This is a genomic window from Nocardia blacklockiae, assembly GCF_015477355.1.
Taxonomy (GTDB): Bacteria; Actinomycetota; Actinomycetes; order Mycobacteriales; family Mycobacteriaceae; genus Nocardia; species Nocardia blacklockiae.
Genome location: NZ_JADLRJ010000014.1, coordinates 1 through 55059, shown reverse-complemented (window position 1 = coordinate 55059; position 55059 = coordinate 1). Strand labels below are relative to the sequence as shown.

The 55059-nt window shown below is 71.8% G+C and carries 57 protein-coding genes and 1 pseudogene (1 of these 58 only partly in view); 31 read left to right on the top strand and 27 right to left on the bottom strand.

Annotated features, from left to right (window positions below):
• Positions 1-255, bottom strand: partial view of an alpha/beta fold hydrolase gene (locus IU476_RS30235; RefSeq protein ID WP_228824562.1) — the start only. It extends 570 nt beyond the left edge of the window; 255 of the gene's 825 nt are visible here — the first part of the coding sequence; the start codon lies at positions 253-255; its stop codon lies beyond the left edge, outside the window.
• Positions 256-416: 161 nt separating this feature from the next.
• On the opposite strand from IU476_RS30235, the pseudogene IU476_RS30230 reads away from it, so the two are divergent.
• Positions 417-620 (top strand): annotated as a pseudogene (locus tag IU476_RS30230) (cold-shock protein); the annotation flags it as partial.
• A 147-nt stretch (positions 621-767) separates the two neighbouring features.
• Here the strand turns inward: IU476_RS30230 and IU476_RS30225 are convergent.
• The gene (locus IU476_RS30225) at positions 768-1322 is read right to left on the bottom strand and encodes a DUF8020 domain-containing protein (protein WP_195105705.1); all 555 of its coding nucleotides are present in this window, start codon (positions 1320-1322) and stop codon (positions 768-770) included.
• Positions 1323-1477: 155 nt separating this feature from the next.
• Positions 1478-2428, bottom strand: coding sequence for an FAD-dependent oxidoreductase (locus IU476_RS30220; RefSeq protein WP_195105704.1), 951 nt, complete (start codon positions 2426-2428; stop codon positions 1478-1480).
• Positions 2429-2477: 49 nt separating this feature from the next.
• Between IU476_RS30220 and IU476_RS30215 the strand changes: the two genes are divergently transcribed.
• Positions 2478-3926, top strand: coding sequence for an amino acid permease (locus IU476_RS30215; protein WP_438944087.1), 1449 nt, complete (start codon positions 2478-2480; stop codon positions 3924-3926).
• A 14-nt stretch (positions 3927-3940) separates the two neighbouring features.
• Here IU476_RS30215 and IU476_RS30210 read toward each other — a convergent pair whose 3' ends face one another.
• Positions 3941-6490 carry an ATP-binding protein gene (locus IU476_RS30210; RefSeq protein WP_195105703.1) on the bottom strand — a complete coding sequence of 850 codons (2550 nt, stop codon included), beginning with the start codon at positions 6488-6490 and terminating at the stop codon, positions 3941-3943.
• Positions 6491-6677: 187 nt separating this feature from the next.
• On the opposite strand from IU476_RS30210, the gene IU476_RS30205 reads away from it, so the two are divergent.
• Together IU476_RS30205 and IU476_RS30200 are read left to right on the top strand one after the other, a co-directional pair.
• Positions 6678-6896, top strand: a complete 219-nt coding sequence (locus tag IU476_RS30205; protein ID WP_195105702.1) for a hypothetical protein — start codon at positions 6678-6680, stop codon at positions 6894-6896.
• A 110-nt stretch (positions 6897-7006) separates the two neighbouring features.
• Entirely contained in the window at positions 7007-8203 is a 1197-nt protein-coding gene (locus tag IU476_RS30200) for a styrene monooxygenase/indole monooxygenase family protein (RefSeq protein ID WP_195105701.1), read from the top strand.
• Between the two features lie 12 nt (positions 8204-8215).
• Here IU476_RS30200 and IU476_RS30195 read toward each other — a convergent pair whose 3' ends face one another.
• Both IU476_RS30195 and IU476_RS30190 read right to left on the bottom strand, forming a co-directional pair.
• Complete coding sequence (locus IU476_RS30195; protein ID WP_195105700.1) at positions 8216-9466, bottom strand: cytochrome P450; 1251 nt, start codon at positions 9464-9466, stop codon at positions 8216-8218.
• A gap of 96 nt (positions 9467-9562) precedes the next feature.
• Positions 9563-10345, bottom strand: a complete 783-nt coding sequence (locus IU476_RS30190; protein WP_195105699.1) for a nucleotidyltransferase domain-containing protein — start codon at positions 10343-10345, stop codon at positions 9563-9565.
• 264 nt (positions 10346-10609) lie between these two features.
• On the opposite strand from IU476_RS30190, the gene IU476_RS30185 reads away from it, so the two are divergent.
• The 3 genes from IU476_RS30185 (at position 10610) to IU476_RS30175 (ending at position 15998) form a co-directional block, all read left to right on the top strand.
• Positions 10610-11197 carry a DUF8176 domain-containing protein gene (locus IU476_RS30185; RefSeq protein WP_195105698.1) on the top strand — a complete coding sequence of 196 codons (588 nt, stop codon included), beginning with the start codon at positions 10610-10612 and terminating at the stop codon, positions 11195-11197.
• 125 nt (positions 11198-11322) lie between these two features.
• Positions 11323-13779, top strand: a complete 2457-nt coding sequence (locus tag IU476_RS30180; protein ID WP_195105697.1) for a beta-glucosidase family protein — start codon at positions 11323-11325, stop codon at positions 13777-13779.
• A gap of 152 nt (positions 13780-13931) precedes the next feature.
• Entirely contained in the window at positions 13932-15998 is a 2067-nt protein-coding gene (locus IU476_RS30175) for a neutral/alkaline ceramidase (RefSeq protein ID WP_195105696.1), read from the top strand.
• Here IU476_RS30175 and IU476_RS30170 read toward each other — a convergent pair.
• Positions 15985-16581 carry a TetR/AcrR family transcriptional regulator gene (locus tag IU476_RS30170; RefSeq protein WP_195105695.1) on the bottom strand — a complete coding sequence of 199 codons (597 nt, stop codon included), beginning with the start codon at positions 16579-16581 and terminating at the stop codon, positions 15985-15987. The two genes, IU476_RS30175 and IU476_RS30170, sit on opposite strands and share 14 nt — an antisense overlap.
• A 57-nt stretch (positions 16582-16638) precedes the next feature.
• On the opposite strand from IU476_RS30170, the gene IU476_RS30165 reads away from it, so the two are divergent.
• Positions 16639-17469, top strand: a complete 831-nt coding sequence (locus IU476_RS30165) for an alpha/beta fold hydrolase (protein WP_195105694.1) — start codon at positions 16639-16641, stop codon at positions 17467-17469.
• A gap of 25 nt (positions 17470-17494) precedes the next feature.
• On the opposite strand, the gene IU476_RS30160 is transcribed toward IU476_RS30165, so the two are convergent.
• On the bottom strand, positions 17495-17890 hold the full coding sequence (locus tag IU476_RS30160; protein WP_195105693.1) for a hypothetical protein: 396 nt from the start codon (positions 17888-17890) through the stop codon (positions 17495-17497).
• A gap of 159 nt (positions 17891-18049) precedes the next feature.
• Here IU476_RS30160 and IU476_RS30155 point away from each other — a divergent pair, with 159 nt between their 5' ends.
• The 3 genes from IU476_RS30155 to IU476_RS30145 all read left to right on the top strand — a co-directional run bounded on the left by IU476_RS30155 (position 18050) and on the right by IU476_RS30145 (position 19794).
• Positions 18050-18241 carry a hypothetical protein gene (locus IU476_RS30155; protein WP_195105692.1) on the top strand — a complete coding sequence of 64 codons (192 nt, stop codon included), beginning with the start codon at positions 18050-18052 and terminating at the stop codon, positions 18239-18241.
• A gap of 45 nt (positions 18242-18286) precedes the next feature.
• Positions 18287-18766, top strand: coding sequence for a nitroreductase family deazaflavin-dependent oxidoreductase (locus IU476_RS30150; protein ID WP_324194436.1), 480 nt, complete (start codon positions 18287-18289; stop codon positions 18764-18766).
• Between the two features lie 143 nt (positions 18767-18909).
• The gene (locus IU476_RS30145) at positions 18910-19794 is read left to right on the top strand and encodes a Sco1979 family transcriptional regulator (protein ID WP_195105691.1); all 885 of its coding nucleotides are present in this window, start codon (positions 18910-18912) and stop codon (positions 19792-19794) included.
• 75 nt (positions 19795-19869) lie between these two features.
• On the opposite strand, the gene IU476_RS30140 is transcribed toward IU476_RS30145, so the two are convergent.
• Both IU476_RS30140 and IU476_RS30135 read right to left on the bottom strand, forming a co-directional pair.
• Positions 19870-21294 (bottom strand): DoxX family membrane protein, encoded by a 1425-nt coding sequence (locus tag IU476_RS30140; protein ID WP_195105690.1) that lies wholly within the window; start codon positions 21292-21294, stop codon positions 19870-19872.
• A 115-nt stretch (positions 21295-21409) separates the two neighbouring features.
• Positions 21410-21895: a universal stress protein gene (locus tag IU476_RS30135; RefSeq protein WP_324194434.1), complete on the bottom strand. Its 486-nt coding sequence runs from the start codon at positions 21893-21895 to the stop codon at positions 21410-21412.
• A 42-nt stretch (positions 21896-21937) separates the two neighbouring features.
• On the opposite strand from IU476_RS30135, the gene IU476_RS30130 reads away from it, so the two are divergent.
• On the top strand, positions 21938-22441 hold the full coding sequence (locus IU476_RS30130; RefSeq protein ID WP_195105689.1) for a gluconokinase: 504 nt from the start codon (positions 21938-21940) through the stop codon (positions 22439-22441).
• Positions 22442-22460: 19 nt separating this feature from the next.
• Here IU476_RS30130 and IU476_RS30125 read toward each other — a convergent pair whose 3' ends face one another.
• Positions 22461-22823 (bottom strand): MarR family winged helix-turn-helix transcriptional regulator, encoded by a 363-nt coding sequence (locus tag IU476_RS30125; RefSeq protein ID WP_195105801.1) that lies wholly within the window; start codon positions 22821-22823, stop codon positions 22461-22463.
• 61 nt (positions 22824-22884) lie between these two features.
• Positions 22885-24261 (bottom strand): MFS transporter, encoded by a 1377-nt coding sequence (locus IU476_RS30120; protein WP_195105688.1) that lies wholly within the window; start codon positions 24259-24261, stop codon positions 22885-22887.
• 146 nt (positions 24262-24407) lie between these two features.
• Between IU476_RS30120 and IU476_RS30115 the strand changes: the two genes are divergently transcribed.
• Together IU476_RS30115 and IU476_RS30110 are read left to right on the top strand one after the other, a co-directional pair.
• Complete coding sequence (locus IU476_RS30115) at positions 24408-24881, top strand: Dps family protein (RefSeq protein ID WP_195105687.1); 474 nt, start codon at positions 24408-24410, stop codon at positions 24879-24881.
• Positions 24882-24939: 58 nt separating this feature from the next.
• Positions 24940-26358: an amino acid permease gene (locus IU476_RS30110; protein WP_195105686.1), complete on the top strand. Its 1419-nt coding sequence runs from the start codon at positions 24940-24942 to the stop codon at positions 26356-26358.
• 37 nt (positions 26359-26395) lie between these two features.
• Here the strand turns inward: IU476_RS30110 and IU476_RS30105 are convergent, their stop codons facing one another.
• Positions 26396-26752 (bottom strand): hypothetical protein, encoded by a 357-nt coding sequence (locus IU476_RS30105; RefSeq protein ID WP_195105685.1) that lies wholly within the window; start codon positions 26750-26752, stop codon positions 26396-26398.
• A gap of 70 nt (positions 26753-26822) precedes the next feature.
• The gene (locus IU476_RS30100; RefSeq protein ID WP_195105684.1) at positions 26823-27548 is read right to left on the bottom strand and encodes an SDR family oxidoreductase; all 726 of its coding nucleotides are present in this window, start codon (positions 27546-27548) and stop codon (positions 26823-26825) included.
• A 91-nt stretch (positions 27549-27639) separates the two neighbouring features.
• On the opposite strand from IU476_RS30100, the gene IU476_RS30095 reads away from it, so the two are divergent.
• Both IU476_RS30095 and IU476_RS30090 read left to right on the top strand, forming a co-directional pair.
• The gene (locus IU476_RS30095) at positions 27640-28050 is read left to right on the top strand and encodes a MarR family winged helix-turn-helix transcriptional regulator (protein WP_324194433.1); all 411 of its coding nucleotides are present in this window, start codon (positions 27640-27642) and stop codon (positions 28048-28050) included.
• Between the two features lie 60 nt (positions 28051-28110).
• Positions 28111-28401: a hypothetical protein gene (locus IU476_RS30090; protein ID WP_195105682.1), complete on the top strand. Its 291-nt coding sequence runs from the start codon at positions 28111-28113 to the stop codon at positions 28399-28401.
• A 6-nt stretch (positions 28402-28407) separates the two neighbouring features.
• On the opposite strand, the gene IU476_RS30085 is transcribed toward IU476_RS30090, so the two are convergent.
• Entirely contained in the window at positions 28408-29169 is a 762-nt protein-coding gene (locus tag IU476_RS30085; protein ID WP_195105681.1) for a TetR/AcrR family transcriptional regulator, read from the bottom strand.
• A gap of 117 nt (positions 29170-29286) precedes the next feature.
• Here IU476_RS30085 and IU476_RS30080 point away from each other — a divergent pair, with 117 nt between their 5' ends.
• Positions 29287-30459, top strand: coding sequence for a DUF418 domain-containing protein (locus IU476_RS30080; RefSeq protein ID WP_195105680.1), 1173 nt, complete (start codon positions 29287-29289; stop codon positions 30457-30459).
• A 126-nt stretch (positions 30460-30585) separates the two neighbouring features.
• Positions 30586-31485 (top strand): class I SAM-dependent methyltransferase, encoded by a 900-nt coding sequence (locus tag IU476_RS30075; RefSeq protein WP_195105679.1) that lies wholly within the window; start codon positions 30586-30588, stop codon positions 31483-31485.
• Positions 31486-31716: 231 nt separating this feature from the next.
• Here IU476_RS30075 and IU476_RS30070 read toward each other — a convergent pair whose 3' ends face one another.
• The 3 genes from IU476_RS30070 to IU476_RS30060 all read right to left on the bottom strand — a co-directional run bounded on the left by IU476_RS30070 (position 31717) and on the right by IU476_RS30060 (position 33794).
• Positions 31717-31932: a hypothetical protein gene (locus IU476_RS30070; protein ID WP_228824561.1), complete on the bottom strand. Its 216-nt coding sequence runs from the start codon at positions 31930-31932 to the stop codon at positions 31717-31719.
• A gap of 495 nt (positions 31933-32427) precedes the next feature.
• The gene (locus tag IU476_RS30065) at positions 32428-32763 is read right to left on the bottom strand and encodes a hypothetical protein (protein ID WP_228824560.1); all 336 of its coding nucleotides are present in this window, start codon (positions 32761-32763) and stop codon (positions 32428-32430) included.
• On the bottom strand, positions 32763-33794 hold the full coding sequence (locus IU476_RS30060) for a glycosyltransferase (RefSeq protein ID WP_228824559.1): 1032 nt from the start codon (positions 33792-33794) through the stop codon (positions 32763-32765). Before IU476_RS30060 ends, IU476_RS30065 begins: the two co-directional genes overlap by 1 nt.
• Positions 33795-33918: 124 nt before the next feature.
• Here IU476_RS30060 and IU476_RS30055 point away from each other — a divergent pair, with 124 nt between their 5' ends.
• Positions 33919-34335, top strand: a complete 417-nt coding sequence (locus tag IU476_RS30055) for a CBS domain-containing protein (protein WP_195105678.1) — start codon at positions 33919-33921, stop codon at positions 34333-34335.
• Between the two features lie 4 nt (positions 34336-34339).
• Here the strand turns inward: IU476_RS30055 and IU476_RS30050 are convergent, their stop codons facing one another.
• The 3 genes from IU476_RS30050 to IU476_RS30040 are packed head-to-tail and all read right to left on the bottom strand — an operon-like array spanning position 34340 to position 37506.
• Positions 34340-35104 carry a metallophosphoesterase family protein gene (locus tag IU476_RS30050; protein WP_195105677.1) on the bottom strand — a complete coding sequence of 255 codons (765 nt, stop codon included), beginning with the start codon at positions 35102-35104 and terminating at the stop codon, positions 34340-34342.
• Between the two features lie 52 nt (positions 35105-35156).
• Positions 35157-35984 carry a nucleotidyltransferase family protein gene (locus IU476_RS30045; RefSeq protein ID WP_195105676.1) on the bottom strand — a complete coding sequence of 276 codons (828 nt, stop codon included), beginning with the start codon at positions 35982-35984 and terminating at the stop codon, positions 35157-35159.
• A 28-nt stretch (positions 35985-36012) separates the two neighbouring features.
• A complete protein-coding gene (locus tag IU476_RS30040) occupies positions 36013-37506 on the bottom strand; it encodes an FAD-dependent oxidoreductase (RefSeq protein WP_195105675.1) in 1494 nt (497 codons plus the stop codon).
• A 162-nt stretch (positions 37507-37668) separates the two neighbouring features.
• Between IU476_RS30040 and IU476_RS30035 the strand changes: the two genes are divergently transcribed.
• The 5 genes from IU476_RS30035 to IU476_RS30015 all read left to right on the top strand — a co-directional run bounded on the left by IU476_RS30035 (position 37669) and on the right by IU476_RS30015 (position 42440).
• The gene (locus IU476_RS30035) at positions 37669-38106 is read left to right on the top strand and encodes a ChaB family protein (protein ID WP_195105674.1); all 438 of its coding nucleotides are present in this window, start codon (positions 37669-37671) and stop codon (positions 38104-38106) included.
• Entirely contained in the window at positions 38103-38642 is a 540-nt protein-coding gene (locus tag IU476_RS30030; protein ID WP_195105673.1) for a DUF6328 family protein, read from the top strand. Before IU476_RS30035 ends, IU476_RS30030 begins: the two co-directional genes overlap by 4 nt.
• 98 nt (positions 38643-38740) lie before the next feature.
• Positions 38741-38992, top strand: coding sequence for a microaggregate-binding protein 1 (gene mbp1 / locus IU476_RS30025; RefSeq protein WP_195105672.1), 252 nt, complete (start codon positions 38741-38743; stop codon positions 38990-38992).
• A gap of 186 nt (positions 38993-39178) precedes the next feature.
• Positions 39179-41524 carry a phosphoketolase family protein gene (locus tag IU476_RS30020; RefSeq protein WP_195105671.1) on the top strand — a complete coding sequence of 782 codons (2346 nt, stop codon included), beginning with the start codon at positions 39179-39181 and terminating at the stop codon, positions 41522-41524.
• Positions 41525-41606: 82 nt separating this feature from the next.
• Positions 41607-42440, top strand: coding sequence for an acyl-CoA thioesterase domain-containing protein (locus IU476_RS30015; protein ID WP_195105670.1), 834 nt, complete (start codon positions 41607-41609; stop codon positions 42438-42440).
• A 21-nt stretch (positions 42441-42461) separates the two neighbouring features.
• Here IU476_RS30015 and IU476_RS30010 read toward each other — a convergent pair whose 3' ends face one another.
• Both IU476_RS30010 and IU476_RS30005 read right to left on the bottom strand, forming a co-directional pair.
• The gene (locus IU476_RS30010; RefSeq protein ID WP_228824558.1) at positions 42462-43310 is read right to left on the bottom strand and encodes a hypothetical protein; all 849 of its coding nucleotides are present in this window, start codon (positions 43308-43310) and stop codon (positions 42462-42464) included.
• 155 nt (positions 43311-43465) lie between these two features.
• The gene (locus IU476_RS30005; protein ID WP_195105669.1) at positions 43466-43693 is read right to left on the bottom strand and encodes a DUF6480 family protein; all 228 of its coding nucleotides are present in this window, start codon (positions 43691-43693) and stop codon (positions 43466-43468) included.
• 398 nt (positions 43694-44091) lie between these two features.
• Between IU476_RS30005 and IU476_RS30000 the strand changes: the two genes are divergently transcribed.
• From IU476_RS30000 to IU476_RS29985, 4 genes are all read left to right on the top strand, one after another.
• Positions 44092-44487 (top strand): STAS domain-containing protein, encoded by a 396-nt coding sequence (locus IU476_RS30000; RefSeq protein ID WP_195105668.1) that lies wholly within the window; start codon positions 44092-44094, stop codon positions 44485-44487.
• 80 nt (positions 44488-44567) lie between these two features.
• Positions 44568-45251 (top strand): PAS and ANTAR domain-containing protein, encoded by a 684-nt coding sequence (locus IU476_RS29995; RefSeq protein WP_195105667.1) that lies wholly within the window; start codon positions 44568-44570, stop codon positions 45249-45251.
• A 278-nt stretch (positions 45252-45529) separates the two neighbouring features.
• A complete protein-coding gene (locus tag IU476_RS29990) occupies positions 45530-45961 on the top strand; it encodes an ATP-binding protein (RefSeq protein ID WP_195105666.1) in 432 nt (143 codons plus the stop codon).
• A complete protein-coding gene (locus IU476_RS29985; protein WP_195105665.1) occupies positions 45951-46745 on the top strand; it encodes an RNA polymerase sigma factor SigF in 795 nt (264 codons plus the stop codon). Before IU476_RS29990 ends, IU476_RS29985 begins: the two co-directional genes overlap by 11 nt.
• Before the next feature lie 30 nt (positions 46746-46775).
• On the opposite strand, the gene IU476_RS29980 is transcribed toward IU476_RS29985, so the two are convergent.
• A complete protein-coding gene (locus IU476_RS29980) occupies positions 46776-47360 on the bottom strand; it encodes a hypothetical protein (RefSeq protein ID WP_195105664.1) in 585 nt (194 codons plus the stop codon).
• 500 nt (positions 47361-47860) lie between these two features.
• Positions 47861-48082: a hypothetical protein gene (locus IU476_RS29975; RefSeq protein ID WP_195105663.1), complete on the bottom strand. Its 222-nt coding sequence runs from the start codon at positions 48080-48082 to the stop codon at positions 47861-47863.
• A gap of 217 nt (positions 48083-48299) precedes the next feature.
• On the opposite strand from IU476_RS29975, the gene IU476_RS29970 reads away from it, so the two are divergent.
• A complete protein-coding gene (locus IU476_RS29970; RefSeq protein ID WP_195105662.1) occupies positions 48300-49514 on the top strand; it encodes a lipase family protein in 1215 nt (404 codons plus the stop codon).
• Positions 49515-49568: 54 nt separating this feature from the next.
• Here the strand turns inward: IU476_RS29970 and IU476_RS29965 are convergent, their stop codons facing one another.
• On the bottom strand, positions 49569-50222 hold the full coding sequence (locus tag IU476_RS29965) for an NAD(P)H-binding protein (RefSeq protein WP_195105661.1): 654 nt from the start codon (positions 50220-50222) through the stop codon (positions 49569-49571).
• 375 nt (positions 50223-50597) lie between these two features.
• Between IU476_RS29965 and IU476_RS29960 the strand changes: the two genes are divergently transcribed.
• Both IU476_RS29960 and IU476_RS29955 read left to right on the top strand, forming a co-directional pair.
• Complete coding sequence (locus tag IU476_RS29960) at positions 50598-52028, top strand: lipase family protein (protein WP_195105660.1); 1431 nt, start codon at positions 50598-50600, stop codon at positions 52026-52028.
• 416 nt (positions 52029-52444) lie between these two features.
• Positions 52445-53662: a PucR family transcriptional regulator gene (locus IU476_RS29955; RefSeq protein ID WP_195105659.1), complete on the top strand. Its 1218-nt coding sequence runs from the start codon at positions 52445-52447 to the stop codon at positions 53660-53662.
• 53 nt (positions 53663-53715) lie between these two features.
• Here IU476_RS29955 and IU476_RS29950 read toward each other — a convergent pair whose 3' ends face one another.
• Positions 53716-54345, bottom strand: a complete 630-nt coding sequence (locus tag IU476_RS29950; RefSeq protein WP_195105658.1) for a YdcF family protein — start codon at positions 54343-54345, stop codon at positions 53716-53718.
• Positions 54346-55059 lie beyond the last annotated feature (714 nt).

The window sequence follows — 55059 nt, the reverse complement described above, 5'->3', positions numbered from 1 at the left end:
CAGCACGGCGGCCAGATCGCCGAGAAAAGCGTCGAAGGTGTAATCGTCTGCGGGCGAAGCCGTTCCGTGGCCGCGCAGGTCGAAGGTGATCACGTCGTGGTCGCGGCGCAGCAGATCGACCAGCACGCGCAGCTCGGCCTGCGTCGAGTTGAGTCCGGGACACAGCACCAGCGGCCGTCCCCGGCCGCCCCGGGTCATCGGGAGGGTGACGCCGTCGTGCCGGATCGTCCGATGGGACAGAGTATTCGCGGTCATGCCGACCATGGTCCGAGGTTGACCCTGCGTCAGGGTCAAGAGCGAGCCTTCCGGATTCCGCGCGGTCCTCGTCACGGCGTGCTACCGAATTCCGGTTCCACCGATCCGAAGGGGGTGGTGGCACGAAGTCTCTTAGGGGGATCGGAAAAAGGAGGCGCGTCATGGCTCAGACACGGGGCACCGTGAAGTGGTTCAACAGCGACCGGGATTTCGGGTTCATCGCACCCGACGACGGCGGACCCGACGTGCTGGTCGAGAGCGCGGATGTCGACGCGCCCGGCGAGGACGCCCTGCGCGAGGGACAGCCGGTCGATTTCGACATCGCCATCGGTTCGAAGGGACCGCAGGCGCGGCGGGTGCGTTCCAGCGCCGTCGTACATCCCGTCGACGGAGTCCCGACGACCGCCGACTCCGTCTGACTCCGCGCGGCACCGTCACCGCACGCGCGGGCATCGGGCGGTAACGAAAACCCCGCCGCGGGCGGGCCGGCGGCGGGGTTTCGGTGGTGCGGGTTACGGGGTGGAGTAGCCGATCAGGGCGCCGATGCCCGCGCCGACGGGGATGGTGATCAGGGCGCCGACGCCGCCGAGGAAGAAGCCGAGCACCGCGCCGATGCCGGCGCCGATGAGCGCGCCGATCCCCGCGTTGTACTGCTTGCGGGCGAGCGTGTCGGCGGCCTCGTCGATCGCCTGGGCCGTCGGCGCGGACGCCGTCTGCGGGGTGAGGGTGAGGGTGCGGCCGTCCGCGCCGATCTGCGCGGCCAGCGCGACCGTGCCCCCGGCGGTCCGCAGGCCCAGCGGCACGGTGGCCACCGTGTTGCCAGCGGCGTCGGTGAGCGCGACCGTGGTGGCGTCGGCGGCGACGAAGCGACCGGACTCGACCGTGGTCTGCACGCCGCGGCGGTCCGCGGTCGGCGCGGTCGTGTAGGCGACGCCGTGATCGGTTGCCCGCACGGCGATTCCGGCGGCGGTGGCCTCCGGCGCCGGCGCGGCGTGGACCACGCTGGCGGTGACGGCGGTGGCGCCGACCGCGAGCAGGGCCGCGGCGGCGAACTTGGATGCTGTCATCGATTCCCCACATTCCGTCGGCGCTGATGTGCCGACACTTCCCCTGAATGGCCTTGTCGGGCCACGCATTCGATCGATCGCCGGTCGTGGCGACCGGATGCCGATGCTACCGTCCGGGAGCACTTCGCGCCGGGCGTAGCGTGCGAAACGGGGGTTCACAACGCGCGGACCAGGTCCGCGACCTCGCGGGCGCAGCCGTGGCCGATCGTCACCCCGGAGCCGCCGTGGCCGTAGTTGTGGACCACCGGCACCGGCGACGAGTCCGGCCGGGTGACCTCCAGCCGCACCTCGCCGCGGCCCGGGCGCAGGCCGACCAGCGTCTCGAGCACCTCGCCCGCGGCCAGTTCCGGCACCAGGTCGCGGCAGCGGCGCAAAATCGACTGCGTCAGTTCCGGATCCGGGGTGCGGTCCCACGCGCCGGTGTCCAGCGAGCCGCCCAGGATGCAGTCCTCGGCGCGCGGGTGGACGTAGGCGCGCCCCAGCGGATGCGCCTCGTCGCGCACCGACACCGAGACGCCCGGATTGGTGACGCGCACGATCTGCCCGCGGATGGGATACACGTCGGCGTCGCCCGCGAGCGGCCCGGCGCGCAGGCCCGCGCAGTTGACGATCACGTCCGGCGCGAGATCGGCGAGGTCGTCGAAGCTTTCGACGGTCCGGCGCACCCAGCGGGCCCCGTCCCGGCGCACCCGCGACTCCAGCCAGGGCAGGTGGACCGGCATCTCCAGCAGCGGCACGGCGAAGCGGAACCCGAACCGGTAACCCGGCGGCAGCTCGTCCGGCCGCGCCCACCGGAACCCGCGCACGGTCCGCGACCACCCGGGAATCTCCGGCTCCTCGCGAAAGACGGTCAGCGACTCGCACATTCGGGCCCCGGGCGCCCCGGCCTCGGCCAGCCGCTCGAGTCGGGCGAAGGTCTCGGCGCTCCACGCGGCCACGCGCTCGGCCGGGCCCGCCGCGGTCGGAAACCACACCGCGGCAGCCAGATACGACGTGGTGGCGCGGACGGGCTCGGCGCTCACGACGACCACCTCGCGGCCCTCGCGCAGCAGCGCCGCCGCCGTCGTCAGGCCCACTATCCCGGATCCCACCACGACCGCACGCACGATCGTAATCCTACCAGCATTGAGCGAGCCGTTGGTTGACGATACATTGATCGACGACACGATCGAGAGGCTGGAGGCCGCGGTGACGGACGTGCTACACGACGAGGACGTCGGATACCGGAAGAGTCTCCGCCCGCGTCAGTTACAGATGATCGCGATCGGCGGTGCCATCGGCACGGGACTGTTCCTGGGCGCGGGCGGGCGGCTGGCCGACGCCGGGCCGGGTCTGGTGCTGGTGTACGCCGTGTGCGGGGTGTTCGTCTTCTTCGTGCTGCGGGCGCTGGGGGAGTTGGTGTTGCGCCGCCCGTCGTCGGGGTCGTTCGTGTCCTACGCGCGGGAGTTCTACGGCGAGAAGCTGGCCTACGCGGTCGGGTGGATGTACTTCTTCCACTGGTGCATGAGTGGCATCGTGGACATCACCGCGATCGCGACCTACGTGCACTATTGGTCGTCGTTCCGGTCGATTCCGCAATGGCTCATCGCCTTCGTGGCGCTGGCCGTGGTGGTGGCGATCAACCTGGTGTCGGTGCGCTGGTTCGGCGAGCTGGAATTCTGGGCCGCGCTGATCAAAGTGGTCGCGCTGGTGAGCTTCCTGGTGATCGGCACCGTATTCCTCGCGGGCCGGTTCACCATCGAGGGCGCGGGCACCGGCCCCGCGGTGATCCGCGACCACGGCGGGCTGTTCCCGTCGGGGCTGCTGCCGCTGGTGGTCGTCACGACCGGCGTCGTGTTCGCGTACTCGGCCGTGGAGCTGGTGGGCACCGCGGCGGGCGAGGCCGAACACCCGGAGAAGATCATGCCGCGCGCGATCAACTCCGTGATCGTGCGCATCGCCGTGTTCTACGTCGGATCGCTGGTGCTGCTCGCGCTCCTGTTGCCCTACACCGCCTTCCGGGCCGGCGAGAGCCCGTTCGTCACCTTCTTCGCCCGGATCGGGGTGCACGGGGCGGACTCGGTGATGAACCTGGTGGTGCTGACGGCCGCGTTCTCCAGCCTCAACGCGGGGCTGTACTCGACGGGGCGGATCCTGCGCTCCATGTCGATGAACGGCAGCGCGCCGGCGCGCGCGGCCGCCCTGTCCACGAACGGTGTTCCGTACGTGGGGATCCTGGCCACCGGCGCGGTCGCGCTGGCCGGGGTCGGGCTCAACGCCGTGGTGCCCGAACGCGCGTACGAGATCGTGCTGAACATGTCGGCGCTCGGGGTGATCACGGCGTGGGCGGCAATCGTGCTGTGCCAGTTGCGATTGTGGTGGTGGTGGCGCGCGGGCCGCGCGGAACGCCCCGCGTTCCGGCTGATCGGCAGCCCGTACACCGGCATCGCCACCCTGGCGTTCCTCGTCGGTGTGGTGGTGCTGATGGCGGTCACCGGCGGCACCGAGCAGCGCGGCGCCATCATCGCCGTGCCGCTCATCATGGTCCCGGTCCTGGTAGGCGGCTGGTTCCTGCGGCGTGGTCGGGCGGTCGCCGACACCACCCCGACGGCGCCCTCCCGCTGACGCGCCCGGCTCGCCTAACCGGCCCCGCCGCGCGTGCCGCGCGGTTCCCGTTCGCGCTCGGCGTCGATGCGCTGCCGGTGGTCGGCGGGGACGAGGGGGAGGATGTCCTCGCGCGAGCGGATCATGAGTTTGTGCAGCACCGAGGCCATCTGGGCGTCGACGGTGCGGTGTGAGCTGCCGCGGCGCGTCGCGATGGCGGTGTTGGACCAGCCCGCGGCGGCCAGCACCGCCACGTCACGCTCGGCGTCGGTGAGCAGCCGCCACGGGGACGGCTGCGCGGGGCGGCCCGCACGATCGTCCGGAAGTCGTTGCCGCGTCCGGGTTCCCAGCGCCAGCGCGGTCACCTCGGTGAGAGCCGGCCGCAGCGCGGCGCCCTCGGCCCACGCGGCCTCGAAGTCCCGCTGCCCCAGCACTTCCCGGGTGCGGGCGGCGGCGCGGTCGGTCTCGGTGGCGAACGGGCCGAGATGCGCGATGTCGACGCCGAGCTGACCGCGCAGCGCCGCCGCGCCGCCGAGCAGCCGCGCGATCTCCCGCGCCCGCTCGGCCCCGTCCGCGCCGCGCTCGGTCGCGAGCAGGTGCGCGAGGGTCCAGGCGCGGATATGCACGGCCCAGGCCGCGCCCCACGAGTCGCGCATGGCGACCTGGCGCGCGAGCGTCGTCTGCCCGGTGTCCAGCGCGTCGTGGGCATCGCCGTACTTGGTGTGCGCGATCGCCCAGGCCAATTCGGCCCACGACTGCGCCCACTCGGCGCCCGAGCCGGCCGCGGTGGCGCGGTGCCGTGCGGTGACCTCGAGCGCCTGCGCGGCCGTGCCGAGGAACGCCGCGGCCAGCGCCTCGAACAGTTCGCTCATCGCCGCGCTGCCCAGATCCCCGCTCGCCGTGAACTTCTCGCGGGCGCGTGCCAGCACGGTGAGGGCGCGGACGTCCTGGTGCACCAGCATCAGCGCGGTGCCCGACGCGAACTCCACCGGTGCGGGCAGACCGGGATCGTGCACGGGATCGGCCCGCCAGGCGGCCGCGTCGGCGGCCGGGACGCACCGCTCGACGCACTGCTCGAGCATGCGCTCGGCCTCGTCGGACAGCCCCTGGCACAGGCTGATCCACGCGGTCGCCGCCATCACCGCGACCCGCAGCTCGACCGGTTCCGGGTCGGCGTCGCGGGTGGCCCGCAACGCCCGCTCGGCCCAGTGCCGCGACTCCCGCAGCGAGCCCTTGAAGAACGGCACCCGCAGCGTGATCATCGCGCCCGCGATCTCGAGGCCGACCACCGCCTCGGCGGGGGTGGCCAGGCTGCCGTCGATGGCGAGCCGCAGGTTGTCCCAGGCCGCCCGCGCCCACGCGAGTAGCGGGCCCTCGCGGTCGCTGAACCAGTTCGCCGCGGCCGCGGTGACCTGGTCCCGGTAGTAGCGGCGATGCCGCTCGGCCAGCCGGGCCCGTTCCGCGTCCGCGCGCTCGGCCAGCCGTTGCTGGGCGAACACGCGAAAGCTCTCCAGCAGCGAGTACCGCACCGCGTCCGCCGCCAAGTGCGTCGACACCAGCGACTGATCGCTCAACCGCTCCAGCAGTCCCTCGATCTCGTCGGGCTCGAGCCGCGCACCGGTGGAATCGGGGCCCGCGCAGATCGCCCGGATCGCCGCGAGATCGGCGCCCACGTCCAGGTCGCCGCCGCCCTCGACGTCGTCGGGATTGTTGTCGTAGCCCGCGGCGAAGACCGACAGCCGCTCGAACAGCAGCCGCTCGCGCGGGCTGCACAGGTCGTAGGACCAGGCGATGACGTCGGCGATGCCGTGGTGCCGCTCGTCGGCGCCGGTCTTGGCCAGCGGCGGCCAGCGCAGCCGGCGGTCGCTCGCCGCGCCGGTGAGATCGTCGAGAATCATCGACAGCGGCTGGCGGCGCAGCCGGGCGGCGGCCAGGCGGATGTGCAGCGGGTAGTTGTGCAGGTGCGCGCAGATCCGCTCGGCGACGGCCGTGCGGTCGCCGTCCACGGCGTGCCCGGTCAGCGCGGCGCGGCGGCGGAACAGCGCGACCGCCTCCCGGCGGGTCAGCGGCGGGATCGCGACCAGTTGCTCGTCGACCCAGCCGATCGGTTCGCGGCTGGTGGCGACGACGGTCAGTCCCGGCACGGCGTCGAGCAGTTCGGTGATCACCGCGCCGGCCGCGGCCAGCACGTGCTCGCAGTTGTCCATGACCAGGACGACCTGGGCGGGACGGCCGAAACCGTTGCCGCGGCCCAGGGTGTCGACGAGCGCCTGCCACGCGGAGCGGCCGGAGAAGTCGGTGTCGACGACCGAGCGGGCCACCTCCTCCTCGACGCCGGCGACGTCGGCGCCGCGGGGCAGCCGGTCCAGCCGCACCCAGTGCACGGGCGTATTGCGCGCTTTGTGGAACCGCTGCGCGGCCTCGATCACGAGTCGGGTCTTGCCGATTCCGCCCGCACCGACGACAGTGATGAGGCGCGTGGAACTCAGTAACAGCGTCGCGACCCGTTCCAGCTCACGCTCGCGGCCGATGAAGTCGTGGGCGGTGGACGGGGTCCCCATCCGGCGCGGACGGTGCGGTGGCATATCCGGCCACTCTAGTCGGCGTCGCGGGTGCCGAGCCCGGAACGGTAGGTAGTGGCGCGACGGTACCTACCTAGGTGCCCGCGGGCGACCTACCGATGCCGCCGCCGCCCGCTCGCGTCAAGATATTTTCCGGCCGTCGATTCCCCGGCGGCCGTGAACCCCGAAGCCGAACAGTGAGATACGCGCAGTGGTTGCCGGAACGCCGCGTCCGGGCGGCACCGACCCGGACTCGTGTCACATCAGGGTGCGGTTCGACAGCCCGCCCATCGAGTTCGATTACCAGGACGACAGATCGGTCGCGGCCCGCTTCTCCGCGGCCGTCACCAGGATGGGTGCGAGTGTGACGATCGACTTCGATCTGCGCGAGAACCTGCCGCCGCTGCCGTGTCGGCGGCTGTGGACGTGAGGTATCCCCGGGCGCGGCGGACGGTGCACGGTTACCGGTGTGGCGTGGGTGTCGGCGGACGGCCGGCCGTGGACGAGGTGTCCGGCCGGATGGTGTCGAGAGGAACCGAGATGACGCGGATACGGATACTGGGTGCGGGGGAGTGCGGGCTGCCGCTGGCGTTGCGACTGCTCGCCGGTGGCGCGGCGGTCACGGTGACCGCCGAGCGCGACGCCGAGGCGATACTGGCGGGCTCGGTGACCAGCACACAGGTCAAGTTCGCGCCGACCTTGGAGCTGGAAGCCGCTGCGGGACTGGACTTCTGGCAGGACACGGCCCCGCGCATCGCCGGGATCCGGTTCACGATGGTGGCCGACGGCGCGGTGGCCGTGCGCTGGTCCGGCCGGTTCTCCGGCCCGGCGCGCAGCGTCGACCAGCGCACGGTCTTCGGCCGGTGGCTGCGGGAATTCGACGCCGCGGGCGGGCAGTTGGAACTCGGGCGGCCCACGGTTGCCGAGATCGACCGGGACACGGCCGATTACGACCTCACCGTCGTCACCCGCGCGAGCGGCGAACTCGCCGCATGCTTCCCGGCCGACCCGATCCCCGATCTGCCGACCCGGCCGCTGCGGCAGTTGTCGGCGCTGTATCTCGACGGCGTCACGCCGGATCCGGACGCGCTGGGCAGCTACGTGGCGCTGCCCGGGCTGGGCGAGGTGATCTCCTACCCGGGCCTGACCGGCCGGCCCGGCGCCGAACGCCGGTGCGAGATGGTGCTTTTCGAGGCGCTGCCGGGCGGCGGCTTGGACGTGTTCGAGGGCGTCGCGGGTCCGGCCGAGCGGCTGCGGGTGGCGAAGGACCTGCTGGCGCGTTACCTGCCGCCCGAACTGGCCGACCGCTACCGCGCCGCCGAATTGACCGACGCCGGAGCCACTCTCGTCGGCGCGGTCGCGCCCGTGCTGCGGCAGCCGGTGGGCACGCTGCCGTCCGGCACGCCGGTACTGGGCGGCGGCGACGTCGTGTGCCGCATGGATCCCGGTGGGGCGCAAGGGGCCAACAACGCCGCGCACTGCGCCGCCCGCTACGCCGAGGCCGTGCTGCGCCGCGGCGCGGGACCGTTCGACCGGGAGTGGATGACCGAGACGGCCGCGCCGTGGCTGGCCGACATCGCCCACCCCGCCGCGCGGTGGACCGCGACCGTGCTCGACCCGCCCGCGCCCATGCAGGAACTGATGCTCGCCGCGGCGAACGACACCCGGCTGGCCGACGTCTTCGCCGACACCTTCGCCCGCCCGGCGACCATGACCGCCTTCGCCGCGGGCGCCTGACCCGAGCCGGGTCTACGCGGGGCGCGACGGCGGGAACACCACCGGCAGCGCGGTCAGGGCTCGATGGAAAGGCCCTGGCCGCCAGGCCAACTCGCCGGCCGGCACCGCCAGCGCGATGTCCGGCAGCGCGTCGAGCAACTGATCGATGGCGTCCTGGGCGATCAGGTACGCCGCCGAGCGGGCGGGGCAGGCGTGCGGTCCCGCGCCCCACGCCAGGTGCGACCGGTTGCCGGTGTGGTCGCCGCCGCTGACCAGCGGGTCGTTGTTGCAGCCCGCCAGGCTGATGACGACCGGCTGGTGCGCGGGCAGCCAGGTGTTCTCGATCAGGATCGGCTGGCGCGGGTAGGTGACCGAGAAGTTCGCCATGGGCGGGTCGTCGAACAGCACCTCGTCCAGCGCGTCGCGGGTGGACATGCTGCCGCCGAGGACGTACCCGGCGAACCGGTCGTCGGTGAGGATGACCCGCAGCGCGTTGCCGATCAGATTCTGCAGCGGCTCGATGCCCGCCCCGTACAGCACGACGATCTGGTGGATCAGTTCGGCGTCGTCGAGCGCGGCGGGGTGGGCCAGCAGCCGCGAGGTGATGTCGTCGGCGGGTTCGCGGCGCTTCAGATCGACCAGTTCCAGCACGGCCGCCGCCAGCATCCGGTTGCCCGCCTCGGCGTCGTCCCCGTCGAACACCGCCGCCGTGGCGGCCGCGATCCGCTCGCCGATCTCCGGCGGGCAGCCCAGCATGGCGTTGATGACGGCGAAGGAGAGCGGAAACGCGTACTGCCCCACCAGGTCCGCGCGCCCGGCCGCCTCGAAGTCCGCGATCAGCGCGGTCGCGATGCGCTCCACCGTGGCGTGTAGGGCGTGCAGGTCGACGGCGTCGATGCCGTCGACGTTCACCCCTCGATAGCGGGCGTGGTCGCCGCCGGTGCTGCGCAAGGCGTTCGGCCGCCACTGTAGGACCGGCAGCACGGGGCAGTCGGGCGCGACGGTGGGCTCCCAGGCGCGCGGATCGGCGGGGAAGTGTTCGGGATCGTGCATGATCCGGATCGCGGTCCGGTAGCCGATCACGAGGGTCGCCGGCACCCCGGGCGCGAGCTCGATCGGCACCAGCGACCCGTACCGCGCGCGCATCCGCCGGTAGGCGGCGTGCGGATCGGCGGCGAACTCCGGGGAGTAGAGGGGCACGCGCTCGTGGTCCACGTGGACCGGCGAGCCGTGTTGGGAAACCGGTTCGGCGGCAAACCGATTCGACGATCGTGGCGTACTCAACGGCGGCTCCGATACGGTGGCTGGGCCCAGGGCGTCAGCAGCGTAAACGCGCGCGACCCGCCCGGCATCGGTAGGGCGTAGGTGGGGTAACCCCGGTCATGACGCCGTGTCCTCGACGGTCGCCCGCACCCACGACAGGAACTCCCGCACCTGCTCGGGCGGCAGCGGCAGCGGCGCCGAGCGCGGTTGCCCGAAGCTGAACAGCGCGGCGTCGAGCAGTGCGCGGAACCGCGGTTCGGACCGCGTGATCGCCTGTGCCGCCGCGCGTTTGGCGTCCCACCGGCCGGTCCGGCAGAAGACGACCGCGCGACAGCCGTTGAGGACACGGTTGTCGGCGAGGTGCCCGTCGTCGTCCGCGTGCGCGCGGACCGAGTCCAGCACCGCCGCCAGTTGCGCCGCGTCCGGCGGCGCGGCGAGCACCTCGCGCACCGGACGGCCGTAGAGCAGCCGCCCCGACTGGTGCGCGATCGCGCGATCGATGACGAACCAGAAGCCCGGCGTGCGGGACGGATCGAAGTCGGCGCGGTGCGGCAGCAGCGGCCCGGTGTTGAGATTGAGCCGGTACCCGGCCCGGTCGGACGGTTCGCGCGCGACATCGGCGTCGTAGAGCACCAGTTCCAAACCCGCCGCGGGGCAATCGAGACCGGTGAGCGTCTTGGCCAGCTCGATCACCGCGCGCCCGGGCAGCGACGGCTCCGCGACCACCGTGACGTCGACGTCGCTGCGCCCGTGCCGATAGTCGCCGAGCGCGACCGAGCCGACGGCGAAGACGCTGACCAGGCGTTCCCCGCAGACCGCGTGGGTGTGCCGGACGAGTTCGGCCAGATACCACCGCAGCTCGGCGGGGAGCGCGTGCGGGTCCGCGAGAAGGTGGGTCATGGGGACAGCATCTCGAGATTCGCGCGGGACCCGAAACATCCGGCGCGTCGCGCGCGGGCGGTTCGCCCGGGCGGAGTTGGCCGTTCGCCCGGCGTTTCCGGCCCGGATGTGCAATCTTGTTATCGCCCAACGATATTGCCGCCGGGTCGGGGCCCTCGGGCGGCACGCATCGGGAAGGGGGTGCGGTGGGCCGTGGCGGTGCGGCGAAGACGCGGGATCGCGCGGGGCGGCGTGCGGCGGCGCGCGGGTGAGGTGCGGACGCCGGTGCCGTTGTGGCCCGGGATGATCGCACCGGAGCCGCCGCGCCGGCGCCCGTTCCCGGCCGGTCGGCACGCGCTGCTGGCGGGGTCGGTGGCGGTGATCGTGACGACGGTGGTGGTCGGCGAGGTGTTGTTGAACCGGGTCGAGGCCCGGGCGCCGGTCGCGCCGCCGGAGGTGACGGCCGGCAGCGCGGACCTGGGCCTGGGCGGCGGCGCGGGCTGCGCGCCGATCCGGACGGCGGAGCTGGTCCGGGGTGACGGCGCGGGATCCACGGCGTCGGGACCCGATGTCGTATTGGCCTTCCAGTACGCCTATTACGTGACCCGCTCGGGCGCGGCGGCGCGGCAGCTGACCGCGCCGGACGCGTGGGTGTCCCCGGCCGCGGTGATCGACGTCGGCATCGCGACCGTCCCCGTCGGCACCCGGCACTGCGTGGAGATCGTGCCGCAGCCGGAGAACACCTTCTTCGTGACCGTGACCGAACTGCGCCTCGATCGCTCGACCCGGATCTACCGGCAGGTGGTGACCGTGGCGACCGTCGCCGACGCCACGCTGATCACCAGGATCGACCCGGTGCGCGTCCCGCGGTGACCGGCGGCGCGCCGCGGCCCGCCGCCGCGAGTGGTCGGGCATGCCGGGGCGTGCGGCACGCCTGGGCCGCCCGCGAGGTCGGGTAGCCTCGGGCCGAACCACAGTCGACACGGACGGGGCAGCGCATGGACGACGAGCTCGAGCAGGTGCTGGCGAAACTGGATCTGGCGGCGAAGCTGCGCCTGATCTCCGGGGCGGGCATGTTCCGGCTGGCCGGCGATCCGGCGATCGGGCTGGCGGAGATGCCGGTGTCCGACGGGCCCTCGGGAGTACGCGGCGAGCACTGGGACGAACGCGACCCGTCGGTGAGCCTGCCCTCGGGCACCGCCCTCGCCGCCACCTGGGACCGCGAACTGCTCGACGAGATCGGCGGGCTGATCGCGGCCGAGGCCCGCCGCAAGAACGTGTACGCGGTGCTGGGCCCGACCGTCAATCTGCACCGATCGCCCTTGGGCGGCAGGCATTTCGAATGCTTCTCCGAGGATCCGGTGCTCACCGGTGAGATGGCCGCCGCCTACGTGCGCGCGGTGCAGCGGCACGGCGTGAGCGCCTGCCCGAAACACTACGTGGCCAACGATTCGGAGACCGACCGCTTCACCGTCGACGTGCACGCCGACGACCGCACGCTGCGCGAGCTGTACCTGTACCCCTTCGAGCGCGCCGTGCGCGCGGGGGCGTGGATGGTGATGGCCGCCTACAACTCCGTCGCGGGCACCACCATGACCGAGCACCCGCTGCTGGACGAACCGCTCAAGGGCAGTTGGGGTTTCGACGGCGTGGTGGTGTCGGACTGGACCGCGGTGCGCTCGACCGAAGGCGCGGCGCGCGGCACCGACCTGTGCATGCCCGGCCCGCCGCGGCTGTGGGGCGAGCCGCTGGCGGAGGCCGTGCGCGCGGGCACGGTCCCCGAGGCGGCCGTCGACGAGAAGGTCCGGCGCATCCTGCGTTTCGCGCAGCGCGTGGGCGCGCTCCACGACGCGCCCAGCGCCACACCGCCTTTCACGGAGCAGGGGGCTGAGCAACCGCAGTCCGGCGAGCGGCAGCGGGTACGGCCACCGCAGTTCACCGACGAGCAGCAGCGGCAGCTGGTGCGGCGGGCGGCCGCCGAGGCCATGGTGCTGGTGCGCAACGACGAGGTGCTGCCGCTGCGCCCCGGCGCCCCGGTCGCCCTGCTGGGTCCGTCGGCGGCCGAGCCGCGGCTGATGGGCGGCGGCAGCGCCACGGTGATCCCGGCGCACACCACCACGCCCCTGGACGGCCTGGCCGCGGTGCTGCCGGTGACCTACGAGCCGGGAATCCGCTTGTCGGACAAGCTGTCTCCCGTCCCGCTCGAGCTGATCACCGACCCCGAGACCGGTACGCCCGGGCTCAGCCTGCGCTACCTCGACGGGGACACGGTGCTCGACACCCAGCACCGGGCCGCCGGGAACCTGGTGCTGTTCGGCGACCCCGTCGCGGAGCGGGCGTCCGCTGTGGAGCTGCGGGCCCGGCTGCGCGCGGACGCGGCCGGCGAGTGGCGGATCGGGGTGGGCGCGCTCGGCCGGGTTCGGCTCGAGCTCGACGGCGCGACCGCCGCGGCCGGAGACGTCGGGTTCGACGGCGGCGATCCCGTTGCGGCACTGCTGGATCCGCCGCAGCGCGAGGTCACCCGCGCCCTCGACGCGGGGCAGGAGGTCGAGGTCCGCATCACCGTCGAGGACCTGACCGCCATGCCCGGGCTGGGCGTCTTCCTGGGCGTCACGCTCGGCGTCGCCCGGCCCCGGCGCAGCCCGGAGGAGGAGTTCGCGGCGGCGGTCGAGGCCGCGCGGGCCGCGGAGGTGGCCGTCGTGGTCGTCGGCACCACCGAGCAGCTCGAGAGCGAGGGCGTGGACCGGACCACGCTGCGCCTGCCGGGCCGGCAGGACGACCTGGTGACCGCCGTGGCCGCGGTCAATCCCCGCACCGTCGTGGTGGTGAATTCCGGTGCGCCCGTGGAGATGCCGTGGCGCGACGAGGTGGCGGCCGTCCTGCTGGCGTGGTTCCCGGGGCAGGAGTTCGGCGCGGCCCTGGCCGACGTGCTGACCGGCGCCGCCGAGCCGGGCGGCCGGTTGCCCACCACCTGGCCCAAGACGATGGCCGATGTCCCGGTGCTGAACACCACGCCCGACGCCGACGGCGTGCTGACCTACGGCGAGGGCGTGCACATCGGCTATCGCGCCTGGCTGCGCGCCGGTGTCGAACCCGCCTACCCGTTCGGGCACGGGCTCGGCTACACCACCTGGGAACTGCGGAACCTGGACGTCGCGGGCCGCACCGCCACGGTGACCGTCACGAATATCGGTGAGCGCGTGGGCAAACAGGTCGTGCAGGTCTACCTCGCGCGGGAACAGAGCGCGATCGAGCGACCGCTGCGCTGGCTGGCCGCCTTCGACACCGTGACGCTGGAACCGGGGGAGTCGCAGCGCGTGGAGATCGCGTTGCCGCAGCGGGCCTTCGAACACTGGACGCCCGAGGGCTGGGCCGTGGAGCCCGGTGCGTTCACCGTGCAGGTCGGCACCTCGGTCATCGCCCTGCCGCTGATGGCCGAGATCGTGGTCTCCTGACCGTCGGCACAGTGACGGCGTAATTTTCGGGCAGCGGTAGCAAGCTGGACGAGCGTCCAGTACGCTACGCCGAACGGAACATCCAGGGCGGCGACGGCGATCGCCACCGGGCGGGGACACCCGGCCGCCGCCACCGATTCGAAGGAGCCACCGTGGCGGTTTCCCGGCGCTCGATGCTGGCAGGGAGTACGGCCGCGGCGGTCGCGGCCGGTGTCGCGGGCGCGGGCGCGGCGGCCGCGCGCCCGGTGCGCCGGACCGCCGACGGCCAGGACTACCTGATCGGTTGCAGCATCGCCGATGTGACGGGCGCGGTCGCGGGCCAGGGCATGATGGGCTACTCGGAACTGGACCAGGTCGCGACCGGGTTGCTCATGCGCTGCTGGGCGCGCGCCTACGTGATCGTGGACCGCGCCACCGGCGACCGCGTGGTGTTCGTCAACGCCGACATCGCCTGCCTGTTCCAGTCGGTGCACCTGGCCGTGCTGGAGCGGCTGGCGCGGCGCTTCGGGAACCTCTACACCGAGCGCAACGTCAATCTCAACGCCACGCACAACCACAATTCGTGCGGCGGAACCGCCCGGGAGTACGCGTATTCCCTTGCGGCCTACGGCTTTCAGCAGAACTCGCACGAGGCCGAGGTGAACGGCATCGTGGCGGCGATCGCGGCGGCGCACGAGCGGCTGGCCCCGGGCACGCTGCTGCTCGGGCACGGCGAACTGCACGACGCCAGCGCCAACCGCTCGCGCGCGGCGTTCGACCGCAACCCGGCCGAGGATCGGGCGGAGTTCCCGAACGGGATCGACCCGCAGGTCACCGTGCTGCGGCTGCGCCAAGGCGGCGTCGACGTCGGCGCGATCACCTGGTTCGCCACGCACGGTACCTCGCTCACCGACAACAACACCCTCATCTCCGCCGACAACAAGGGGTACGCCAGCTACCGCTGGGAACACGACGAGATGGGCGTGCGGCACCTCGACGGCGCGCCTCGTTTCGTCGCCGCCTTCGCCCAGACCAACGCGGGCGACATGACCCCGAACCTGAACCTCACGCCGTGGCATCCCTCGGGACCCACCGACGACAACCGGAACAACTGCGCGCTGATCGGGGAACGCCAATACCAGGCGGGCCGTGCGGCTTTCGCGTCCGCACGGCCGATGACAACCGGCGGCGTGGACGCGGTGCTGCGTTACGTGGACATGGCCGACACCGCGATCGAGGGCGACTACACCCCCGACGGCAAGCCGGCCCGCACCGCCCCGGCGATGATGGGCGCCGCGGCGGCGGCCACGAGTTCGGAGGACAACTGGAAGACGCAGCTGGCGTTCCTGCGGGAGGGTGACACCAACCCGGTGGTCGCCGCGCTGGGCGGACTCGACGCCCCGATCGCGCACTGGATGCGAGACGCGCAGGCGCCCAAGCTGATCGTGGCGCCGCTGGGCGTGCTGCCGCCGCGGCCGTGGGTGCCGCAGGTGGTGCCGATCCAGTTGCTGCGCCTCGGCGACCTGGTGCTGGCGTCGGGACCGGCGGAGTACACGGTGGTGTCGGGGCTGCGCATCCGGCGGGTGGTCGCCCGCGCGCTCGCCGTGCCGGTAGAGAACGTGCTGCTGCAAGGCTATGCCAACGGCTACAGCGGCTACGTCACCACGCCCGAGGAATACGAGGCGCAGCAGTACGAGGGCGGCGAAACACTGTTCGGGCGTTGGACATTGCCCGCCTACGTCCAGGAGTTCGACCGGCTGGCACGGTCGCTGGCGGCCCGGGTCGACCCCGGCCGCGGCCCGGCCCCGCTGGACTGGACCTCGGGCGCGCAGCCGAACCTGCTGACCGCCCCGCCGCCCGACCTGCCCGCCGCGGGCCGTGCCTTCGGCGACGTGCTCACCCAGCCGGAGCCCGCGCACCGGCCGGGCGCAACGGTGTCGGCGGCCTTCGTGGGCGCGCACCCGAACAACGACTTCCGCACCGGCGGAACGTATTTCGAGGTCCAGCGTGCCGCCGCGAACGGCTGGGTCCGGGTCTACGACGACAACGACTGGTGCACCGAACTGACCTGGTCGCGCCCGGACGGCCAGCCCGCGGCGTCGATCATCGCGATCCGCTGGACCGTCCCCGACACCGCCGAGCCCGGCCGCTACCGCATCGAGTACTCCGGTGACCGCCGCGACGCCGCGGGCACCCTGACCCGATTCATCGGCCGCACAGCGGAATTCACGGTCGGCTGACGGCCGCGATGCGGTCGAGGTGGGCTAGCGCGGCCTGCCCGGCGGCATGCAGCGGCTCGGCCGACCGCAGCGTCCGGGCCAGGACGAACGCCCCTTCCAGCGCACTCAGCAGGGCCACGGTGAACTCCCGCGCGGACTCGGGCCGCATGCCGCGACCGGCGAAGTAGGCGGTGCCCTCGTCGACCCACGAGGCGATCACCTCGGCGGCCACCTCGCGCAGCCTCGGCTCGCTGTCGGCGGTCTCGCCGGCCACCGTGCCGACCGGGCACATGTTCATCCAGCCCGACCGCTCCATGTCGGCCGCCGCCGCGGCGAACGCGGCGGGCACCGCCTCGCGCAGGTCCTCGTACGGGTCCATCAGCAGCGGCAGCAACTGGATGTAGGCCGCCCCGCTGGTCCGCAGCGCCTCGGCCGCGATCTGCTGCTTGCCCTCCGGAAAGTGGTGGTACAGCGAGCCGATCGGGGCCCGCGCGGCCGCGGTGAGCTGCTTGACGCTGGTGGCCCCGTAGCCCTGGCGGCGCATCAGCTCGGTCGCCGCGGTGAGGATGCGCGCCCGGGTGCCGGTTGACATCTGCTCCGTCATGCCACCACACTAGAACACGCGCTCTAGAGTGACCGTTCTAGCGGAAAGGCGGGTCGCATGCCTGTCGTCGACACTCCCGCGGGGCCCGTGCACTATGCCGAGCACGGCGACGGCCCGCCGGTAGTGCTGTTGCACGGACTGCTGATGAACCACACGGTGTGGGATCCGATGCTCGAGTTGCTGCCCACCGGGTTTCGCTACCTCCGGCCGGACCTGCCGCTCGGCGCGCACCCGGAACCGATGCGCGAGGACGCCGACCTGACGCTGCGCGGGCTCAACGTGCTGATCGCCGATTTCCTTGCGGCGCTTGATCTTCGGGAGGTCACCCTGGTGCACACCGACTGGGGCGGCGGGCTGTTCCTCACCGCCTACGGCCTGGACGAACGGGTGTCCCGGCTGATCGCGCTGCCGTGCGAGGCGTTCGGGAACTTCCCACCCGGACTGCCGGGGAAGATGGCGGTCGTGGCGCTGGGTGTGCCCGGCGCGCTGCCGATCGCGTTGCGCCAGTTGCGCATCGGATGGTTGCGGCGCTCGCCGCTGCTGTTCGGGTGGATGGCCCGCGCCCCGATCCCGGACGAACTGGTGCGCGGGTGGACCGAGCCGGGCCTGCGCGACCGCGGAATCCGGCGGGATGTGCGCAAGTACGGCATGTCGCTGCCGCCGAAGCGGGAACTGATCGCGAATACCGAAGCGCTGCGGCGGTTCACCGGCGAGGCGCTGGTGCTCTGGTCCTCGGCGGGCAAGGTGATGCCGCGCGCACACGGCGCGCGGCTGGCGGAGCTGCTGCCGCGCGGCCGGCTGGTCGAGATCGACGACGCGTACGTGCTGTCGATGCTCGACCAGCCGGCGGCGGTGGCGAAGGAGATGGCGGAGTTCCTGTCCCGCTGAGGACCGGCCCGCTCGCCTCGCCGGATCAGCTCTGCGGCTGGGCGTGTCGGGTCGAGGACCGTGCGCCGGGGCGGCGCACCAGGCGGTTCCACGACCACGCCGGCTGCTTCGAAGCCGTCTTCGGCTCGGAAGTGTCTCGCACCGCGGAGATCTCGCGGCGCGAGCGCCGCAGCTCCCGGCGCACGGCCGCATTGCGGCGCGCCGAGGCCAGCGCGCCGGTCAGCACCAGCGCCAGCCCGAGCATGCCGACCGCGCCCACCGCGGCGCCGGCCGCGAACAGCTCGCCCTGCGAGCCACCGAAATGCTGGTCGAACACGGTGAAGTCGGTCAGCGGGTGCGCGGACCCGAGGTTGGCCGACACCGCGGCGACGCCGACGGCGACCGCGGCGATCAACACGATCAATCCGAGGAGAACAATCATGGCAATCCCAACGTCGTTGGACGGTATGGCCTGGCAATGCCCGGGGTCGCCGTTCCTCAAACCGGCCGCCGCCGCGCCGAAACGAGCGGGCGGGCACGGCGTTTGGGCCGCCGCATTCCGGCTACGCCGTGAAAAACAGCACCGCACCGGGAGTTTCCCATGAGCACCTACACCTTCGATCTGCCCGACTTCGCCTCCGACGCCGATGTCGCCGAGCGCACGCTGCGCGGTCTGGACACCGTCAGCCACGTCGACACCGACCCGTCCTCGGAGACGCTGACCGTCACGTCCAGCCTGAGCTACAGCGAGATGCTCGGGGTGATCCGCGATTCCGGCATCGCCGCGCGGTGACACGTGGGTCACCGCAGCGCGACATTGCTCCGTTACGGTGCACGAGTGCCGAGGAATCCGTTGCCTGCCGTGGGTCGCGCCATCGCCCGCCGTCCGTCGGTCATGCGCGCCGCGCCCGTCATCGCCCGCGTGGAGCGGTTCGTCCGGCGGGTGAGCCGGGGCCGCCACGGCGTGCTCGACCTGGCGGGCCTGCCGTCGATGGAGCTGACCGTCGCGGGCCGTAAAACCGGCGTGCCGCGCACCGTGTCGCTGCTCTACGTGCCCGACGGCCCCGGCAGCTACCTGCTGATCGGATCCAACTGGGGGCGGCCCGAACACCCCGCCTGGTCGGCCAATCTCAACGCCGCCGAGCATGCCGAAATACACAGTGGCGGAGAACGTTTCAAGGTCCGGGTGCGGCGGCTGGCCGGGTCCGAACGCGACAGCGCCTGGCAGCGTGCCGTCACCTACTGGCCCGGCTACCGGATGGAGCAGCGGCTGGCCGGATCTCGCGTCTTCCGTATATACCAACTGACCCGTATCTGATCGGGATACGTCCTGCTACAAGGCGCGATGCGATCCGATCGATCCACCTCCGGTGCGGGGTATGATTGCGGCCTGGCGCGGCACGCCGGCGGTTCGGACCGGCCCCGCACCGCCCCCAGCCGCCGAGCATCGGAGTCGATCTCATGAATGCGGATCCCACGCGCATCGGCCGTGTGGATGCCGGCGTCGCCGACCGCGGGCCCACCGCACTGCGCATCGCCGTCGGCGGCCAATTGCGCCGGCTGCGCGAGAAGTGCGGGATCACCAGGGAAGCCGCCGGCGAACACATCCGCGGGTCGCACGCCAAGATCAGCCGCCTCGAACTCGGCCGGACGGGGTTCAAGGAGCGTGACGTCGAGGATCTGCTGTCGCTGTACGGCGTCGACGATGCCGTGGAGCGCGAGGCCTTCCTGGAATTGGTGCGCAAGGCCAACCAGCCCGGCTGGTGGCATCGCTTCGGCGATCTGCTGCCGGCGTGGTTCGAGACCTATCTCGGGCTCGAGCACGCCGCGCACTCGATCAGAACCTTCGAGGGACAACTGGTTCCGGGCCTGCTGCAGACCGAGGACTACACCCGCGCGGTGATCGCGCTGGGGCACGGCGAGGGCGGCAGCCGCCGGGTGGAGCTGCGCCGACGCCGGCAGGAGGTGCTCTCCCGCGCCGGTGCCCCCACACTGTGGGCGGTGCTCGACGAGGCGGTGCTGCACCGGGCCATCGGCGGTCCGGCGGTGCTGCGGGCCCAGCTGGAACATCTGGCGGAGATGGCGACGTGGGACAACATCGTCGTCCAGGTGCTGCCCTACGCGGTGGGCGGGCACGCGGCGGCGGGCAGCTCGTTCACGATGCTGCGCTTCGCCGAACCCGAACTCCCCGACATCGTCTATCTGGAGCAGCTGACCAGTGCCCTGTACCTGGACCGCCCGCGCGATCTGGAACTGTATCGGCACGTCATGGACACGCTGAGCGTGCAGGCGGCCACACCGGACCGGTCACGAGAGCTGTTGCTGGCGGCCGCCGCTCGGCTCTAGCGGAAACGCTTGGGCAAGAACAGGTCTCGCGCCTCGGCTGCTGACGAGCGCCGAGACGCGAGACCGTCGGTGTGATTACCAGCGACCACGCTTGCCGCGGCCGCGCGAGCCCGCGAGGTCCGACCCGCGCTCCTTGGCCTGCTCCGCCAGTTCGGCGGCCTCCGCGGCCGCCGCCGCGGCCTGCCGGCGTGCCGCCTCGGCGATCTCCGCGCTGCGCTCGCGGGCCGTGCGCGCCGCCTTCTTGCCGTTGCGCCGCGCGCGGTCCTTCGCCTCGACGCCGTAGTGCTGCGCGGCATCCGCCCAGTCGGCCCCGCGCCGCTCCGCGGTCTCGGCCAGCTCGCTCCCGCGCCGCTTGGCCTTGTCGGCCCACACACTGCCGCGATCCTGCGCGGTCTCGGCCGCCGCCGCGCCGCGGTGCTTCGCCTTCTCGGCCCATTTGCTCCCGCGATCCTGGGCGGTTTCCGCGGCAGCCGCGCCGCGGTGCTTGGCTTTGTCGGCCCACTTGCTCCCGCGGTCCTGGGCGGTCTCCGCCGCCGCCGCGCCGCGGTGCTTGGCCTTCTTCGCCCATTTGTTGCCGCGCTCCTGGGCGGTGTCGGCGGCGGCCGTGCCGCGATGCTTGCCGCGCTCGGCCAATTCGGCGCCGCGCTGCTGCGCGACCTCGGCCAGCGCCGCGCCTCGATGGCGAGCGGTCTCGGCCCACTCCGCGCCGCGCTCCTCGGCGGTCTCGGCCAAGGCCGCGCCGCGCTGCTTGGCGACCTCGGCGAGTTCGGTGCCGCGGTGCTTGGCCACCTCGGCGAGCGCGGCCCCGCGGTGCTTGGCCTTCTCGGCCCATTCCCCGCCGTGCTCCTGGGCGGTCCCGGCCAGCTCGGTGCCGCGCTGCCGGGCGATCTCGGCCAGTTCCGCGCCCCGGGACTGGGCCACGTCCGCCCATTCCGCGCCCTTGTCGGCGGCGGTCTGGGCGAGTTCGCGGCCGTGCACCGCCTGCTGCTGCAAGCGGTCGCGCAGCGCGTCACCGGTCGCGGCCGTGCCGAAGGGCAGCGCGGCGGCGGCTTTGCGCGCGGCCCGCCGGCCGCGCCAGCCCAGCGACGGTTTGCCCGCGGTGTCGGCGGAGGCGATCATCAGCCCGCCGAGCAGTCCGAGATCCTTGAGGAACGCCAGCCGCTTGGTGGCCCGGCGTTCGGGATCCTCCTCGTTCCAGAAATCCTGTTCGGTGACGGTGGCGGGGACCACCGTCGCGGCCAGCACCAGCGCGGACAACCGCGGCACCCGGCCCATGGCCAGCAGCACGCCCGCGCCCACCTGGGCGGCGGCGTTGATTCGTACGATCTGGCCCGGATCGCTCGGCAGCTTCTCCGCCACCTGTGGCGAGAGGCTCTGCTGGCTGCGCGTCACCAGCTCCGCGGCGGCTTTCGCCCGCGGTTCCGGATGCCTCAGCGTGTCGATTCCGTCCACGACGAAAGTGGCGGCCAACAACGGCCGGGCAAGTCGGCGGACGATCATGGCGAAAACCCTTTCCCTCGACGGCTCTTTCGGCGATTCCCGCGGTGGGGTGGGTCAAACTCCCAGGATCGTAACCATCGGACCGGTCGGTCTTGCTTCGCCACGCGGGCCGGTCTCAGGGCACCACCGTGACGGGCCAGCGCCCCGCCTTGACCAGCCGCACCGCGACCGAGCCGACGAGCCGGTGCCCGGCCTTCTCCGACGCGCCGACGACCACCGCGTCGGCCTTGAGTTCGTCGGCGGCCTCGGCCAGCCCGGTGTACGGGTCGCCGCGCCGGGTGAGGAACTTCCACCGCACGGCGTAGACGTCGCGGACGCGCTCGGCGTGTTCCTGGATCTGGCGGGCCAGATCCTCGGCCATCTCCGAGGTCACCGCCTGCACATCCGCGCCGTACGCGCCCGCCATCGCCATCCACGGCTGCACGTAAATCATTGCCAGCAGCGCGTTCTGGCGGCGGGCCAGCCCGGCGGCGTAGGCGGCGGCGCGCCAGGAGGCGTCGGTCCCGTCGATGCCGACGAGGATCACCTTCGGCCCGTCGGTACCCAGCTCGAACCCGGACGAGGCGCTGGGCGCCCACTCCGGTGTCATCTCCTCCGCCACCCTTCCGAGCCTAGAACAGGCCGGTGCCCTAGGGTCGCGAGCATGGCCGGAGCGCGGGGACCCCTCGTGGTGATGGGTGTGTCGGGCGCGGGCAAGACCACCGTGGGGGAGCGGCTGGCCGCGGTCCTGGGCGTCGAGTACGCCGACGGCGACGCCTTCCACCCGGCCGCGAACGTGGCCAAGATGTCGGCCGGGGTGCCCCTCGACGACGCGGACCGGTGGCCCTGGCTCGACGCCGTGGGAGACTGGCTGGCCCGGCGGCCCGGCGGTGTCGTCAGTTGCTCGGCGCTCAAACGAAGCTACCGCGATCGCCTGCGCAGCGCCGCGCCCGGAGTGTTCTTCCTCGAACTGGATGTGCCCCGCGCCGAGCTGGTGCGCCGATTGACCACGCGCAGTGGGCATTTCATGCGGGTGCGGATGCTGGACTCGCAATTGTCGATCCTGGAGCCGCTGGCCGCCGACGAGTCCGGGGCGCGGATCGACGCGGGCGGCGCGATCGGCGAGGTCGTCGAACGGGCTCGCGTCGCTGTGCCTCCGGACGGATAGCCCTGTGCCGCAGCGGCTCTCAGTGCTCCAGTTCGCGCAGCAGCTCGTGCAGCGTGCGCAGCTGCGCCGGGGACAGGGCCGCCAGCGAGGCCGGGGCCGGATCGGGCGTCGCCAGCGCGTCGGCGAGCACCGCCAGCCCGGATTCGGTGGCCGACACCAACTTCGAACGACGGTCGGCCGGATCCGTCTCGCGCACCACCAGCCCGCGCTCCTCGAGGTCGTTGACCGTGACGGTGGTCGCCGGCGCGTCCATGGTCGCGGCCCGCGCCAGCTCCTTGACCGTCATCGGTCCCTGCCGCAGCCGGCGCAGCACGCGAATCCGGCTGAACGGCATGCCCGTTCGCTCGACGACCGCCCGCTTCCACTGATCGCGGGTGTCCATCACCACGTGGGTGAGCAAGCGCCAGACCTCGTCCGGTGTCGGCGGTGGGGTGGTGCGGTCGTCATCCGACACTGGCGGGAACCTTCTGTTCGAGCAACGGTGCGACCCGGTCGCGGGAGCGCTCCGCCCACCGGGTGTTGGCGGCGACGCCGAGTCCGATGATGCCCGCGGCGAGCGCGGCCACCACCCACCACAGGCTCGCGCCGGTCAACAAGCCACACAATGCCACACCGAGGCTGACCCCCACCTGACGGCTGGTCGAGGCGACCGCCGCCGCGGCGCCCGCGCGGTCGGTGGGCATGCCGCTCACGGCCGAGGTGGTGATCGGCGCGTTCACCAGGCCGAACCCGATGCCGAACACCGCGAACATCACGATCAGCTGCCACAGCGGCGTGTCGGCCCGCAGCGTCGTGAGCAGCACCGCGGCCAGCGCCATGAACGCCCCCGCCACCAGCAGCGACGGCCGCGTCCCGTGCCGGCCGACCAGCCGCCCCGACAGCGGCGAACAGATCAGCACCCCGAGCGCCATCGGCAGATACAGCAACCCGGTGTGCACGGCCGAGAAGTGCCGCGTCCCTTGCAGATACAGCGACGCGCTGAACAGGAACGCGCCCAGCCCCGCGAACGCGCACACCGCGGTCACGGTCGCGGCGGCGAAGGGGACGCTGCGAAAGAAGCGCAGATCGATGAACGGCACGGGATGCCGCCACTCGTGGAATACGAAGGCGCCCAGCGCGATCGCCGACACCGCGAAGAGCAGCGGCTCGTGCTCGATGAGCCCGGATACCAGCGTGAACATCACCACGATGGCCAGCACCTGGCCGAGCCCGTCGATCCCGCGCACCGTCCGCGACTTGGACTCCGGCACGTACAGCGTGGTGAGCACCAGCGCGACCGCGCAGATCGGCAGATTGATCCAGAACACCGACTGCCACCCCAGCGCATCGATCAGCCCGCCGCCGACCATCGGCCCCAGCGCCGTGGAGATGCCGACCACCGCACCCCACACCCCGACCGCGCGGGCCCGCTCCACGCGCCCGGTGAACACCGTGGTGATGATGGACATCGCGATCGGATTGAGCATCGAACCGCCGACGGCCTGCACGAACCGGGCCCCGATCAGGATCTCGATGCTCGGCGCCAGGCTGCACAGCAGCGACCCCGCGGCGAAGACGATCAGCCCGATGCGGAACATCCGCCGCCGCCCGAAGCGGTCGGCCGTCGCGCCGGCGAGCATGAGCAGGCTGGCCAGGGTGAGGGTGTAGACGTCGACGATCCACTGCAGCCGCGACAGCGGCGCGTCCATGTCCGAGCGGATGGTCGGGATCGCGACGTTGACGATCGTCGCGTCCATGGACGAGATCAGCAGGCTCAGACAGCACGTCACCAGAATGATCGTCTTCCGGCGCGCGGACAGGCCCTCGATAGTTGTAGGCACACAATGATTGTGAATTCACAACTATCCTTCGGCAACCCGGCCCCGCTGTGGCATCGCTCACGAGCGATTTCGCGGCTCCGCCGGTTGACCACGCCCAGGCCGGGTAGGCGAGAAGACGAGAGGCGAACCTAGGAAGGGAGCTTTCCGTGGCACAACCCATCACCACCACGCTCGACCCCGAGCAGCAGCGCATCGCGGGCGAGGCGCTCAACGGTGCCGTCGTCGACCTGATCGACCTGACGCTGATCGCCAAGCAGGCGCACTGGAACGTGATCGGGGAGCGCTTTCGCACCGTGCACCTGGCGCTCGACGAATTGGTCGAGGACGCCCGGGAATTCACCGACCAGGCCGCCGAGCGGGCCACCGCGATCGGCGTCAGCCCGGACGGCCGCGCCCGCACGGTCGCCGACTCCTCCGGCGCCAAGGGCTTCCCCGGCGGCTGGCAGCGCGACGTCGACGTCACCGACGCCATCATCGGCAACCTGGCCGCGGTGGTGCAGCGCATGCGCGGCCGCATCGAGGCCACCGAGAAGGCCGACCCCGTCACCCAGGATCTGTTCATCGAGATCACCGCGCGGCTCGAGCAGCTGCACTGGATGTGGGAGGCCCAGCAGAGCTGATCGCCCGCCGGGCGGCTCGGCCGAGCGAGCGGCGGATGGGCGCGGTAGCGTGCCGATCATGACGACCGACCGCACTTCGGAGGCGCCCGGCGCGCCACCGCTCGCCACGGCGGGTGACGAAGAAGGCTACAAGCGCGGACTGAATCCGCGCACCATCCAGATGATCGCCATCGGCGGCGCGATCGGCACGGGTTTGTTCTACGGCGCGGGCGGCGCCATCGAACAGGCGGGCCCGGCGCTGATCCTCTGTTACCTGGCCGCCGGCCTGGCGATCTTCGTGATCATGCGCGCGCTCGGCGAACTGCTGACCTACCGTCCGGTGTCGGGCAGCTTCGCCGAATATGCCAACGAATTCCTGGGCCGCTTCGCCGGTTTCGTGACCGGCTGGACCTATTGGGCCGTGTGGGTGGCGACCTGCATGGCCGAAATCACCGTGGCCGGCAAATACGTGAAGTACTGGTTCGCGATCCCGGAATGGGTGACCGCGCTGGTCGTGCTCGGTGTGCTGTTCGCGGCGAACTTGATCTCGGTGAAGCTGTTCGGTGAGGGCGAGTTCTGGTTTTCCGCGATCAAGGTGACCGCCATCGTGGCGATGATCCTGATCGGCCTCGGCGTGCTGGCCTTCGGTTTCGGCAATACCGACCATTCCACGGTGACCAACCTGTGGTCCGAGGGCGGGGTGTTCCCGACCGGTGTCGGGCAGGCGATGCTCGCCTTGCAGATCGTGGTGTTCGCCTATGTCGGCGTGGAACTGGTCGGCGTGACCGCGGGTGAGGCCGCGGACCCGCGCCGGACGCTGCGCAAGGCGATCAATTCGCTGCCGCTGCGCATCGGCCTGTTCTACGTGGGCGCGTTGATCATCATCATGTCGGTGGTGAGCTGGACCGAATTCCACAGCGGCCGCAGCCCGTTCGTGGAGGTGTTCTCGCGGATCGGCATCCCGGGCGCGGCGGGCCTGATCAATTTCGTGCTGCTGACGGCCGCGCTGTCGTCGTGCAATTCGGGCATCTACTCCACGGGCCGGATGCTGCGCAGCCTGTCGCTGCGGTCGGAGGCGCCCGCGGCGCTGTCCGGGCTGAGCCGCCGCCAGGTGCCGTACGCGGGCATCGTGGTGTCGGCGGCGATGATGGTGATCGGCGTGGTGGTGAACGTGATCTCGCCGGACAAGGCGTTCAACTACATCACCTCGGTCAGCACCATGGGCATCATTTTCGTGTGGGGCATGATCCTGGTCTGCCACTTCCTCTACCGCGCGAAGGTGCGGCGCGGGGAACTGCCGGCCAGCGACTACCGCCTGCCCGGCGCGCCGGTGACCAGCGCGCTGGCCCTGGCGTTCCTGGGCCTGGTGGTGGTGCTGCTGTTCTTCACCGACAGCGGGCGCACGGCGCTGGTGGTCGGTGCGGTGTGGGCGGTGCTGGTGTGCGCCGGCTACCCGATCGTGAATCGTCTGGTGCGCCACCGCGAGACCGCGGCCTGACCCGTCCGGCGGCGGGCCCGCGGGAACGCGGGCTCGCTCAGCCGGCGACGGCGCCGCCGCCGATCGCCAGGAACACGAGGGCGATCGTCATCAGGAACCAGCCCGCGCCCTGCCAGATCGGCCAGGCCCCGCGCCGTTTCCACACCCGATAGGTCTGCGCGAACGCCCCGACCGTCCCGAGGACCAGCACCACGCCCGGCCCGGCGAGGATCGTCGCCCGCGCCGCCGTGTCGCAGAAGGCGGTGTCGGCGTCCGCGCACGATTCGCGGCGATCGGCCCACTGCACGATCGCCACGCAGACCAGCGCCGCGACGACGAGCACCGCGACGACATACCCGGCGGCCCGGCGATACATCCCGGGGTCGTGCCACCGCTTCTCGACATCGTCGACCATCCGAACCACCTCCTCTCGCCGTGACTACCCGTCGGCGCGGCGCGTACTCCGCGGCCGGTGTCCTCCCGCGTCAGAACAGTCCGCCACCGGCGCGCACGTGCTGGCCGGTGATCCAGCCGCCGTCGGGGGAGACGAGGAAGGCCACGACCCCGGCGATGTCGGCGGGCTCGCCGACCCGGCGCAGCGGGGTCTGCGCCGCCAGGGCGTCGAGCCGCGCGGTGTCGGCGCTGGCGAGCAGCGCGTCGGTGCGGGTCGCGCCCGGCAGCACGCTGTTGACCGTGATGCCGCGCGCGCCCAGTTCCACCGCGGCCGTCTTGACCAGCTGCTCGGTCGCCGCCTTGCTCGCCGCGTAGAGCCCGGCGCCCGGCCGGGCGGTGACCGTGGTGCCGCTGGAGATCACCACGATCCGGCCGCCGTCGCGCAACCGCCGAGCCGCCTCCCGCATCGCCAGGAACGTGCCGCGGGTGTTGACGCCGAACAAAAGATCGAAATCCGCGTCGGAGGCCTCGGCGAGCGGCGCGAAGCGGGCGATCCCGGCATTGGCCACCAGCACGTCCAGCCCGCCGAAGCGTTCCTCGGCGGCGTCGAACAGGCGCCGCGACTGCGCGGGGTCGGCGACGTCGCCCCGCACGGCCGCGGCCCGCCCGCCCGCGGCCGTCACCTCCGCGACCAATTCCGCCGCGGCGTCGGCATTCTCGCGATAGTTGACCACGACGGCCGCCCCGTCCGCGGCGAGCCGGCGGGCGACCGCCCGTCCGATACCGCGCGAGCCCCCGGTGACCAGTGCGACCGTCATACATCCTCCATAACGTGAGAGATCGTCGATAGTCGAGATGCTCGACCAATTGGTCGAGGATGTCAACAGTCGATGCTCTACACTGGTGGCCGTGAGCGGCGGAGCGACCGATCTGATGGCGGCGGTGATGACCCTGCACCGGGAGACGTCGGCGCTGTACGCCGAGACGGCGCGGCGCTTCGAACTCACCAGTCAGCAGACCCAGGTGCTGTGCCTGCTGGACCGGCATCATCCGTCGTTCGGTGAACTGGCGACGCTGCTGGGCTGCGACAAGACCAATGTCACGGGCGTGGTGGACCGGTTGCAGCGGCGCGGGCTGCTGGCCCGCGAACCCGACGCGCAGGATCGGCGGATCACCCGGATCGTGCTCACCCCCGCGGGCGCGGAAATGCGTGCGCGGGTGCGGAAGTCGCTGTCGGCGGCAATCGCGGAGCGTTTTCCCGCGCTGGTCGCGGCGGACCCGGAGCGGTTCGCGCCCTTGGCCGACCTGCTGGACGACTGAGGCGGGAAGAGTTCGGCCGTACGGCTGTCACCGGACTATATGTATACGTATACTACCCACATGTTCGATCCTGTGAGTCTCGTCGTCGGCGCCGGACTGGTCGGTGTCGGCTGGGCCTGCGGGCGGCTCGGCAGGCGGCGCACCGGCGCGGTGCGGCGCCAGCTCGCGACCTGCGGCTGCGGCCACGACCTGGCGATGCACGACCGCGAGTCCGGCAGCTGCCACGCCGAAACCTTCCGCAAGACCGGCTACGGCATGCGGGCCTGGTCGGCCTGCACCTGCCGGCGCTACACCGGCCCGACGCCGCTCGAAGACGTCTTCGCCCCGCCGCTGCTGCCGCCGACGAACTGATCCCGGTCAGCGGCGGCCGCGGGCCAGGACGGCGGCGATGCCGTCCAGCACCACGTCCAGGCCGAACCGGAAATCCTCCTCGGCGATGTCCCGGCTCGGCTCGCCGGGGTCGGAGAAGGGTTCGGCCGCAAAGAGTTTCGCCGCGTACGGGAACCGCTCCGCGTCGACCAGCGCGGCCAGGGTGGCGCCGTACTCGGCCTCGATCTCGGCCTGCCCGCGCTCGCCGCGACCGGCTCGCATCTGCTGATCCTGCAGACAGGCCTGGCGCACATAGCCGTCCAGCGGCATCAGCAGTCCCAGCTTGGTGAGCTCGTCGAGATCCGCGCCGCGCAACGCGCGCAATTGCACATCGACCCAGCCGATCTGGTGCGGGCCGCGCGGTGGCCCGGACAGCGGCACCTGTAGCAACCAGCCCCGCCGGGCATAGCGCTCGCGCAACGCGACCGCGCAGTCGGTGAGCGCGGCGCGCCAGCGGGCAGGCGGGCGGCGCACCTCGGGCGGGGGACCGAGGGCCTGATCGGTCATCAGCTCGAGCAGCTGTTCCTTCGACCCGACGTGCCGATACAGCGCCATCTTCGTGAATCCCAGTGCGCGCGCCACCTTTTCGAGAGTCACCGCGGCCAGGCCGTGCTCGTCGGCGAGCTGCACCGCCGCGGTGACGACGGTGTCCACATCGAGTTCCGGCGGGCGGCCCGGCCGGTGCGGCGCGGGCAGCCGCCACAGCCGCGCCAGGTCGGCCGGGACCGCCGGGGCCTGTTCGTCGCTCATCCTCGCTCTCCTCGCACGGAATCCATCCTGGCATCCACGGTGTCCTCAAGATAGTATCCCTCGGAAAGTATCTATCGGATATTAACTCTGCGGCGCGTCGCCGCCGGGAGGGGAACGATGACTCACCAGCGCATACACGATGTCGACGCGCTGCGCGGTTTCGCGCTGCTCGGCATCTTCCTGGTCAATATCACCTTCATGGCCTCCGGGTATCCCGGCAATCTCGTCGCCGACCCGGCGTACTCGGGCGTGCTCGACGACGCGGTGCGCTTCGCGCTCGAAATGTTCGTGAGCATGAAGTTCTACGTGCTGTTCTCGTTCCTGTTCGGCTACAGCTTCACCCTGCAGATGTCCGCGGCGGCGCGGGCGGAGGCGGCGTTCGTGCCGCGGATGCTGCGGCGGATCGCCGGCCTGTTCGTATTCGGCGTGCTGCACACGGTGTTCCTCTACGGCGGCGACATTCTGACCACCTATGCCGTGGCGTGCCTGTTCCTGCTGTGGCTGCGGGGCACCGGCGATCGGAAGGCGCTGCGGATCGCGGCCGGGATCTACGCCGTCGTCCTGGTGGCCACCTTCGCGGCGGGACTGTTCGTCGACACGTCGTCGTTGCTGCCCGACGGCGACCAGGCGCGGGCCGCCGGGGCCGAGCAGACCGCCGCGCTGCTGGGCGGCTGGGGCGACATCCTCGGCGAACATCTGTCCGGGCTCGGACTGCTGGTGGCACAGGCGCTTTCGCTGCAGGGACCGACCGCGCTGGCGATGTTCCTGCTCGGGATGGTCGCCGGGCGTCGCGAGCTGCTGGCCCGGGTGCGCGGCGACGAGCCGGTGCTGCGCCGGATCCGATGGATCGGCTATCCGCTCGGCCTGGCCGGTGGGCTGGTGTACGCGCTGGGCGGGGGACCGAGCAATACCTTCACCGCCCTGGCGGGCATCGCAAGCGCGCCGCTGCTGAGCGCGGCGTATGTCGCGACGCTGCTGCGGCTGATGCACCGTCCCCGCACCGCGTGGCTGCGCAGCGCGCTGGCCCCGGCGGGCCGCATCGCCCTGACCAACTATCTGGCGCAGTCCGCGATCGGCCTGCTGATCTTCACCGGAATCGGCTTGGGCGCGGCGGGTTCGGTGTCGCCGGCCGGACTGGTCGTGCTCGCCTGCGCGGTGTTCGCCGGTCAACTCGCCGTCAGCGCCCTGTGGCTGCGGCGATTCCGCTACGGCCCGGCCGAGTGGGTGCTGCGCGCGATCACGATCGGCCGCATTCCGACCCGTGCCGAAACAGCGCCCGCGCGGGTGTGAGGGTTGCCGCGAGGCGCGAAAGTCGTGCCGAAACAAGCTGCGGGGTAGCGCTATTCGGCGGGCTTGTCAGCGGTGGCGGGGTTCGTCCGGATGCTGGCGCGGCCCGGGGCAGGTAGGTTGTCGATCATGCGTACCGAGGGAGATACGTGGGACATCAAGACCGGTGTCGGGTCGACCGCGCTGTTCGTGGCCGCCGCGCGCGCCCTGGCGGGTGACGAGCCGGGAGCCTTGGCGGAGGATCCGTTCGCCGAGGACTTCCTGCGTGCCGCGGGTGCCGAGTGGTCGGCGCTGCTCGACGGCGAGGCGCCCGGACATCCGCTCACCGAAACCGAATTCGGCAAGGATTTCCAGGAGTATCAGGCCGCCCGCACCAAATATTTCGACGACTACACCCGCGAGGCCGGGGCCGCCGGCGTGCGGCAGGTGGTGATCGTGGCGGCCGGGCTGGACGCGCGCGCCTACCGGCTACCGTGGCCCGACGGCACCGTCGTCTACGAACTGGACCGGCCGCAGGTGCTCGACTTCAAGCGCGAGGTGCTCGTCGGCAACGGTGACGAACCGCGCGCCGACCGCCGCGAGGTCGCGGTGGACCTGCGCGAGGACTGGCCGCAGGCGCTGCGCGACAACGGGTTCGACCCCGCCGCGCCGACGGCCTGGCTCGTCGAGGGCTTGATCATCTATCTGCCCGCCGACGCGGTGGAGCAGCTGTTCGAGACCATCCACTCGCTCAGCGCGCCCGGCAGCCGCGTGGCCGTCGAGCAGATGGACCTGCTCCCGGAGTCGGCCGCGGCCGCGCTCGCCGAGCACCCCGACCAGACCGAACACGCTCGCAACGAATGGATCCGGCTGATCTACAACGAGCCGCGCAGCGAGGCGGCGGCGTGGTTCGGCGCCCGCGGCTGGACCGCCGAGCGGGTCGACGTGCCGGACTACCTGCGCGCCAACGGCCGCCCGGCCCCCGGCCTGGAACCGTCCGACGGGCTGGTGTCGACACTGGTCAGCCTGGTCACCGCGGTGCGGCCCTGAGCGCTCCGAGAGTTACTGTCCGATAACCGTATTCATGATGGTGCCGGCGCTGGTGGCCAGGACGCCGCCGACCAGGGCAGGGCGAGGCGCCGTCGCGGTCGCGGGCGATGATGAAGGAAGCCGCCGACTCGCTGTAGCGAGCGCCGGCCCGCCGGGGTCGAGTGCGCGCCCACGCGGAGCGCGCACCCGAGCCGGGCGATCGGCGAGACCGCGTGTGCGGCCGCGCCGGTATTACTGCCGAATGAAACTGGACGCGATACGCCAGAATGCTTCCGGCTGCATCGCGTCGAAATCCCAATCGTTCACCTGTGCGTGCGCGGTGGTGACGATGCGATCGATATCGAAATCGTCCCGCGTGGCCGCGCCGGTCGACTCGACCGCGTTGATGACGAATCGGGTCGCGGTTTCCCGCGAGTAGTGATGCTGCTCGGTCCGGTCTCTATCCATAAGTCCGAGTCGGCCGAGACCCATTGGCTGGTTCATACGAGCCCCTGACGCCAGGCCGTGAGGAAACCGATGGCGCGGATTTGACCTCCGGTTCACCTGACGGCTCACTGGTAGTCCCCTGTACTGCCTTGCAGGTCGAGTTTAGGGCGGTGTAGCGAGCATATGCAAGTGCATCTGCAACATCGAATATGCACTGCCAGAGTGCTTTTCGAGTGCTGGTTGGTTGCTATTCGGTGCCACGCCACCCGGTGGATGGGAATTTCACAACATTGCGACAGTGTTTACCGGCGTGCTACATGCGATCTGGATTGCGGCGATGGTGTCGGAACGGTATTCGCCCGTTCCCACTGTACTGATCTTGGTGTCCGGTTCCAAGTATTTGCGGGGGCGCGCCGGAAGCGGTCGGTGGCCTGCGAAGTCGGCGAAATCGATGGTCCGCGGCGGGCGTGTCGGCGCGGCCCATCGGCAATCGCGAAGGGAGCGAAGCGTTTTCGCTCAGTGCCCGCCCGGATCGCGCAGGCCGCCGGCCCGCGCCCGGATCCGCCGGTGTTCCACCATCACGAGCGCCGCGCCGCCCAGCAGGCAGACCACGGTGACGATGACGCCGACGATCGCCCAGCCGTTGAAGCCGTAGCCGGCGGCGGTGAGCGTGCCGGCGAGCGCGACGAGGCCGACGGCCACCAGCGTCAGTCCCGGCCAGTTGCGGGCGTCGGCCACCGACTCGCCGGCGCGCGAGCGGCTGGTGCGTTTCGTGTCGGGGGAGTAGCGGCGGCGCCGGCCGGAACCCGGTGCGTCGGAAAAGGTGGCGGAGTCTTTCGAAGTGCCGGACATCAGCACTGTCCTTCCTGTGTGGTGAGCTGGTGCGCGCGGCCCGTCACGTCGGACAGCAGCCGATCCCACCGGCGCACGAATTCGGCGATGCCGAAATTGGCCTGGGCCCAGTGCCGCGCCGATTTCCCGGTGATCTCGGCGAACACCGGTTCGGCGAGGAACTGGCGCACGGCCTCGGCGAGAATGTCGGGATCGGTGGACACCACCCCGGCGTCGGCCGGAATGGCCGTGGCGGTCTCGGTGGTGCCGACCGCGACGATCGGCATCCCGAGGTACATCGCCTCGATCACCGACAGGCCCAGCGAGGTCCAGCGCGGAGTGTGCGCGAAGACGCGGTGCCGGCCCAATTCCCGGTGCAGCGCGGTCTGTTCCAGCTCGCCCATCCCGCACACCCGGCCGGGCGGGCGTTCCACCGCCAGGGCCGCGTCCTCGGTGTCGACGCCGAAGACGTCGACGGGCGCCGCGTCCGAGAGCGGGCCGAGCAGATCGGTGCCGGTGATGCGCCCGCGGCGCACCGGCTCGTTGACGATCGTGGCCACCCGCGCCAGCTCGCCGGTGTACCGGTGCCCGGGATCGGGGACGCCGTGCGGTATCACCTCGGTCGGGCAGCGCCCGTTGTCCCACATCAGCCGATTGAAGTGGGTGACGTGCACGAGCGGGATGTCGGTGCGGTCGGCCAGCGGGTGCCGGGTGAGCGCGGCGTGCTCGCGCGGCGTGTTGTGCTCGACGTAGACGGCGGGCACGTCGACGCCGGGCACCCGGCCCAGCCACTCCCGGGCCAGGTCGAGTTCGCCGGGGCGCTGCAGCACCACCACGTCGACCTCGGTGTCGCGGAGGTCTTCCGGCGCGACTTCGACGACGCGGTCGGGCCACGCTCTGCCCGCGCGTCCGAGCCCCCATTCGCCCAGCGCGGGATCCGTCGGCAGCAGACAGCGGTGCGGGCCCTGCGCGAACGAGGTCGTCCAGGGCCCTTGGACGTGCCAGACCAGCACGTTCAGCGGTGCTGCGCGCGAATCGGCGGGAGCGCTCATATCCGCCGGATGCCCGGGGACCGCGCACTGAAACCGGGGGCCTGGTGTACGCGGGGATCGGCCGGGTAGGCGGGGGAGAGAGTCGCCCGCGCGGGCGGCCCACCCACGATGCGAGGAGGTACCGATGACCACCGCACGCGACCTCATGACCCCGGATGTCCAGTGCGTCCGATCCAGCGACACCGTGGCCGACGCGGCGCGCCGGATGGCCGAACTGGATGTCGGCGCGCTGCCGATCTGCGGCGAGGACGGCCGGTTGAAGGGCATGCTGACCGATCGCGACATCGTGGTGAAGGTGGTCGCGCGGCGACTGGACCCGCTCGGTGTCGACGCCGGCGAACTCGGCCAGGGCCCGCCCGTGGTGGTGCGGGCCGACGACGACGTGTCGGCGGTGTGCGAGGTGATGTCCGAGCATCAGGTGCGCCGCGTCCCGGTGCTGGACGGCGACCGGCTGGTGGGCATCGTCGCGCAGGCGGATGTGGCTCGGGCCCTGGGTGATTCGCAGACCGGCCGGGTGGTCGGCGCCGTCTCCGCGGAGTGACGCCTCAGCGTGTCGCGGCGGCTCCGTCGGCGGCCAGCGCCGGTGTGCGGGCGTCGTCGTGCGGGGCGAGTTCGTAGACGGCGAAGGCGGCGTGGATCACGGGTTGCGCGACATTGCGGACCCGGACCCCGCCCGGCGTGGTGCCGCTCTCGCAGCCGGCGTGCGCGTGGCCGTGCAGCGCGAGGTCTACCCCACCCTGGTCGATCGCCTCGCCTAGCAGGTACGAGCCGAGGAACGGGTAGATCTCGCGGGGTTCGCCGTGCAGGGTGTCGCTGACGGGCGAGTAGTGCGTGAGTGCCAGCGTCACATCGGTGTCCAGTCCCCGCAGAGCGTCGTGCAGCGCGTCGGCGAGATCGACGGTGTGCGAGGCGAATTCGCGCATGATCCGCTCACCGAAGACGCTGGCGCACTTGCCGGCGAAACCGCCGCCGAAGCCCTTGGTGCCCGCCACCCCGAGCGTGTGCCCGTCGATGGTGAGGGTGGCGGCGGTGCCTTCGAGGACGGTGATGCCGTGGTCGGTGAGCAGCGCGGAGATCTCGTCCTGCGCGTCGCTGTGGTGGTCGTGGTTGCCGAGCACCGCGAGCACCGGCACCGCCAGGTTCTCGAATTCCGCGGCGACGACGCGCGCTTCGTCCAGCGTGCCGTGCCGGGTGAGATCGCCGGCGAGCAGCAGCACGTCGGCGCAGCGGGGCAGCTCGTTCAGGGCCGGGCGCAGCTGCCCCGCCGAGTCCGTGCCGAGATGGACGTCGCCTACCGCGGCTATGCGCATGATGCATCCTCCTGTGGCGGAACGGTGTACGGTGCGGGCCGGACGGACGCGCTCATCGGTCCAGGTGCTCGGTGGCGGTCGGGGCCGCGTTGCTGGTGACCCGGACGTCGTTGTGCACCCGCAGTTTCGGCACGTGCTCGCGCACGACGTCCTGTAGCTGTTCGCGGCACTGGGCGCTGGCGACGTCGCCGCTGAGCACCACCGCGTCGCCCCGGATCGTCACGTGCACACCGAGTTCCGCGGTGCGCGGGTCCTCGGCGAAGGCCCGCCGCAGGTTCGCCACCAGATACTGCGGCAGCATGTCGCTGTCGGGATCGGTCATCATGTCTCCTTTGTTGCTGACACCCAGATCGTCGAGGAGACCCAGGAACGCGCGCGCGTACGGCGACATCTCGGTCTCCTCCCGCACCCGCGGCCAGTCCACCTGCTCGCGCAGCGCGCGGGCGATGCACAGCAGTCCGGTGAGATCGAGACGGTGCGGATCGAGCACCATGACCTTGTCGACCATCAGATCGGTGGCGCTGACCACGGGCGCCGCGGTGGGACCGATCCGCATCCACGTCGTCCGGCCGAACAGCGCGTCGTTCACGGAGCGATAGTTGGGCCGGAAGATCAAGTCCACCAAGGTGTCTCCATCGTAGGCCTTGGTCAGCCAGTCCTCGGGCGGATCGACCGGACGCAGGCCGATGTCGGTCAGGGTCCGGCGCGCGCGGTCGACGTCGGCGGGCTTGACGAAGATGTCGACGTCGTGGTCCGAGGGCGGCCCGCCGCGCGCGTACACCGCGCAGCCGCCCGCGACCGCGAACGGAACCTCACTCGCCAGCAGCGCGTTGGCGACCCGGGTCAGGGTCTCCAGCAGCTGGTCGATGGTCTTCACCATGGTGAGGACCTACCCTGCGAACCGTGGGCTAATCGCCGGCGGCCGCCGCCGGGTGGGTGGCGGGACCCTCCAGCAGCGTCCCGTCCGGGGCGAAGCGGGACCCGTGTAGCGGGCAGTCCCAGGTGTGTTCGGCGTCGTTCCAGCACAGGACGCCCCCCAGGTGCGGGCAGACCGCCGAGATGCGGCGGGTCCGGCCGTCGACGGTGCTGACCGCGGTGGGCGACAGGCCGCGGCGCTCGACGCGGCCGGTGCCCTCCGGCGGTGCGGCGTCGCTCGCCTTGGCGGCGAGGGCGCCGGCCCAGCCGGTCGAAAGGCGAAGTCCCACAGCGCCGTTGTCGCGCAGAAAGGTGGGCAGCCCGGCCAGCTCGCGCGGGCCCCAGGTGGTGAACACCCCCGCCCACGGCGGCCGTTCGCCGGCGATGTCGGCGGCGAGGACGTGGGCGGCCGCCACCGCGTTCGTCAGCCCCCACTTGGCATAGCCGGTGGCGACCAGGATGCGGTGATTGCCGGGCAGGATCGGCCCGGCATAGGGCAGCTGGGCGCCGGCCCGGTAGTCCTGTGCCGACCAGCGGTACACCGGTTCGGCGGAGGGGAACCAGGTGCGCGTCCACTCGACCACGTCGTCGGCGTGGGCGCGGGCCGCGGTGGTGCGGCCGACGGGATGTCCGCTGCCGCCGACCAGCAGCAGGGTGCCGTCCTCGGTCGGGGCGTAGCGGATCGAGCGGGTGGGATCGTCGGCGCTGAGGTACATGCCGCCCGGGATCGGCTCGGTGACCCGGAACGCGGCGGCGTAGGAGCGTTGCGCGGTGACCCGGGCGAAGAAGCCGCCGCGGTCGAGAATCGGTGTGCCCGTGGCGAGTACGACGGTGCGCGCGGCCACGTCGCCGCGGTCGGTGTGCAGCACGTGGTCGGCGCCGGAGTCGCCGCCGCGGCCCCGCACCCGGGTCTCCTCGAAGATCGGCACGCCGCGGGCGTCGAGATCGGCGGCGAGCGCGTCGATCACCTCGATCGCGTCGAGCTGGGCCTGGTCGTCGAGCCGCACCGCGCCGTGCACCGGGAAGGGGACGTCGAGGTCGTCGACGAAGCGGGTGGGCAGCCCCGCCTTGCGGGTGGCGTCGAGTTCGGCGCGGAGCAGGTCGGTGCCCTCGGGCGTCTGCGCGTAGGTGTACGCGGGCTCGCGCTGCACTGCGATCGCGTGGTCGTCGCAGTAGCGCAGCAGCCAGTCCATGCCCGCGCGATTGGCCGCCAGGTAGTCGTGCAGGGCGCGGATGCCGTGGGTGCGGCTGATCGAACCGGCGCGGGTGCCCTGCAGCAGGCTGACCTTGCCGGTGGTGTTGCCGGTGGTGACCGCACCCAGCCGGCGCGCCTCCACGACCGCGACGCGCAGGTCCCGCTCGGCCAGCAGCAGGGCGGTGGTCAGCCCGGTGAGGCCGCCGCCGACCACCAGCACGTCGAAGCGCTGACCTGGGGTGAGAGGCGGGCGAGCGGGTGGACGGGGTCGGCGCAACCAGATCGAGGTCATGCGTCCGGATAGCCGGGAGGGGGTCGGTGAAACGTCGGTGGCCGGGTACCCGCCCGAGTTGCCGATTGGGCGGCACCCGGCCGGGTAAGCGACGAGTACGACGCGACCTGTCCGACCGGCGTCGGCCGGCGCCGGCCGCACCCGACAGCGAAAGGGACGATGATGCCGAAGACAGATCAGCGAGGGGCGCCCAAGCCCACCGAGTTGCCGAGCACGCTGCGCAAGTCCGACGAGCACGCGCAGCGGATCTTCGCCGAGACGCACGATTCGGCGCTGCGCGAGTACGGCAGCGAGCAGCGGGCGCACCGGGTGGCCTACGCCGCGCTCAAGCACTCCTACGAGAAGGTCGGCGACCACTGGGAGGCCAAGGAGCGCCGCGGGCCGTCCGACGAACGCGCCGAGAGCGGCGGCCCGAACGCGTCGGGCGAGACCGCCGAGGGCGTGGACGCCAACGCGTCCAAGCGGCACCTGCTGGATATCGCCGGGCGGCTGGAGATCTCGGGCCGCTCGAAGATGACCAAGGACCAGCTCGTCGAGGCCATCGAGAAGTACAACCGCCGGGCCCGGTCCCGCGGTCGCGGCAAGCGGACCCCGGCATGACCGCCGCCGGTGCCGCGGACAGCGCACCGGCCGGAGGGGACCAGGCGTGGAATTGGCAGGCGCGGCACGAAACTCGGACCGAGCGGTTGGATCGCAACTGGTCGACGCTCATCCAGGAGACCCGCGTCGTACAGACCGGTGTGCAGCTGCTGACCGGGTTCCTGCTGACCCTGCCGTTCCAGGCCAAGTTCGACGATCTGCTCTCGCGACCCATGCGGTGGCTGTATCTGGCCACCGTGGCGGCGTCCATCGCCGCGACGGTCTTCCTGGTCGCTCCGGTGGCGGCGCACCGCATCCTGTTCCGCCGGCACCGGCTGGGGCGCGCGGTGGCCGCCGCGCACCGGTTCGCGCTCACCGGGCTGGCGCTGCTGGGCATGGCGCTGACGGGTGTGGCGGTGCTGATCTTCGACGCCGTGGCCGGTGCGGTGGCCGGGGTGGTGGCGGGGACGGCCTTCGCGCTGCTGTTCGTCCTCGTGTGGGTGGCGCATCCGTGGCATCAGCGCCGACAGACCGGTCCGTCCGGCCAGCAGCCCTGAGCGTGGTCTGAAACACACTGTTGCGCAGTGTGTTTCGGTCGCGAATGCCCGGGTAGGCCGAAAACGTCAGTGATACCGACATTCTGGAGGTGAATGTCATGTCCGAACACGACAAGGGTGGCGCTCGCGAAGGCCTCGAGGGAGCGGTCGAGGGCGTCAAGGGTAAGGCGAAGGAAACCGCCGGCGCCCTGCTCGGCAACAACGAGCTGCGCGAGGAGGGCCGGTCCCAGCAGGATCGGGCCGACTCCCAGCGCGAGGCGGCCAAGCGCGAGGCGCAGGCCGAGAAGGAGCGGGCGAAGGCCGAGGCCGACGAGCAGCGCCAGCGCGCCTACCAGCGCGGGGACCGCTGACCCCGGCGTCCTTCTCCGTCAGAACCACAGTTGCCCGGCGACGACGCCGGGCAACTGCTGTGTGTGCACCCGTTCGCCTCGCCGCGTGTGAGCGCCGCGGGCCCGGGTACGCGCAGGGGGAACCGTTCCCGGCACGAGGAGCAGGGCATTCGTTCGAGCACACGAGGTCCGTGACGGCAGTGAGGAGTGGTACCGGTGGCGAACGCGAGCGATCTCGAAGCCGTCGACGCGTGGTGGCGGGCGGCGAACTATCTGTCGGTGGGTCAGCTGTACCTGCTGGACAATCCGCTGCTCGCCGAGCCGCTGCGGCCCGAGCACCTCAAACGCCGGCTGCTGGGCCACTGGGGCACTGTGCCGGGACTGACCCTCACCTACGGGCACCTGAACCGGCTGATCGTGCGCGACGGCCGGTCGGTGCTGTTCGTCGCCGGGCCCGGCCACGGCGCGGCCGGGGTGAACGCCGCGGCGTGGCTGGAGGGCAGCTACGGGCAGCGGCACCCGGCCGCGGCCCGGGACGCGGCGGGGATGCGAGAGTTGTTCCAGCGCTTCTCCTTTCCCGGCGGTGTGCCCAGCCATGCCTCGCCGCACCTGCCCGGTTCCATCCACGAGGGCGGTGAACTGGGGTACTCGCTCGCGCACGCGACCGGTGCGGCGCTGGACAATCCGGAGCTGACGGTGGCGTGCGTGATCGGCGACGGCGAGGCCGAGACCGGGCCACTGGCCGCGAGCTGGCACGCGCCGGCGTTCCTGCATCCCACCCGGGACGGCGCGGTGCTGCCGATCCTGCACCTCAACGGGTACAAGATCGCCAATCCGACCGTGCTGGGCCGGATGCGCCGCGACGACGTCACCGCGCTGCTGGCGGCGCACGGCTGGGCGCCGACAGTGGTGGCCGGGGACGATCCCGCGAAGGTGCACGAGCAGTACGCGGCCGCGCTGGACAGCGCCTTCGAGCGGATCGACGAGATCCGCGCGGGCGCCGATCTCGCGCGGCCCATGATCATCCTGGCGACGCCGAAGGGCTGGACCTGCCCCGCCGAGGTGGACGGCGAGCCGCTGGAGGGCACCGCCCGCACCCACCAGATTCCCTTGGACGCGGCGTACGACAACCCGAATCACCGTGCGCTGCTGGAACATTGGCTGCGGTCCTACCGCCCCGAGGAATTGTTCACCGCCGCGGGCGATCCCGTCGCGCGGGTGCGCGCGCTGTGTCCCGACGGGGAGCTGCGGATGAGCGCCAATCCGCTCGCCCACGCCCGCGACAGCGTGGACCTGCGGCTGCCGGACGTGACGGCACACGCCGTGGACGTCGGCGAGCCCGCCACCCGGCAGGCGGAGGCGACCCGGGTGCTCGGGCAGTATCTGCGCGACACTCTCAGCGCCAATCCCGACCGCATGCTGTTCTTCGCCCCTGATGAGCACGCCTCCAATCGCCTCGACGCGATCTTCGAGGTGACCGGGCGGCGCTGGCAGCTCCCGGCCGGTCCGCCCGACGAGCGGCTGACGCCCGACGGGCGGGTGTTCGAGGTGCTCTCGGAGCACCTGTGCCAGGGCTGGCTGGAGGGTTACCTGCTGACCGGGCGGCACGGGGTGTTCTCCACCTACGAGGCGTTCGCGCACATCGTCGACTCGATGGTGGTGCAGCATGCCAAGTGGCTGCGCGAGGCGTCCCAATATCATTGGCGCACACCGATTCCCAGCCTCAACTACCTGGTGACCTCGCACGTGTGGCGGCAGGACCACAACGGCGCCTCGCACCAGGATCCGGGATTCATCGACCACGTGCTGAGCAAGCGTCCGGAGGTGGGCCGGGTGTATCTGCCGCCCGACGCCAACTGCCTGCTGCACGTGTTCGACCACTGCCTGCGCGGGCGCGGCCGGGTCAACGTCGTAGTGGCGGGCAAACAGCCCGCGCTGCAATACCTTTCGAGCGAGCGCGCCGCCGAGCACTGCACCCGCGGGCTCGGCGTGTGGAACTGGGCGAGCACCGCCGGCGCCGGCGAGCCGGACGCGGTGCTGGCCTGCGCCGGCGACGTGCCCACCCAGGAGGCGCTCGCCGCGGCCGCGCTGTTGCGAAAGCTGGTGCCGGACTTGGCCATCCGTTTCGTCAACGTGGTCGATCTGGGGCGGTTGTTCCCGCCGGACCGGCACCCGCACGGCATCCCCGACCGCGAGTACGCCGAGATCTTCACGGCCGACCGGCCGGTGGTGTTCGCCTTCCACGGCTACCCGTGGCTGATCCACCAGCTCACCTACCGCCGGCCCGGCCACGACCAGCTGCACGTGCACGGCTTCCACGACAACGGCACCACCACGACGCCGTTCCAGATGTGCGCGATGAACGGCATCGACCGCTACCAGCTCGCCCTGGCCGTCCTCGAGCGGGTGCCCCGGCTCGGCGATCGGGTCGGCGAGCTGCGCGACCAGCTGCTGCACCGGCTGCACGCCAACACCGTGCACGCCGAGCACACCGGCACCGACCTGCCGGAGATCACCGACTGGACCTGGCCCGGAGACGCGGATCACCATTGAAACCGGTTTCATACCCGGGTATATCTGCCTGCAGGAACAAGATCGGTCGCGGGTGCGACGGGAACGGGCAGGACGTGGCGCGGTGAGCGAATCGTACGGGTACTTCGATGCCGAGGGCGCGGGCTTCACGCCGCGTCCCGTCGCGGCGAGTCAGTGGTCCGCGGACCAGATCGTGGGCCCGGCGCTGTGCGGGCTGCTGGCCCGGGCGCTGGAGAACGACCACGGCGCCGACGGATTCGTGCCGGTGCGGCTGACGGTGGACCTGTTCAAGCCCGCTCGCATGCGGCCGCTGACGGTGACGACGAGCCTGGTGCGCGGCGGCAACCGGATCCGTCTGGCCGACGCCGCGGTGGTGCAGGACGGCGCTCCGGCGGCCCGCGCGTCGGTGGTGTTCCTGCGGCCCTCGCAGGACCCGCCGGGCGCGATCTGGACCCGGGACGCGCGCCCGCTCGCGCCGCCGGCCGAATACTCGCTGCCCGGCGACGGCCCGGCCGCGCCGATGTGGCACAGCGACGACTCCGAGAAGTGGTCGCGAGTGCCCTCCGAACACGAGAACGCCAGCCGCAAGCGCAGCTGGCAGCGTCCGCTGCGGGTGGTCGCGGGCGAGCCGCTGTCCCCGTTCGTGCTCGCGTCGATGGCCGCCGAACAGACCAGCATGGTGACCAACTGGTCCGACGCCGGCGTCGGGTTCATCAACACCGATCTCACCGTGGCGTTCGCGCGCCTGCCGCGCGGCGCGGAGATCGGCCTCGAGGCCGACAACCATCTGGGCGAGCGCGGGATCGCGGTCGGTACCGCGACGCTGTTCGACCGGCACGGCCCCTTCGGCAGCGCGATGATCACGGCCGTGGCCAACGCGGCCCGGCAGATCACCGCCGGTCACCTCGACGGCGTGATCGCGGCCGCCGGCGGCTGACCGGCCGATGCTCGCGCCCGCTCAGCGGGGTGTGCCGGGCGGCTCGACGCGCAGCTGGTAGGCGGCCCAGCGGCGCGCGGCGTCGCGCAGTCCGTGGGTCCAGATATTGGGGTTGCGGGTCGCGGTCGCGGTCCATTCGGCGGCCAGCGCGGTCGCGAACCACGGCCGGTCCCCGGGCCCGGCGCTGTGCCACGCGGGCACCCGGGCCGCCCACCGCTCGGCCGCGGCCGGTTCGTGACCGGCGAAGACGAGCCAGACGATCCAGCAGCACGGGTCGATCCAGGACGCGCCGCGGGTGGCCCACGGCCAGTCGACCAGCCGCGCTCCCGCCTCGCCGACGAGCACGTTGCTGTAGTTCCAGTCGGTGTGCAGCAGGGTGGTGCCGGCGAACCGGGCGCCTTCGGCGGGATCGTCGAGGTAGGCGCCCCAGCGCACCTCGGCGTCCTTCAATTCCAGGCCCGGCGGACAGGGCAGGCGACCCAGGACGGCCATCGCGGCCGCAGTGGCGGCCAGGTCGGCAGTGACCCGGTAATCGGCGAAATGTCCTGCGACGTACTCGAATCCGAGCAGATCCCAGCCGCCCGCGGCGATCTGCCAGCGCAGCCGCGGCCCGATCGGCGTGACGTGCGGGCCGAGGACCGCCTCGCGGTGCTGGGTCCAGACCTCCGGATCGTCGATGCGCATGCCCTTGACGAACGTCCGGCCCTCGGCGGTGTCGATCACGGCCGCGAGATGGCTGCTGAATCCGGCGATGATCGATTCGGCGCGCAGCACCGGCCCGGTGAGCGCTTCGACAGCGGCTCGGGTGACTGCGGGCAGCTGCGCCCAGTTGCGTCGCTGCGCCGAGATCTGCGCCCGATCGACTGTCACCCCGAACATCTACCCCGAATCGGGCACGCTAGCAAGCGAACCCGGCATTCGTCGCGGAGGTGTTCATGCAGGTGAGTATGCATATCGCCATCGCATCGGCGCGATGACGGAGCGGGCCGCGGCGGTGATCTCGCCGCGGCCGCGCCGAGATCCGGTCAGAACAGCGACACCACCAACAGCACGGCGAAGACGGCGAACAGCGCGACCAGCGCGATCACGACGACGATCGTGGCGGCGCCGGTGGGCGGGAACCGGTGCCGGGTGCGCGGCTCGGGCGCGGACAGGCCGGAGGTCTGCGCCGTGTCCGGCGGGGTGGCGCCCGGCCGGACACCGCCGCCGGACTCCAGATCCGGAGTGCGGGCGGGGTCAGGGTCCATGGACATGGTCTACTCCCGTCGTTGCGGAAACACGATCTCCCTGCCGTGCGGCTACCCCGACCCGCGCGGTTTACCACGCGGCGTGCGGGTGAACCCCGCGAACGGAGGGCCTACTTCCGCTTCGCGGGGATGTGCGAAACGAAAAGGGCGGAGCGGCAGAGGTTTTCGGGGAATCGCGGACCTGGCGGCGCACGGCCGGTGATCTCCGCCGCTGTGCCGATGACAGTGCGGCCCCGGGCGTGGCACACTGTAACGAGGTTGAGACTACAGCCGACCCCGGTTCAGACGCGGAATCCGTTCGCACGAGCCGGCAGACGGTCCGTAGCAACGACGATCGTCGCCCGGCAGCGCGGTCCCGATCTCCGTGCGGAACTGGCAAGCCCATTGCACGGGAGGCTCTAGTTATGTCTGCGATTGCCGTTCTCCACCGCCACATCGACGCGGCGGACCCCGATGGCCTCGGCCCGCCCCCGACACCCGTCCGCGATCGGCGCCGGCAGCACACCGTCGTCCGGGTCGAGGGTGAATTGGACGCCGCCGTCGCCGCGATGTTCGGCGAATCCGTCGCCCGCGCCGTCGACACCACGTCCCGCGCGGTGGTCCTCGACCTGCGCCGCACCCGCTTCCTGAGCATCGGTTCCGCACGGGCGCTCGCCGCCGCCAAGGCCGCGGCCGCCACGGCCGGGGTGGATCTGCGACTGGTCTGCGGTCGCCGCGAAATCGAGCGCGTGCTGGAGATCACCGGCATGCGCCCGCTGTTCCGCTACTACGCCACCATGCAGGCGGCACTGGAGAGGTAGGCCGCCGGAGAAGTGCCGCGGGACCCGCCCGGTCCCGCGGTTCCGCCGTCGGCACCGGCCCGTCGGCGGATACTCGGGGGGTGACACACAGCGGGGAGCTCACTACCGAGGAATCGCGCAGTTTCGAGCAGGTCGTGGGCGCCGGAACACCGGTGCACGTCGGCACCTTCCGGTTCTGGTTCGCCGACCAGCGGTGGGAGTGGTCCGACGAGGTCGCCGCCATGCACGGCTACCGGCCCGGCACCGCCCGCCCCGACACCGAATTGCTGCTCTCCCACAAACATCCCGACGATCGCGAGGCGGTCGCGAGCACCCTCGCCCGCGCGATCGAGGAGGGCCAGCCGTTCTGCAGCCGCCACCGGATCATCGATACGGCCGGCGAGGTCCACCACGTGCTCGTCGTCGGCGACCACATGTTCGACGAGGAGGACGGCACCGTCGTCGGCACCAGCGGCTACTACGTCGACGTCACCGAGACCCTCGACGAGCACCGGCAGGAGACCCTCACCGACACGCTCCCCGAGCTGTACGAGTCCCGCGCGGTGATCGAACAGGCCAAGGGCGCGCTCATGCTCATCTACGGCATCGGCTCGGAACAGGCCTTCCGGGTGCTGACCTGGCGGTCGCAGGAGACCAACGTGAAGCTGCGGACGCTGGCGCAGGCGCTGGTGACCGGGATGCGGGGGATGGGCGGCTGGAACCCGGAGGTGCGCGCCCGTTTCGACCACCTGCTGCTCACCGTGCACGAGAACCACGCGGGCTGACCGGCCCGGGGGCGTTTCGTGCGGTCGGCTCCGGGTATGTGCGCAATGAACGGCCGCCCGAGCAGAAAGGTCCGCCCCGTGGATTGCCCGTTCCCGCCTTCGATCGCGTCGCGCCCGGTCCGGTACCCTGCCGTCGCGCCCCTGCGGGCCGGTCCGTGTCCGACCGCCGTTGCGGAGGGATTCGTCGGATCATGGACCTGAGGTCGTACGGTTGGCGCAACGGTCGGGGTCCGCGAGTCCCCGCCGGGTTCACCGGTTGGGAGGAGAGGCAAGTGTCGATGAGCGAGTGGGTTTCCAAATCCCCGGTACAGACTTCGAGTGTCGGTATCCGGGTGCCTGCCGAGTTGAACCAGCTCACCATGCTGCGCGCGCTGGCCGAGACGGTCGCGCTGATCGCGGATTTCGCGCTGGACGAGGTGACCGACATCAGGGTCGCGCTGGACGAGATCGCCACGGCGCTGATCGCCGAGGCGGTGCCGGGGTCGGAGATCGACTGCGAGTTCGCCGCCGCCGACGACGCGATGACGGTGCGCGTCACCGGTGTCGCCGAAATCGAGGACGCGCTGGACGAGAACGGTTTCGGCTGGCACGTGCTGCAGACCATCACCCACACCCTCAGCGCTCGCACCGACGACTTCGACACCGCCCGCAGCGGATACCCGGTGGTGGTCGAGTTCAGCCGGGCACGAGGTGAGGCCGATGGCGGATGAGCGCGGACGGCGCCGTCGCGGCGGCGACAGCTACGACGATATCGAACCGGAATTCGAAGCACTGGCGGCGCTCGACCCCGCCGACCCGCAACGAGAGGCGTTGCGGGAGAAGATAATCCAGCTCTGCCTGCCGCTGGCCGACCACATCGCCCGCAAATTCTCCGGGCGCGGCGAGAACTTCGACGATCTGCTGCAGGTGGCCCGGATCGGCCTGGTGCAGGCGGTGGACCGGTTCGACGTCACGCGCGGGTCGTCGTTCCTGTCGTTCGCCGTGCCGACCATCATGGGGGAGGTGCGTCGACACTTCCGCGACAATACGTGGGCGGTGCGGGTGCCGCGGCGCACCAAGGAGATTCAGCTGTCGATCGGCGCCGCGGTGGACGAGCTGGCGCAGCGGCTCGGGCGGCTGCCCAAGGCCCGCGAGATCGCCGCCGAACTCGACGTCGATCTGGTCGAGGTCACCCAGGCGCTGATCGCGGGCAACGCCTATCAGCTCTCCTCGCTGGAATCGGTGTCCGGCGACGACGGCGAGAACACCCCGCTGTCGCTGCGCGAGGTGCTCGGCGAGCCGGAGCCGCAATACGATCGGGTCGAGGAGTTCATGGCCGTCAAGCCGCTCATCGCCGATCTGCCCGACCGCGAGCAGCAGGTGCTGATCATGCGGTTCTTCGAGGCCAAGACCCAGACGCAGATCGCGGAGGCGCTGGGCATTTCGCAGATGCACGTCTCGCGCATCCTCGCCAAGACCCTGACCTGGCTGCGCGAGGAAGCCCTGCGCGACTGACGCCGCCCGCTCGGGGCGGGCGGCGGGCGGTCAGCGGGCCGTGGGCCCCGGCGGAATCGGATCGTAGGGCTCCGGCGGGCGTTCCGGCGCCGGATTCGGGCCCGGCGGCGTCGGGTGCGGCACCGGGCCCGGCAGCGGTGGCTGCGGTTCCGGCCCGGGCGGCACGGGATTCGGCCGCGGCGGCTCCGGATACGGATCCGGGTGCGGCGGTTGGGGATTCGGGTTCGGGCGCGGTGGCTCCGGGTGCGGATCGGGCCGCGGCGGCTCGGGGTTCGGATTCGGGCGCGGCGGTTCCACCGGCGGGCCGCCCGGCGCGGGGTCGGGGGCGGGAATCGGCGGGACCGAGTCGGAGACCGGGCCCTGCGGCGGCGGATACATGGCCTCACCCGGCGGACTCGGATAGGGCGTCGGCGGTTCGGCACTCGGCTGGGGGCCTTGCGGACCGGGTGCGGGGACGGCCGGGCCGGGGCCGGGCAGCGGGTCGGGGACGCCCGCGTCGGGAATCGGGCCCTGCGGGCCGAGGTCGGCGACGGGACTCGACGGTGTCCGGGCGGGGATCGGCTCGGCGGGCTCGTGCTGGGGAATCGCTTCGCCCGTGCCGCTTTCGCTGTGCATGAGAACCTCCTCGACCGTGTCACAGGCAGGACGTTCGGCGATTACCCGGCGACCGCGAAGGCAATCATCCTGTGCGCGCTACCAAGGTTTTCCGCGGTGACCTATGACAACGACCAGAGCCGCGCGCTCCGATCGCGGGCGTACCGGTCGCGCCGTACTGTGAGTGCATGCGGCGCGATCCCGCGCCGCCGGTGAACATCGTCGTTCCGAATCGTGCGCCCGCCGTTCAGCCAACCCGCCGAACATCCTGGCCGGCGAGCGCCGACCGCCGCACTCGGGTGGACGCGTCGAGCAGGGACCCCATGACTCCCACCTGCTCGGACCCCAACGCAACCGCCGCGCGGCGGTGCGCCCACCGGACGGATACCGCTCATCGTCCGTCCGGTGGGCACCTTACGTCTTGTGCTGTGTCACAAGCGTTTTCGGGTCGGGTGGGGCGGGGCAGGTGGGGAGTCCCGCCCCGCGGCGAAACGCGGCGCACCGGGACGGTGCCAGGGGGATCAGTGCCAGAGACTGCGGCAGGGCAGCGGGCGCATACCGGGCCGGACCTTGGTATCGATCGTGACCGCGAGCCCCGAATGGACTGCGGCGGCAGCGAACTCCCAGGCTTCGGCGCGGGTGGCGGCGTATTCGAGCACCAGCTCGTCGCCGGGATCGGGGCCGTCGAAATAGACGGTGACCCGGCGGTTGGGCGCCTCGGTGACGGTGTCGGGAGTGTACATAGCCGTGCTCCTTCTCCTTCTGCGCCGACTGCCGATGCCGATGCCGATGGACCGGGCAGCCGCGCCGATTCCGAAGGTACGTTCGTGTAACCGCTATCAACAGATTTCGGCGCGATTTCGTCGCGCAACACAGCCTCATATCGGCGGCCCTTGTGATTTCTCAGGATCTGGGATCCCGATAGGCACTTGTCGGTGGCACCGGATAATGTTCACGCCCATGGGGAAGTTCGCGATTCGGCGCGCGTTGGGTGCCTGCGCCGGAAGCTTGGTTCTGTTGGCGGCCGCGGCGGGGGCCGCGGCGGGGCAGCCGTTCTATCCGGCCGCCGATCCCGATCCGTTCTATGCCGCGCCCGGCGATGTCGCCGAGCACGAGCCGGGGGACATTCTCGGCATGCGGGCGTTGCCGCCGCTGCCGATCTTTCCCGACACCGACATCTGGCTGATCAAGTTCCGCTCGACCAATTCCGAGGACAAGCCGATCGCGGCCACCACCACGGTGCTGTCGCCGCGCAACCGGGCCACCGACGGCCCGCTGCTGTCCTACCAGACCATCATCAACGGCCTGGGCACCGAATGCTCGATCTCGCACACCCTCTACACCACCGACCCGAACCTGATGGTGCGTGAGGCGCCGGCCTACAACGTGGTGCTGCAGCGCGGCTGGACCATCGCGCTGCCCGATCACCTCGGCCCCCAGTTCGCTTACGGCGCAGCCAAATTGGGCGGGCAGATCACCCTCGACGGCATCCGCGCCGTGCAGCGGGTCAAGCAGTTGCGGCTCGAGCACAGCCCGGTCACGATGGCCGGCTACTCCGGCGGCGGCATGGCGACGGCGTGGGCGGCCGCGCTGGCGCCGAAGTACGCGCCGGACCTACACATCGCGGGCGCCGCGGCCGGCGGCGTCCCGATGAACCTGGTGAAGATGCTCGAGGGCCTGGGCTACGGCGCGCACCCGGTGTTCGGTCTCGCGTTCGCCGCGGGGCTCGGGCTCGAGCGCGAGTACCCCGACCGCTTCCCGATCTCCGACCAGCTCAACGATCAGGGCCTGGTGGTCGGGCGGCAGATCGCCAACGGCTGCACCAACGACCTGCTCGCCGCCGGCGCCGGGCGCGGCGCGCTCGACTTCGCGAAGACGACGAAGATGACCGAGGATCCCGAGGCGCGCAAGGTGATCGAGGAGAACAGCCTCGAGCTCTACGAGGACAGCGTGCCGAATATGCCGGTGCTGGAATGGCATTCGCCGATCGACGGCCTGGTCCCGGTCGACGCGATCGTCAACACCGACCGGCGCTGGTGTGCCGCGGGAGTGCGGTTGCAGGCCGAGACGATCCCGGTGCCCGATCACCTGACGGCCGCGGTACTGGGCCTGCCCGAGGTGCTGACCTGGCTGGATGCCCGCAGCCGCAACGAGCCCGCCCCGAGCAACTGCTGAGCGGTACGCCGCTCGCCCGGCCCGCCGCCCGGCGGGCCGGAGACTCGGCCGGGTTCAGATCGCGGCGACCGCGTCCGGGATCGTGGCGGGGCCCGCGACGAGTTCCAGCGTCTTCCCCGCGGTGTTCGGCGCGGCCAGCAGTTCGGCGATGACGGCGGCCACGTCGGCGCGCGGGATCGAGCCGTAGTCGCCCGGCGGTTCCACCAGGGTGACCCGGCCCGCGCCCGGCTCGTCGGTGAGGCGGCCGGGCCGCAGGATGGTCCAGTCCAGGTCGCGGGCCCGCAGGTCGTCCTCGGCCTGGGTCTTGGCGTCGATGTAGGCGGCCCATACCTCGTCCCGGTCGGCCGCCGGGGGCTTGCCGGCGCCCATGGTCGAGATCTGCACGAAGCGGGTGGCTCGCGCCTGCTGCGCGGCCGCCGCGAGCAGCACCGACCCGTCCCGGTCGACGGTGTACTTGCGTTCCGCGCTGCTGCCCGGTCCCGCTCCGGCGGCGAAGACGGCCGCGTCGGCGCCCGCCAGGACGGCCGCGATCTCCTCGACCGTGGCGCCCTCCAGATCCAGCACCGCCGGGCGCGCGCCGGTCGCCGCCACCTCGTCGGCGTGCGCGGGGTTGCGGATCAGGCTCACCACCTCGTCGCCGCGCCGGCCGAGCAGATCCGCCAGCAGCAGTGCGATCTTGCCGTGTCCGCCCGCGATAACGATGCGCATGGCTCTCCGTTCCGTTGGTGTCGAATGGTCCGCGGCGTGGTGGGCCGCGGCGATCGCAACGCACCGCCATCCTACGGAGCGGCCCCGCCCCGCCCGGGCTCGCGACCCTGCCGTACCGGGTCCGGCGCCGGAGCGCTCGGCAACCCTGCCGCGTGGACTAACCGCTGGTCGCCCGGGGTGGGCGGGGACGCGCCGCCGACTGGTGTCGTGCCGTCCGGTATCGAACCGGACTCACGATGCGCACGAACGAATAAATCACGGCCTCAACCGATTCCGCGCCGGTAGCCTTCGAGGAACCCGATCAGGCGGGTCCGGGAGTCATGGGGCCGGACCCGCGTGGCGGAGATCGGGTGCGAACTCACTTGGGGGTGAGTCATGCGTGGCTGGCGTGTCCTCGTCATCGCGGTGTTGATCTTGTGCGGGCCCACGGCGGCCGTCGCACAGGGGCAGCCGCCGCTGCCGGCGATCCCGTTGCCGGGGCTGCCCGCCCCGCCGGCGGCGAATCCCGTGGCGCCGCCGGCGATCTCGCTGCCCGCCGGGCTGGACGTGCCCGATCTGCAACAGTGGCTCAACGTCGTGGTGCCACCGCCGCCGATCATCACGCCCGCGGCCCCGGCGTCGTCCAGCGCCGACCTGCCGCCGGCCCTGGTCGGCCTGCAGGACGCGGTGATGCCCAAGCCCGCCGGCGACCCGATGTTCGATCTGTGGCCGCCGGATCTGACGGACCACGCACCCGGTGACATCCTCGAGACGCGCGACGTGACCGCGGTCGCCGGGCCGATGCTGCTCGTCCCGGTGCGACAGGTGCTCCAGGTCAAGTTCCGCACCACCGACGCGCACGGCGCGCCCTCCTACGCGACCGCGACCCTGGTGATCCCGACGGGCCGGTGGGCCGGCCCCGGCAGCCGCCCGGTGCTGGTGAACAACCTGCCGATCGACGCTCTCGGCCGCAAGTGCACGCCGAGTTACGCGCTGGCACACGGCTTCTCCCTGGACAACGGCAGCACCGACTACATCCCGCCGACCACCCAGCTGGCGGTCCTGCGGGGTTACGCCGTCCTGATTCCCGACCACGAGGGCCCGCGCATGGCCTACGCCGAGCCGTATGTGGCCGGGCACGCGGTGCTGGACTCGATCCGCGCCGCCCGCGCCCTGCCCGGCGGCGAGTTCGCCGGCAGCGGCTACGCCATGCACGGCTACTCCGGCGGCGCCATCGCCACCCGCGGCGCGGTCGCGCTGATCGACTCCTACGCACCGGAACTGGCCCCGGCGATCCTCGGCGCCGCGCTCGGCGGCGTGCCGGTGGACTACGAACTGCTGGGCCGCAGCATGAACGCCAACCTGGCCTCGGGCATCTTCCTGGCCGCCACCTTCGGCGTCGCCCGCGAGCGCCCGGAGATGCTGGCGCGGATGAACAATCTCGCGCGCTGGGCGGCGATCTCGCCGCTGAAGGACACCTGCGCGGGCGTGTTCGCGCTGCCGGGCGTGCTGATGCTGCCGATCGATCTGGCCTCCGACATCCCCGACCCGCTGCACAGCGAGGTCGCCACCGAGATCTATCAGGTCACCCGGATGCAGGGCATGAAATCGGCTGTGCCGCTGTATGTCTACAACGGCGAGCAGGAGTGGTGGATCCCCGCCGAGGGAGCCCGCACCTTCTATCGGGAGCAGTGTGCCCTGGGCGTGCCCGCGGTGTACCGCAGCGTGCCGGGCGAGCACATCATCGCCGCCGGGACCGGTTACCCGGATGCGATGATCTGGCTGGACCAGCGTTTGCAAGGCGCGCCCGCGCCGAACGAGTGCTGATATTTCCCCACGGATTTCCTCGGTTCCTATTTGTGTGCAGCCCCTAGTTCCGCGACCCGGCCTTCATGAATTGTCATCGGATTCAGGTCGATTCACCGGAGTGCGGTTTCGTGGCCGTACCGTGATATGAGCGCGGCGCCGGTGTTTGCGCGGTCGGCGCCGCGCCTGGCGTCGGCGCGCCGCACCCGGACAGGAAAGGAGGCGCCGGTTCGGTAGCCGGGCCAGCCATCGTCGGGCGGTTGCCCCGAGACAGAATCCGACCGCCCGCCGGCGCACCGCCGCACCGTCGCATGTGGACTACCAACCCCCTCCGTTGCACGGTGCGAGTGCGCAGCAGTGGATCGATCCGCCGGGCGCGACCTCACCCCTGGCGCCCGGCGGTACCCGCCGCGGTCACGACATTCTGGAGCGACCCGATGACTTCTTCCGCACCGGTCCTGAGCCCGCCGCCCGGCCGCACCGCCGAGCCGGCGCCCGACATACCGAGTCCGCTGGCGACGAAGCTGGCCGAACACTTCCGCGGCGACCGGCCGGGACCACGCACCAGCGCCGCGGGCCTCACCTCAGGTGTGCGCGAATGCCTGGCGCTGGCGCTGCGCGCGCTGTCGGCATCGGGTCCGCAGGAGGCGGCCGGGCTGACGGAACTGGTCGGCCACGCCGCCGACTGGGCCCGCGAGGGCATCGACCTGGACACCGTGCTGCGGGCCTACCACGAGGCGATCCGGCGCGGCTTCGAGCAGGTCGCCGCCGAACAGCGCTGCACCCCGGCGGAATTGCTGGCCGGCACCGAGGACGTGCTGCGCGTGCTCGAGACCGTCACCGTGGCGACCTCCTCGGCGTATCTCGACGAACACCGGCTCGCGGCCCGCCACCACCAAACGGCCGCACAGACTTTGGTGACGGCCCTGCTGAGCGGGCACGGGCGCGAGGCCCTGGCCCGGCGTACCGGCATCACCGTCGCTGCCGCGTATCAGGTGGTGGCGCTGTCGATCCCGCCGCATCCCGGCGAGCAGGACCCGCAGCTGAACACCGAGGGCGTGGCCCGGCGCAAGCTACGGCGGCTGCAGAGCGCGCTGGCGCCGGTGCTGGGTTCGCGGGCACTGTCGCTGCTGTCGGTCGACGGCGGCACGATCCTGGTGCCCGTGGAGGACCCGGCGGGGCTCAACGGCGCGCTCGCCATGACCGGCGACACCCTCGACGTCCTGTCGGCGGCGGCCTCGGTGCCGCTGACCGCGACCGTGGTCACCGGCGCCACCGAGCGCATCCCCGAACTCGCCGAGCAGGCCCGCGAACTGCTCGAACTCGTGCGCGCCCTGGAACGCCCGCCGGGGCTGTACCGGATGGCCGACGTGGCCGTTGAGTACCAGCTGACCCGGCCGGGCCCGGCGCGCGAACACCTCGCCGCGGCCCTCGATCCGCTGGCGCCGCACCCCGAACTGCTGGACACGCTGCGCGGCTTCCTCGCCGCCGGTCTCGACCGCCGCGCCACCGCGGGCCGGCTGCGGATCCATCCCAACAGCGTGTCGCATCGCCTGCGCCGCATCGAGCGGCTGGCGGGCATCGACCTGTCGCATCCCGAGGGCATCTCCCGGGCCAGTCTCGCGCTGCTGGCCCACGACCTCGACGCGGCCTGAGCGGTCGCGGCAATCCCTCGGCCCGGGACGTCCGGCCGAGGGATTCGCGCTGTCTACTCGTGCGGCCCGAACGGAACCAGGAGCAGCGGGGGCAGCCCGTCGGGGGTGACCGTCCCGACCACCGGCACACCGGCGTCGGCGAAGATCGCGGCGGCGCGGGGCATGTGGTCGGCCGAGGTGACCAGCACCGCGTCGCCGAGCCCGAGCCCGCGCATGAGCGCGGCCGAGTTCGCGGCGTTCTCGCGGGTGTCGGTGGCGGCCGCCTCGACGTGCACGCGGTCGGGCGCGATCCCGCGCTCGACCAGCCAGCGGGCCATCGCGTCGGCCTCGGTGACGCCGCCGCGCGGATTGCCGCCGGTCACGATGATCGGCGACTGCGGCGACACGGCGGCCTGCACGAAACCGGCCTCCAGCCGGTCGATCAGCTCGCCGCGCATCCGCCCGTCCGGTTCCAGCCCGTACCCGAGCACCACGATCGCCGTACCCGGTCCGCGCGGCGCGGGCAGCGGCGGCCCGGGCGGGCTGGTGTCGAAGGTCGCGACCGTTTCCAGCACGGCGGTCACCGTGTCGAGGAACGGGTCGGCCTGTGCCGCAGGCACATTGAGCAACAGGCCGGCGGCGATGGCGGCGCCGGCCAGGAAACGGGTACCGGATCGCAGCAGCGGGATCGTGGTGTGGGACATCGGAACTCCCGGAGAGAACCGCCGGAGCCGGCGGAGCGGAATTACTACGGAGATGATGCATGCGATTTCCGTGATCGGACCGTGATAGGTTGCCGCGCTGGATAACTCACGGCGCAGGTCGCGGGGCAATTGTGAATGCGACAGCCCGCGGGATGTGACGACGTGCCGCCCGGAATTTCCCGGACAGTGAACTCTCACTGCGCCCCCGCGCGCCGCTCGTGAGATTTCGAAGACCGTGCTGTAGTTCGTTCCGGCGCCTGTTCGGCGGACCTAGCGTGTGAGCGCAGTTACGGCCCGGCCGACCTCGTGCCGGGTCCGAAGCTGGAGAACGCTGTGGTTCTGCAGGAAGGCATGGAATGAAACGAAGTACCCGCCGCAGGCCCTTGAGCGCCGCGGTGCTCGTGGGAGTCTCGCTGCTCGCCGTGGGCTTCGGGAGTGTCGGCGCCAGCGCCGATCCCGCGCCGGCGCCGACCGTGGAGCAGTTGGCCGATGTGATCGGTCGGGGTTTGAAGGATCCGGCGGCGCATCCGATCGCCGATTCCGGGAGCGCGGGCAGTTCCGGGTCCGCGTGTACGTCCGGGAGTGGCGCGGGGTCGGGTAACGGTTCGGGTGATTGTTATGGGGGGTCGGGGTCGAGTTCGGGGTCCTCGGGTGGGCATTCGTCGGACACGGTGGGTTTCGGTCCGCCGTCGACGGCGTTCCTGGCGGCGTTCG

Excerpts from the sequence above, each read along its gene's own strand:
- IU476_RS29985 (WP_195105665.1), top strand. The coding sequence starts at position 45,951 with ATGGCGGATGAGCGCGGACGGCGCCGTCGCGGCGGCGACAGCTACGAC.
- IU476_RS30045 (WP_195105676.1), bottom strand. The coding sequence starts at position 35,984 with ATGGTGAAGACCATCGACCAGCTGCTGGAGACCCTGACCCGGGTCGCC.
- IU476_RS30130 (WP_195105689.1), top strand. The coding sequence starts at position 21,938 with ATGGCCGGAGCGCGGGGACCCCTCGTGGTGATGGGTGTGTCGGGCGCG.
- IU476_RS30080 (WP_195105680.1), top strand. The coding sequence starts at position 29,287 with ATGACTCACCAGCGCATACACGATGTCGACGCGCTGCGCGGTTTCGCG.
- IU476_RS29950 (WP_195105658.1), bottom strand. The coding sequence starts at position 54,345 with ATGTCCCACACCACGATCCCGCTGCTGCGATCCGGTACCCGTTTCCTG.
- IU476_RS30085 (WP_195105681.1), bottom strand. The coding sequence starts at position 29,169 with ATGAGCGACGAACAGGCCCCGGCGGTCCCGGCCGACCTGGCGCGGCTG.
- IU476_RS30145 (WP_195105691.1), top strand. The coding sequence starts at position 18,910 with ATGAATGCGGATCCCACGCGCATCGGCCGTGTGGATGCCGGCGTCGCC.
- IU476_RS30165 (WP_195105694.1), top strand. The coding sequence starts at position 16,639 with ATGCCTGTCGTCGACACTCCCGCGGGGCCCGTGCACTATGCCGAGCAC.
- IU476_RS30140 (WP_195105690.1), bottom strand. The coding sequence starts at position 21,294 with ATGATCGTCCGCCGACTTGCCCGGCCGTTGTTGGCCGCCACTTTCGTC.
- IU476_RS30125 (WP_195105801.1), bottom strand. The coding sequence starts at position 22,823 with ATGGACACCCGCGATCAGTGGAAGCGGGCGGTCGTCGAGCGAACGGGC.
- IU476_RS30000 (WP_195105668.1), top strand. The coding sequence starts at position 44,092 with ATGTCTGCGATTGCCGTTCTCCACCGCCACATCGACGCGGCGGACCCC.
- IU476_RS30050 (WP_195105677.1), bottom strand. The coding sequence starts at position 35,104 with ATGCGCATAGCCGCGGTAGGCGACGTCCATCTCGGCACGGACTCGGCG.
- IU476_RS30040 (WP_195105675.1), bottom strand. The coding sequence starts at position 37,506 with ATGACCTCGATCTGGTTGCGCCGACCCCGTCCACCCGCTCGCCCGCCT.
- IU476_RS29980 (WP_195105664.1), bottom strand. The coding sequence starts at position 47,360 with ATGCACAGCGAAAGCGGCACGGGCGAAGCGATTCCCCAGCACGAGCCC.
- IU476_RS29965 (WP_195105661.1), bottom strand. The coding sequence starts at position 50,222 with ATGCGCATCGTTATCGCGGGCGGACACGGCAAGATCGCACTGCTGCTG.
- IU476_RS29970 (WP_195105662.1), top strand. The coding sequence starts at position 48,300 with ATGGGGAAGTTCGCGATTCGGCGCGCGTTGGGTGCCTGCGCCGGAAGC.
- IU476_RS30070 (WP_228824561.1), bottom strand. The coding sequence starts at position 31,932 with ATGGATAGAGACCGGACCGAGCAGCATCACTACTCGCGGGAAACCGCG.
- IU476_RS30030 (WP_195105673.1), top strand. The coding sequence starts at position 38,103 with ATGACCGCCGCCGGTGCCGCGGACAGCGCACCGGCCGGAGGGGACCAG.
- IU476_RS30055 (WP_195105678.1), top strand. The coding sequence starts at position 33,919 with ATGACCACCGCACGCGACCTCATGACCCCGGATGTCCAGTGCGTCCGA.
- IU476_RS30170 (WP_195105695.1), bottom strand. The coding sequence starts at position 16,581 with ATGACGGAGCAGATGTCAACCGGCACCCGGGCGCGCATCCTCACCGCG.
- IU476_RS30035 (WP_195105674.1), top strand. The coding sequence starts at position 37,669 with ATGCCGAAGACAGATCAGCGAGGGGCGCCCAAGCCCACCGAGTTGCCG.
- IU476_RS29955 (WP_195105659.1), top strand. The coding sequence starts at position 52,445 with ATGACTTCTTCCGCACCGGTCCTGAGCCCGCCGCCCGGCCGCACCGCC.
- IU476_RS30100 (WP_195105684.1), bottom strand. The coding sequence starts at position 27,548 with ATGACGGTCGCACTGGTCACCGGGGGCTCGCGCGGTATCGGACGGGCG.
- IU476_RS30075 (WP_195105679.1), top strand. The coding sequence starts at position 30,586 with ATGCGTACCGAGGGAGATACGTGGGACATCAAGACCGGTGTCGGGTCG.
- IU476_RS30060 (WP_228824559.1), bottom strand. The coding sequence starts at position 33,794 with ATGAGCGCTCCCGCCGATTCGCGCGCAGCACCGCTGAACGTGCTGGTC.
- IU476_RS30105 (WP_195105685.1), bottom strand. The coding sequence starts at position 26,752 with ATGGTCGACGATGTCGAGAAGCGGTGGCACGACCCCGGGATGTATCGC.
- IU476_RS30110 (WP_195105686.1), top strand. The coding sequence starts at position 24,940 with ATGACGACCGACCGCACTTCGGAGGCGCCCGGCGCGCCACCGCTCGCC.
- IU476_RS30210 (WP_195105703.1), bottom strand. The coding sequence starts at position 6,490 with ATGCCACCGCACCGTCCGCGCCGGATGGGGACCCCGTCCACCGCCCAC.
- IU476_RS29960 (WP_195105660.1), top strand. The coding sequence starts at position 50,598 with ATGCGTGGCTGGCGTGTCCTCGTCATCGCGGTGTTGATCTTGTGCGGG.
- IU476_RS30160 (WP_195105693.1), bottom strand. The coding sequence starts at position 17,890 with ATGATTGTTCTCCTCGGATTGATCGTGTTGATCGCCGCGGTCGCCGTC.
- IU476_RS30190 (WP_195105699.1), bottom strand. The coding sequence starts at position 10,345 with ATGACCCACCTTCTCGCGGACCCGCACGCGCTCCCCGCCGAGCTGCGG.
- IU476_RS30155 (WP_195105692.1), top strand. The coding sequence starts at position 18,050 with ATGAGCACCTACACCTTCGATCTGCCCGACTTCGCCTCCGACGCCGAT.
- IU476_RS30180 (WP_195105697.1), top strand. The coding sequence starts at position 11,323 with ATGGACGACGAGCTCGAGCAGGTGCTGGCGAAACTGGATCTGGCGGCG.
- IU476_RS29975 (WP_195105663.1), bottom strand. The coding sequence starts at position 48,082 with ATGTACACTCCCGACACCGTCACCGAGGCGCCCAACCGCCGGGTCACC.
- IU476_RS30005 (WP_195105669.1), bottom strand. The coding sequence starts at position 43,693 with ATGTCCATGGACCCTGACCCCGCCCGCACTCCGGATCTGGAGTCCGGC.
- IU476_RS30065 (WP_228824560.1), bottom strand. The coding sequence starts at position 32,763 with ATGTCCGGCACTTCGAAAGACTCCGCCACCTTTTCCGACGCACCGGGT.
- IU476_RS30090 (WP_195105682.1), top strand. The coding sequence starts at position 28,111 with ATGTTCGATCCTGTGAGTCTCGTCGTCGGCGCCGGACTGGTCGGTGTC.
- mbp1 (WP_195105672.1), top strand. The coding sequence starts at position 38,741 with ATGTCCGAACACGACAAGGGTGGCGCTCGCGAAGGCCTCGAGGGAGCG.
- IU476_RS30200 (WP_195105701.1), top strand. The coding sequence starts at position 7,007 with ATGACGCGGATACGGATACTGGGTGCGGGGGAGTGCGGGCTGCCGCTG.
- IU476_RS29990 (WP_195105666.1), top strand. The coding sequence starts at position 45,530 with ATGAGCGAGTGGGTTTCCAAATCCCCGGTACAGACTTCGAGTGTCGGT.
- IU476_RS30225 (WP_195105705.1), bottom strand. The coding sequence starts at position 1,322 with ATGACAGCATCCAAGTTCGCCGCCGCGGCCCTGCTCGCGGTCGGCGCC.